44 protein-coding genes are annotated in these 50885 nt (G+C 65.0%); 32 read left to right on the top strand and 12 right to left on the bottom strand.

All coding sequences use genetic code 11. From position 1 onward, the window contains the following. The first annotated feature begins 40 nt into the window (after positions 1–40). The 10 genes from MK313_RS08955 (at position 41) to MK313_RS08910 (ending at position 11804) form a co-directional block, all read left to right on the top strand. Entirely contained in the window at positions 41–652 is a 612-nt protein-coding gene (locus MK313_RS08955; RefSeq protein WP_287780936.1) for a hypothetical protein, read from the top strand. Continuing rightward, a complete protein-coding gene (gene tolB / locus MK313_RS08950) occupies positions 649–1995 on the top strand; it encodes a Tol-Pal system beta propeller repeat protein TolB (protein WP_287780935.1) in 1347 nt (448 codons plus the stop codon). The genes MK313_RS08955 and tolB overlap by 4 nt, the downstream gene beginning before the upstream one ends. A gap of 183 nt (positions 1996–2178) precedes the next feature. Next, positions 2179–2679 (top strand): peptidoglycan-associated lipoprotein Pal, encoded by a 501-nt coding sequence (pal, locus tag MK313_RS08945; RefSeq protein ID WP_287780934.1) that lies wholly within the window; start codon positions 2179–2181, stop codon positions 2677–2679. A gap of 137 nt (positions 2680–2816) precedes the next feature. Further along, a complete protein-coding gene (gene ybgF / locus MK313_RS08940; RefSeq protein WP_287780932.1) occupies positions 2817–3854 on the top strand; it encodes a tol-pal system protein YbgF in 1038 nt (345 codons plus the stop codon). Next, a complete protein-coding gene (tilS, locus tag MK313_RS08935) occupies positions 3845–5005 on the top strand; it encodes a tRNA lysidine(34) synthetase TilS (protein ID WP_287780931.1) in 1161 nt (386 codons plus the stop codon). The genes ybgF and tilS overlap by 10 nt, the downstream gene beginning before the upstream one ends. A 90-nt stretch (positions 5006–5095) precedes the next feature. Next, positions 5096–7024 (top strand): ATP-dependent zinc metalloprotease FtsH, encoded by a 1929-nt coding sequence (gene ftsH / locus MK313_RS08930; RefSeq protein ID WP_008946288.1) that lies wholly within the window; start codon positions 5096–5098, stop codon positions 7022–7024. 10 nt (positions 7025–7034) lie between these two features. After that, complete coding sequence (gene folP, locus MK313_RS08925) at positions 7035–8171, top strand: dihydropteroate synthase (RefSeq protein WP_287780930.1); 1137 nt, start codon at positions 7035–7037, stop codon at positions 8169–8171. 97 nt (positions 8172–8268) lie between these two features. Next, positions 8269–9636: a phosphoglucosamine mutase gene (gene glmM / locus MK313_RS08920; protein ID WP_287780929.1), complete on the top strand. Its 1368-nt coding sequence runs from the start codon at positions 8269–8271 to the stop codon at positions 9634–9636. A gap of 4 nt (positions 9637–9640) precedes the next feature. Further along, positions 9641–10465, top strand: coding sequence for a bifunctional hydroxymethylpyrimidine kinase/phosphomethylpyrimidine kinase (thiD, locus tag MK313_RS08915; RefSeq protein WP_121221980.1), 825 nt, complete (start codon positions 9641–9643; stop codon positions 10463–10465). A 109-nt stretch (positions 10466–10574) separates the two neighbouring features. Next, a complete protein-coding gene (locus tag MK313_RS08910; protein ID WP_287780926.1) occupies positions 10575–11804 on the top strand; it encodes a GGDEF domain-containing protein in 1230 nt (409 codons plus the stop codon). On the opposite strand, the gene MK313_RS08905 is transcribed toward MK313_RS08910, so the two are convergent. Next, complete coding sequence (locus MK313_RS08905) at positions 11755–12354, bottom strand: GNAT family N-acetyltransferase (protein WP_287780925.1); 600 nt, start codon at positions 12352–12354, stop codon at positions 11755–11757. The two genes, MK313_RS08910 and MK313_RS08905, sit on opposite strands and share 50 nt — an antisense overlap. Before the next feature lie 29 nt (positions 12355–12383). Beyond that, positions 12384–13778, bottom strand: coding sequence for a PLP-dependent aminotransferase family protein (locus tag MK313_RS08900; protein WP_287780924.1), 1395 nt, complete (start codon positions 13776–13778; stop codon positions 12384–12386). A 129-nt stretch (positions 13779–13907) separates the two neighbouring features. Here MK313_RS08900 and MK313_RS08895 point away from each other — a divergent pair, with 129 nt between their 5' ends. The 7 genes from MK313_RS08895 to MK313_RS08865 all read left to right on the top strand — a co-directional run bounded on the left by MK313_RS08895 (position 13908) and on the right by MK313_RS08865 (position 25233). Continuing rightward, positions 13908–14624 (top strand): alanyl-tRNA editing protein, encoded by a 717-nt coding sequence (locus MK313_RS08895; RefSeq protein ID WP_287780923.1) that lies wholly within the window; start codon positions 13908–13910, stop codon positions 14622–14624. Between the two features lie 788 nt (positions 14625–15412). Next, positions 15413–18073 carry a beta strand repeat-containing protein gene (locus tag MK313_RS08890; protein WP_287780922.1) on the top strand — a complete coding sequence of 887 codons (2661 nt, stop codon included), beginning with the start codon at positions 15413–15415 and terminating at the stop codon, positions 18071–18073. 112 nt (positions 18074–18185) lie between these two features. Then, positions 18186–19718, top strand: a complete 1533-nt coding sequence (locus MK313_RS08885; RefSeq protein WP_287780921.1) for a class I SAM-dependent methyltransferase — start codon at positions 18186–18188, stop codon at positions 19716–19718. 181 nt (positions 19719–19899) lie between these two features. Then, on the top strand, positions 19900–20688 hold the full coding sequence (locus tag MK313_RS08880) for a SapC family protein (protein ID WP_287780919.1): 789 nt from the start codon (positions 19900–19902) through the stop codon (positions 20686–20688). An 87-nt stretch (positions 20689–20775) separates the two neighbouring features. Then, positions 20776–21846, top strand: coding sequence for a calcium-binding protein (locus MK313_RS08875; RefSeq protein WP_287780918.1), 1071 nt, complete (start codon positions 20776–20778; stop codon positions 21844–21846). A 121-nt stretch (positions 21847–21967) separates the two neighbouring features. After that, entirely contained in the window at positions 21968–23818 is a 1851-nt protein-coding gene (locus tag MK313_RS08870) for a type I secretion system permease/ATPase (protein WP_322098632.1), read from the top strand. 23 nt (positions 23819–23841) lie between these two features. After that, on the top strand, positions 23842–25233 hold the full coding sequence (locus MK313_RS08865) for an HlyD family type I secretion periplasmic adaptor subunit (RefSeq protein WP_287780916.1): 1392 nt from the start codon (positions 23842–23844) through the stop codon (positions 25231–25233). A gap of 34 nt (positions 25234–25267) precedes the next feature. On the opposite strand, the gene MK313_RS08860 is transcribed toward MK313_RS08865, so the two are convergent. Then, positions 25268–26536, bottom strand: a complete 1269-nt coding sequence (locus tag MK313_RS08860; protein WP_287780915.1) for a glycosyltransferase family 4 protein — start codon at positions 26534–26536, stop codon at positions 25268–25270. A gap of 134 nt (positions 26537–26670) precedes the next feature. On the opposite strand from MK313_RS08860, the gene MK313_RS08855 reads away from it, so the two are divergent. The 6 genes from MK313_RS08855 to MK313_RS08830 all read left to right on the top strand — a co-directional run bounded on the left by MK313_RS08855 (position 26671) and on the right by MK313_RS08830 (position 32773). Next, complete coding sequence (locus MK313_RS08855; RefSeq protein WP_008946178.1) at positions 26671–26988, top strand: helix-turn-helix domain-containing protein; 318 nt, start codon at positions 26671–26673, stop codon at positions 26986–26988. A gap of 125 nt (positions 26989–27113) precedes the next feature. Then, on the top strand, positions 27114–28514 hold the full coding sequence (locus tag MK313_RS08850) for a calcium-binding protein (RefSeq protein ID WP_287780914.1): 1401 nt from the start codon (positions 27114–27116) through the stop codon (positions 28512–28514). Positions 28515–28690: 176 nt separating this feature from the next. Further along, a complete protein-coding gene (locus tag MK313_RS08845) occupies positions 28691–29212 on the top strand; it encodes a PAS domain-containing protein (protein ID WP_008946176.1) in 522 nt (173 codons plus the stop codon). Then, positions 29187–30491: a methyl-accepting chemotaxis protein gene (locus tag MK313_RS08840; protein WP_287780913.1), complete on the top strand. Its 1305-nt coding sequence runs from the start codon at positions 29187–29189 to the stop codon at positions 30489–30491. The genes MK313_RS08845 and MK313_RS08840 overlap by 26 nt, the downstream gene beginning before the upstream one ends. 258 nt (positions 30492–30749) lie before the next feature. Beyond that, complete coding sequence (locus tag MK313_RS08835) at positions 30750–31460, top strand: ATP-grasp domain-containing protein (RefSeq protein WP_287780911.1); 711 nt, start codon at positions 30750–30752, stop codon at positions 31458–31460. Between the two features lie 182 nt (positions 31461–31642). Next, complete coding sequence (locus tag MK313_RS08830) at positions 31643–32773, top strand: hypothetical protein (protein ID WP_287780910.1); 1131 nt, start codon at positions 31643–31645, stop codon at positions 32771–32773. An 18-nt stretch (positions 32774–32791) separates the two neighbouring features. On the opposite strand, the gene MK313_RS08825 is transcribed toward MK313_RS08830, so the two are convergent. From MK313_RS08825 to glmS, 4 genes are all read right to left on the bottom strand, one after another. Further along, positions 32792–33499 (bottom strand): ABC transporter ATP-binding protein, encoded by a 708-nt coding sequence (locus tag MK313_RS08825; protein ID WP_287780909.1) that lies wholly within the window; start codon positions 33497–33499, stop codon positions 32792–32794. After that, positions 33496–34734: an ABC transporter permease gene (locus MK313_RS08820; protein WP_287780907.1), complete on the bottom strand. Its 1239-nt coding sequence runs from the start codon at positions 34732–34734 to the stop codon at positions 33496–33498. The genes MK313_RS08825 and MK313_RS08820 overlap by 4 nt, the downstream gene beginning before the upstream one ends. Positions 34735–34739: 5 nt before the next feature. Continuing rightward, a complete protein-coding gene (locus MK313_RS08815; RefSeq protein WP_287780906.1) occupies positions 34740–35738 on the bottom strand; it encodes an efflux RND transporter periplasmic adaptor subunit in 999 nt (332 codons plus the stop codon). Positions 35739–35824: 86 nt separating this feature from the next. Then, entirely contained in the window at positions 35825–37648 is a 1824-nt protein-coding gene (glmS, locus tag MK313_RS08810) for a glutamine--fructose-6-phosphate transaminase (isomerizing) (protein ID WP_287780905.1), read from the bottom strand. 240 nt (positions 37649–37888) lie between these two features. Between glmS and MK313_RS08805 the strand changes: the two genes are divergently transcribed. Next, positions 37889–38083, top strand: coding sequence for a hypothetical protein (locus tag MK313_RS08805; RefSeq protein ID WP_287780904.1), 195 nt, complete (start codon positions 37889–37891; stop codon positions 38081–38083). A 106-nt stretch (positions 38084–38189) separates the two neighbouring features. On the opposite strand, the gene prpB is transcribed toward MK313_RS08805, so the two are convergent. The 5 genes from prpB to MK313_RS08780 all read right to left on the bottom strand — a co-directional run bounded on the left by prpB (position 38190) and on the right by MK313_RS08780 (position 43251). After that, complete coding sequence (prpB, locus tag MK313_RS08800; RefSeq protein WP_287780903.1) at positions 38190–39095, bottom strand: methylisocitrate lyase; 906 nt, start codon at positions 39093–39095, stop codon at positions 38190–38192. A 10-nt stretch (positions 39096–39105) separates the two neighbouring features. Further along, positions 39106–40296, bottom strand: a complete 1191-nt coding sequence (gene prpC, locus MK313_RS08795) for a 2-methylcitrate synthase (protein WP_416054118.1) — start codon at positions 40294–40296, stop codon at positions 39106–39108. 13 nt (positions 40297–40309) lie between these two features. Next, positions 40310–41815: an MmgE/PrpD family protein gene (locus tag MK313_RS08790; protein WP_287780902.1), complete on the bottom strand. Its 1506-nt coding sequence runs from the start codon at positions 41813–41815 to the stop codon at positions 40310–40312. 19 nt (positions 41816–41834) lie between these two features. Then, positions 41835–42233, bottom strand: a complete 399-nt coding sequence (locus MK313_RS08785) for an acyl-CoA thioesterase (RefSeq protein ID WP_287780901.1) — start codon at positions 42231–42233, stop codon at positions 41835–41837. Between the two features lie 115 nt (positions 42234–42348). Then, on the bottom strand, positions 42349–43251 hold the full coding sequence (locus MK313_RS08780) for a DMT family transporter (RefSeq protein WP_287780900.1): 903 nt from the start codon (positions 43249–43251) through the stop codon (positions 42349–42351). A gap of 99 nt (positions 43252–43350) precedes the next feature. Between MK313_RS08780 and MK313_RS08775 the strand changes: the two genes are divergently transcribed. The 8 genes from MK313_RS08775 to MK313_RS08740 form a co-directional block, all read left to right on the top strand. Next, entirely contained in the window at positions 43351–44205 is an 855-nt protein-coding gene (locus MK313_RS08775) for a LysR family transcriptional regulator (protein WP_287780899.1), read from the top strand. A gap of 120 nt (positions 44206–44325) precedes the next feature. Further along, positions 44326–45102 (top strand): DeoR/GlpR family DNA-binding transcription regulator, encoded by a 777-nt coding sequence (locus tag MK313_RS08770; protein WP_287780898.1) that lies wholly within the window; start codon positions 44326–44328, stop codon positions 45100–45102. Beyond that, positions 45099–46250 carry an ABC transporter ATP-binding protein gene (locus MK313_RS08765; RefSeq protein WP_287780897.1) on the top strand — a complete coding sequence of 384 codons (1152 nt, stop codon included), beginning with the start codon at positions 45099–45101 and terminating at the stop codon, positions 46248–46250. The genes MK313_RS08770 and MK313_RS08765 overlap by 4 nt, the downstream gene beginning before the upstream one ends. Before the next feature lie 26 nt (positions 46251–46276). Then, a complete protein-coding gene (locus tag MK313_RS08760) occupies positions 46277–47542 on the top strand; it encodes an ABC transporter substrate-binding protein (protein ID WP_008945076.1) in 1266 nt (421 codons plus the stop codon). Between the two features lie 72 nt (positions 47543–47614). After that, a complete protein-coding gene (locus MK313_RS08755; protein ID WP_287780896.1) occupies positions 47615–48517 on the top strand; it encodes a carbohydrate ABC transporter permease in 903 nt (300 codons plus the stop codon). Between the two features lie 13 nt (positions 48518–48530). Further along, entirely contained in the window at positions 48531–49382 is an 852-nt protein-coding gene (locus MK313_RS08750) for a carbohydrate ABC transporter permease (RefSeq protein WP_287780894.1), read from the top strand. A gap of 124 nt (positions 49383–49506) precedes the next feature. Next, positions 49507–50424 (top strand): NAD(P)-dependent oxidoreductase, encoded by a 918-nt coding sequence (locus MK313_RS08745; RefSeq protein ID WP_008945073.1) that lies wholly within the window; start codon positions 49507–49509, stop codon positions 50422–50424. A 242-nt stretch (positions 50425–50666) separates the two neighbouring features. Beyond that, positions 50667–50885: transporter substrate-binding protein (locus MK313_RS08740; RefSeq protein ID WP_287780937.1), on the top strand; the 219-nt coding region annotated here is incomplete at its 3' end.

Below are 50885 nucleotides of genomic sequence, written 5' to 3'. Positions count from 1 at the left end.
GCCGGAGGTTGCCTAGGCGGTCGAACCGAAGCCGGAACCGGTGAAGACGGCTGAGCCGAAACCGGAGACGCCGCCGCCGCCGAAGCCACAGGCCAAGCCGACGCCGCCCAAGGTGAAGCCGGCGGAAACCAAGCCGGAGCCCGAGAAGAAGCCGGAACCGAAGCAGGAAAACCGGCTGGCCTCGCTGCTGTCGAGCGTGAACAAGATGCGCGACCAGATTCCGCCGGAGGACAGCAAGCCGCGCCCGCAGCGCCCGCAGACCCAGCAGGCGGCACCGGCCACACCACAGAATGAGCGCGCGCAGCCGACGAACCGGCTGAACGATCCGACGCGTGACCTGTCGGCCAGCGAGCTGGACGCGGTGCGCCAGCAGATCGCGCAATGCTGGAACGTGCCGTCCGGCGCGCGTTATGCGGAAGAACTGATTGTTGACATATTCGTTGTGATGAATAGCGATGCAACGGTCCGCGAGGCCCGTATCGTCAACAGCGGCAGGATGGGCAATGACCCGTTCTACCGCTCGGCGGCGGAAAGTGCCCTGCGTGCCGTCTTGAACCCGCGTTGCAGCCCGCTGAAGCTGCCGCGCGACAAGTTCGAGGTCTGGAAGACCATGACCTTGAGCTTCAACCCAAGGGAAATGTTGGCTCCATGATTGTTTCAGGCAACACCATCGGACGGTTCCTCACGGCAAGTTTCGCGGTCTGCATGCTGGTGCTGGCTACGGCCCTGCCGGCCTCGGCGGAATTACGCATCGACATCACGCGCGGCGTGACCGAGCCGATGCCCATCGCGATCACCGACTTCCAGGGCGAGGGGCAGAGTGTGGATGTCGGTCGTGACATCTCCCGGGTGGTGGCGGCCGACCTGGAGCGCTCCGGCCTGTTCCGGCCGCTCGACAAGCAGGCCTTCATCCAAACGGCGGCGTCTGTGCAGCAGCAGCCGCGTTTTGCCGACTGGCGGGTGATCGGCGCGCAGGCGCTGGTCAGCGGGTCGGCGATCCTGCAGCCGGACGGACGGCTGAAGGTCGAGTTCCGGCTGTGGGACGTGTTCGCCGAAGAGCAGATGACCGGCCTTGCCTATTACACCGTGCCGGCCAACTGGCGGCGCGTGGCGCACATCGTGGCGGATGCGATCTACAAGCGCATCACCGGTGAGGATGGTTATTTCGACACACGCATCGTCTATATCGCCGAGAGCGGTCCGCAGAACCGGCGCAAGAAGCAGCTCGCCATAATGGATCAGGACGGCGCCAACCATCGCTTCCTGACCGATGGCAATGTGCTGGTGCTGACCCCGCGCTTCTCGCCGACGCTGCAGGAGATCACCTACCTCGCCTATTTCAACAACAAGCCGCGCGTCTATCTGCTGAACATCGATACCGGCCAGCAGGAAGTGCTGGGCGACTTCCCCGGCATGACCTTCGCGCCGCGTTTCTCGCCCGATGGCAATGCCGTCATCATGAGCATGGCGCGCAACGGTAATTCGGACATCTTCGCGATGGATCTGCGCACCCGGAAGGTGCTGCGGCTGACCAACGATCCGGCGATCGATACCTCGCCTTCCTATTCGCCGGATGGCCGTCAGGTGGTGTTCAACTCCGACCGGGGCGGCTCGCAGCAGCTCTATGTCATGGAAGGCGATGGCGGCAATGTGCGGCGCATCAGCTTTGGCGAGGGCCGCTATGCAACGCCGGTATGGTCGCCCCGCGGCGACCTGATCGCCTTCACCAAGATGAATCGCGGCCGGTTCTATATCGGCGTGATGCGGCCCGATGGCAGTGGCGAGCGTCTGCTGACGGAAAGCTTCCTGGATGAGGGCCCGACCTGGGCGCCGAACGGCCGCGTGCTGATGTTCTTCCGCCAGACTCCGACGGACACACGGGGGCAGGGTGGCACGGCGAAACTGTACTCGATCGACCTCACCGGGCGGAATCTGCGCGAGGTGGTTACGCCGATCGATGCGTCGGACCCCGCTTGGTCCCCCTTGATTCCTTGAAATACCACAATTATATTGCGCCCGTCGGTGTAGGGCTAGGGTTCCTACGGGAAAAGCTGTAAGCTGGAACGAAATATGGAAGGTATACTTCCATCTGAGACTGATACCAGCAATCAAGTAGACACCCACGAAACCGTTCTTTCCCCTTAATCTTTGGGATTGCGTTCGCGGAGGGCGAAAATAATGCGTACAAAAATTCTTGGTGTTTTTGCAGCACTGCTTCTGGTTGCTGCTTGCGAAACTGCTCCGGAAACTGGTGCCGCCGCCGGCGGTAGCGGTGCGAGCAGCGGTTCGGGTGTTGCCACGACCCAGCCGGCCGGCCCGCGTGCGGGCTCGCAGGAAGATCTGGTCGTGAATGTTGGCGACCGTATCTTCTTCGACTTCGACAAGTACAATGTCCGCGCCGACCAGCGTGGTCAGGTCGAGAAGTGGGCCGCCTGGCTGAAGCGCAACCCGTCGGTGCGCGTCACCATCGAGGGTCATGCTGACGAGCGCGGCACCCGCGAGTACAACCTGGGCCTCGGTGAGCGCCGCGCCAACTCGGTGAAGGACGCGCTGGTCGCTTCCGGCATCGACGCGGGCCGCCTGACCACGGTCAGCTACGGCAAGGAGCGTCCGGCCGTTCTCGGCTCGAACGACGCTGCCTGGGCGCAGAACCGTCGTGGCGTGCTGGTGGTCAACTAACCACCTGCGCCTTTGAGGTAGAATGGGGCGTCGATCCGGCAGTGGCTGGATCGGCGCCTTATTTTTGCCCTTGGCGCGGTTGAGGCTGAAACATCCTGCCGCAAAATCGCAGGCTTGAAGACGAAATGGGGAGTGCGATGATCCAGAACCGCCATCCGCATCCGGTCCGTCGCTTTGGTGCCGTCCTGTCTAAGACAGTGTTGTCTGGCGCGGCGCGCGCGGCGGCCCTTGTTCTGCTGCTGGGCGCCCTTGTATTGCCGCCGGTCGCCGTGCAGGCGCAGGATCGCGACATGCGTTCGCTGATCGACCAGGTCGGCCGGCTGCAGCAGGATCTCTCCGATCTCCAGCGCCATGTCTATCGCGGCGAACGCCCGGCCGCTGGCGCCGCGGGGAGCGTGCCTCCGGCTGCTGCCGGTGCCGAGGGGCAGGCGCTCTCCAATCTGCATTTCCGTTTGACTGATCTTGAAGCGCGGCTGGCCGAGCTGAAAGGCCGGATCGAGGAGGCCAGCTACGCGACCCAGCGCCTCAATGACCGGATGGAGAAGCTGTCCAGCGATATCGATTTCCGGCTGACCCGGCTGGAGGAACGGATGGTCTCTGGCGAGGGTGCCGCGGTGCCGGCGCCGCAGGCCCCGGACAAGCCGGGTGCGACCACGAACCGGGCGCCTGGCGGCGAGGCGGTGGATGACCGTGGCCCGAAGACCCTGGGCACGCTGCCGCAATCGGCGGCAACTGGCGGTGCCGAGGCGAACCGGCCGGCGCAGCAGCAGGCTGCGCTGCCGGCCAATGCGACGCCGAAGGAGGTTTACGACCAGGCGTTCCAGACGCTGGTGCGCCAGGACTTCCCGACTGCCGAACAGCAGTTCAAGGCCTTCCTCGACAAGAACAAGAATCACGAGCTGGCCGGCAATGCGCAGTATTGGCTGGCAGAAACCTATTATGTGCGCGGCCAGTTCGAGCAGGCGGCGGTGGCCTTCGCCCATGGCTTCGAGACCTATCCGAAAAACGCCAAGGCGCCGGATAACCTTTTGAAGCTGGGCCTGTCGCTGTCGAACCTGAACCGCAAGCAGGATGCCTGCGTCGCCTTCAGCGAACTAACCAAGCAGTATCCGAACGCCGCGCAGAGCGTGAAGCGCCGCGCCGAGCTGGAGCGCCAGAAGCTGAAATGCCCGTAATCGGGCTGGAACAGCGTTTCCTTGACTGTCTCGACCGGCTGGGCGGTTTCGAACCCGCCCCCCGGCTTGCTATCGCGGTTTCCGGCGGTGCCGACAGCCTGGCGCTGACGCTGCTGACGGACCGATGGGCGCGGCTCCGGGGCGGCAGTGCCATCGGCCTGACCGTGGATCACGGGTTGCGTCCGGACTCGGCGGATGAGGCCCGGCAGGTCGCGGGCTGGCTGGCGGCCCACAACATTCCTCACCACACTTTGGCCTGGCAGGGCGAAAAGCCCCGGACTGGCCTGCAGGCCGCCGCGCGGGAGGCCCGCTACCGGCTGCTGGAGGATTTCTGCGCCGCCGAAGGCATCCTGCACCTGCTGCTCGCCCATCACGCCGGGGATCAGGCGGAAACACTGATCCTGCGGCAGGAGGCCGGCAGCGGCCCGACCGGTCTTGCCGGTATGGCATCCATCGTCGAGCGCCCCTTCTGCCGGCTGCTGCGGCCGCTGCTGACTGTTTTCGGTCAGGAACTCCGTGCCTATCTGCAACAGGTCGGGCAGGGCTGGATCGAGGACCCCTCCAATCGGGATGCGCGCTTTACGCGCGTCCGCGCCCGCCGGGCGCTGGCGGAAGACCCGGCGCGGCAGGCATCGCTGCTGGCCGATGCCGCCCGTCTCGGGCGTGCACGCCGTGCGCAGGACCGTGCCGTGGCCCGTCTGCTGGCGCGGGTTGTCGTGGCGCAGCCGGCGGCGCGCGCCCTGACGCTGGACCGCGCAGGTCTGGCTGAGGCAGAGCCGGCGGTGGGCCGTCAGGCGCTGGTGCGCTGCCTGATGCATGTCGGCGGCCAGCCCTATCCGCCCCGGCAGGCGCGGCTGGACCTTCTGTGGGACAAATTTGGCGCCGGCCCGCTGGAACGGTCGGTGACGCTGGGCGGCTGCCTGCTGCGCCCGGAACGGCGCGGCGGGCAGGACAGGATCCGCCTGACGCGGGAAACCGCGCGGGCTGGTGCGGAAGCGCTTGAAGGGCGCGATGCACTCCCCCATTTGAATGAGTCTAGAATGCGGCTTGGCTTGCCCGCCTCGGACGCTATTTATCCCTTTCCGGCTACCCCTCCATTGGCCGGTGCGGATTTTGCGGTTGCGGAGCCGGTGCCGAGCGTTATCTCATGAGGGGTGCTGCAAAAGCGCCCCAAAGGGAATTGGACGGGGATGAAGCCGGCTGGTACAGCCCGCATGCGCCTATTTGAGGATGGCTAGGTCGTGAACAATTTCGGTAAGAATCTCGCACTCTGGATCATAATCGGCGTCCTGCTGGTGGCGCTGTTCAACCTGTTCCAGAGTTCGTCCACCCGGACGCCCTATTCCAGCCTCGCCTTTTCCGACTTCCTGAACGAGGTCGAGAACGGGCAGGTGCGTGACGTCACTGTTCAGGGCAACACCATCAGCGGCCACTTCACCGATGGCCGGGCCTTCAACACCGTGACGCCGCCGAATGACCCGAACATGGTCACCAGCCTGCGCGAGCACGGTGTGCGCATCAATGTGCAGCCACCGGAAGAGGGCATGTCCGGCCTGCTCGGCATCCTGATCTCCTGGTTCCCGATGCTGCTGTTCATCGGCGTGTGGATTTTCTTCATGCGCCAGATGCAGGGCGGCGGCGGCCGGGCCATGGGCTTTGGCAAGTCGAAGGCGAAGCTGCTGACCGAGAAGACCGGGCGCGTCACCTTCGAGGATGTCGCCGGCATCGACGAAGCCAAGATGGAGCTGGAGGAGATCGTCGAATTCCTGCGTGACCCGCAGAAGTTCCAGCGCCTCGGCGGCAAGATCCCGAAGGGCTGTCTGCTGGTGGGCCCTCCGGGCACCGGTAAGACGCTGCTGGCCCGCGCCATCGCCGGCGAGGCCAATGTGCCGTTCTTCACTATCTCCGGCTCCGATTTCGTCGAGATGTTCGTCGGCGTCGGCGCCAGCCGTGTGCGCGATATGTTCGAACAGGGCAAGAAGAACGCGCCCTGCATCATCTTCATCGACGAAATCGACGCGGTCGGCCGTCATCGCGGCGCCGGCCTTGGCGGCGGCAATGACGAGCGCGAGCAGACGCTGAACCAGCTGCTGGTTGAAATGGACGGCTTCGAGGCGAATGAGGGCGTAATCCTGATCGCCGCCACCAATCGGCCGGACGTGCTGGACCCGGCGCTGCTGCGCCCGGGCCGCTTCGACCGTCAGGTGGTGGTGCCGAACCCGGACGTGCTGGGCCGCGAGAAGATCCTGAAGGTCCATATGCGCAAGGTGCCGCTGGCCGGCGATGTCGATGCCCGCGTCATTGCGCGGGGCACGCCCGGCTTCTCCGGTGCAGACCTCGCCAACCTGGTGAACGAGGGTGCGCTGATGGCCGCCCGCCGGGGCAAGCGCGTCGTCGGTATGGCCGAGTTCGAGGCCGCCAAGGACAAGGTGATGATGGGCGCGGAACGCCGCTCCATGATCATGACCGACGAGGAGAAGAAGCTGACCGCCTATCACGAGGGCGGCCATGCCATCGTGGCGCTGCACTGCCCGGAGAGCGACCCGATCCACAAGGCAACCATCATCCCGCGTGGCCGGGCGCTGGGCATGGTCATGCGCCTGCCGGAAGGCGACCGCATCTCCATCTCCAAGGCCAAGCTGCTGGACGATCTGAAGGTTGCCGCTGGCGGCCGCATCGCCGAGGAGCTGATCTTCGGCGAGGAGAAGATCACCACTGGCGCCTCGTCCGACATCAAGATGGTCTCTGACGTGGCGCGGCGCATGGTCACCGAATGGGGCATGAGCGAGAAGCTGGGCTTCCTCGCCTATGAAGCGCCGGAGCAGGAAGTGTTCCTGGGCCACTCGGTGGCGCAGCGCAAGCCGGTCTCCGACGCGACCTCCAAGGTGATCGACGATGAGATCCGCCGCATCGTGGACGATACCTACGCGTCGGCGCGCAAGACCCTGACCGAACATCTGGACGATCTGCACAAGCTGGCCAAGGGGCTGCTGGAGTACGAGACCCTGTCCGGCGAGGAGATCAAGGCACTGCTGGCTGGCCAGCCGGTTGTCCGCGACAGCGGCGAGGATGGCGGCAGCAAGCCGGGCGGCCGGCGCACCTCGGTGCCCACCACCGACAGCGGCGGCGCACCCGGCGGTCTGGAGCCGGAACCCCAGCCCGGCGCCTGACGATCCTGAAGTGACGGCATCGTTTCAACGGGAGGCCTCGCTGCGGCGAGGCCTCGCCGATTCCACCGACCGGCTCTATCTGCGACCGCTCGGCCTGCTGGAGGGCGAGGCGGCGGAGGCTTCCATCGCGGCGGGCCTCGCCATCCGGCTTGCCGGGGCAGCGCGGGCCTTCAGCCTTGCCGATCTTTATTTGCGGCGCGCGGATGGCCGGATTACCGCCATCGCCGCGACGCCCTTGCAGCTGCGCGACTGGGCGGCGGATGAGGGGCTGACCGACAAGGTCGAGGCCTGGTTCGCTCGCTTGTCCATGCCGCGGCCGGACTTTGCCGGGCTGGCGATGGACCGGCCGCAGATCATGGGCGTGGTCAATGTAACGCCTGACAGCTTCTCCGATGGCGGCGATTTCCTGGACCCCGACAGGGCGATCCGGCAGGCACAGGCGCTGGCTGAGGCCGGGGCGTCGATTCTGGATATCGGCGGTGAGTCGACACGCCCCGGTTCCGCCGAGGTGCCGGCGGATGAGGAGCAGGCCCGCGTGGTACCGGTGATCCGGGCGCTGGCGGGCTCAGGCGCAGCGATTTCCATCGACAGCCGCCGTGCCTTTGTCATGGCGGCAGCGCTGGACGCCGGGGCCGGTATCGTGAATGACGTCACCGCGCTTACCGGCGATCCAGGGACCGGCGATACCGGCAGCCTCGATCTGGTGGCGGCACGGCAGGCGCCGACCATCCTGATGCATATGCGTGGCACGCCGCAGACAATGCAGAACGACCCCGACTACCGGTTCGCGCCGCTGGATATCTACGACTATCTGGAAGCGCGGGTGGAGGCCTGCCTTGCCGCCGGCCTGCCGCTGTCCCACATCGCCATCGATCCCGGCATCGGCTTCGGCAAGACGGTCCGGCACAATCTGGAGCTGCTGTCGCATCTGGCGCTGTTCCACGGCCTTGGCTGCCCGGTGCTGCTGGGTGTCTCGCGCAAGGGCTTCATCGGCAAGCTGTCGCGCGGCGAGGAGCCGAAGCGGCGTGTGCCGGGCTCGCTGGCAGCGGCGCTGGAAGGGGCGCGGCAGGGCGTGCAGATGATCCGCGTTCATGATGTGGACGAGACACGGCAGGCACTGGCCATTGCCGGGGCCATAGCCGATTGAGCTGGCTTCTCCGCCTCCTCCCTCATCCCGCCTGCAAATTGCCGCGTTCTCGGCTATTCTCTGGTGTTCATCACCCGCTTCGGATATACCGCGCGCCATGACGAGAAAACTGTTCGGCACCGACGGCATTCGCGGCACTGCCAATACCCATCCGATGACGCCGGAAATCGCGCTGAAGGTGGCGATGGCGGCCGGGCGTCAGTTCATCGGCCAGCGCGGCGGACACCGCCCGCTGGCGGTGATCGGCAAGGATACGCGGCTGTCGGGCTATATGCTGGAACCGGCGCTGACCGCCGGCTTCATCGCCATCGGCATGGATGTGGTGCTGGTCGGGCCGATGCCCACGCCGGCCGTTGCCATGCTGACACGCTCCTTCCGGGCGGATCTCGGCGTCGTCATCTCGGCCTCGCATAATCCCTTCGAGGATAACGGCATCAAGCTGTTCGGGCCGGACGGTTTCAAGCTGTCCGACGAGGTCGAGCTGGAGATCGAGCGGCGTATCGAGATCGGGCCGGAGATGTATCTGGCCGAACCCGCCAAGCTGGGCCGGGCGCGCCGGCTGGAAGATGCAGGCGGACGCTATATCGAATTCGTGAAGAACACCTTTCCCCGGGGCAGCCGGCTCGATGGTTTGCGGATCGTCGTCGATTGCGCGCAGGGGGCGGCCTACAAGGTGGCCCCGCGCGTGCTGTTCGAGCTGGGCGCCGACGTCATTCCCATCGGGGTGGAGCCGAACGGCTTCAACATCAACGACAAGTGCGGCGCCACCGCCCCGCAGGCGATGCGCGACGCGGTGCTGCAGCACAAGGCCGATCTCGGCATCGCGCTGGATGGCGATGCCGACCGGCTGATCGTCTGCGACGAGAAGGGCCAGATCATCGATGGCGACCAGGTGATGGCGCTGATCGCCTCCTTCTGGCATGCCAACGCCCTGCTGAAGGGCGGTGGGGTGGTTGCGACCGTCATGTCCAATCTGGGGCTGGAGCGTTATCTGGCGGGGCTCGGCCTTGCGCTGGTGCGGACCGCCGTTGGCGACCGCTATGTGGTGGAGCGGATGCGTGCCGAGGGCTACAACCTTGGCGGCGAGCAATCCGGACATATTGTCATGAGCGACTACGCGACGACCGGTGATGGTCTGATCGCGGCGTTGCAGGTGCTGGCGGTGCTGGTGGAATCGGCGCGGCCCCTGTCGGAGGTGGCGCGGGTGTTCACGCCGCTGCCGCAGGTGCTGAAGAATGTGCGCTATGGCACGGGCGCGCCGCTGGAGGAAAAGCCGGTGCGCGATGCCATCGCGGCGGGGGAGGCGGAACTGGCCGGGCAGGGGCGGCTGCTGATCCGCAAATCCGGTACGGAAAGCGTCATTCGGGTCATGGCGGAAGGGGAGGATGCGGCATTGATCAACCGGATCGTGGACGACATCGTCGCGGCTGTGCGGGAAACCGCCGGCCAGAAGGTCGCGGGGTAGGCTCATGCGCGGACGCGTGCTGATCGTGGCGGGCTCGGATTCCGGCGGCGGGGCCGGTATCCAGGCCGACATCAAGACGGTTACGGCCCTGAATGGCTATGCCATGACCGCGATTACCGCGCTGACCGCGCAGAATACGCAAGGCGTGTTCGGCATCCACGAGGTGCCGGTCGATTTCATACGCCAGCAGATGCAGCTGGTGCTGCAGGATATCGGTGCCGATTGCGTGAAGACCGGGATGCTGCACCGGCCGGCGGTGATCGAGGCGGTCTGTGCAGAACTGGATAGCCTGGCCAAGGATGTGCCGCTGGTGGTCGATCCGGTAATGGTCTCGCAGAGCGGGCACCGGCTGCTTGACCCGACGGCGATGGACGTGCTGAAGCGCGACCTGATCCTGCGCGCGACGGTTCTGACGCCCAACGTGCCGGAGGCGGAGCTGCTGACCGGCATGACCATCCGCGATACCGACGACATGCACCATGCCGGCCAGATGCTGCTGACGCTGGGGCCGCAGGCCGTCCTCATGAAGGGCGGGCATATGCCCGGCGATACGGTGACCGACCTGCTGGTGACGCAGACCGGCACCCATGTGATGAGCGCCAGCAGGATCGATAACAACAGCAATCACGGAACCGGCTGCACCCTGGCCTCGGCGCTGGCCTGTGGCCTCGCCCAGGGGCTGGACATGCAGAAGGCGGTGGAACGCGCGCGTGCTTATCTGCGGGAGGCGCTGCGGACCGCACCGGGCTTCGGCAAGGGCAGCGGGCCGCTGAACCATGCGCATCCCTGTGGCAAGGGAACAGCAGACTTCTCTAAAATTCCGGATTAGGATTTTCCGATGTTAAAAATCTCGATTTTTATCTTTTAGTAATTCTTCGAGTGTTAGAAAGGCGATGGAGTGTACATTCCATCGCTTTCTGTTTGCAGTCCGGCACAAGATGATCCTGGATACGCGCACATTGGTCCTGGTGGCCTTCGGAATGGCAATCACGGCTGCCGTGACCTTTGCCGCCTCCTGGCGATTCAACCGCGATATCCAGGCGCTGCGCTACTGGGTCTGGACCTATCTGCTGAACGCGCTGGGGTTGCTGCTGATCGTCCTGAACCCCACAGGCCAGGTTTCCTGGCTGCTGCTGGGCAGCAATATGGCCTTCTGCACTGCGGCCCTGATGCTGCTGTGGGGGTCGCGCAATTTCCTCGGCCGGCCGCGCCCCTCCATTTTGTTCATGGCTGCGCCAGCGCTGGCGATTCTGGCGATGGCCTATTTCATCTTCGCCGATTTCGATTATCGCGCGCGGGTGCTGATATCCGCCTTCTATCTCGGCCTGATGGCGATGGCCACGGCCTATGAGCATTTCCGGCCCGGTGCCGCGCGTGGCAGCGCGCCGGTGAAGGTGATGGGCGTGCTGCAGCTGATCCATGGCACATCGCAATGGACCCGTTTTCTGGTCGTGGCCGTCTGGGGTGCCGGCGACAATCTGCTGGAAGTGAATGCCGTGCAGACGGCGGTGTTCTACGAGGCCTGTCTGATGATTGTCGCCGTGCCGATCGCTTGCCTGCTGATGGCGACCGAACGGCTGCACGAGAATCTGCGCCGGATGGCGATGAATGACGATCTGACCGGCCTGCTGAACCGCCGCGCCTTCATGGATGAGGCGCGCCGGCATTTCGCGCGGGCGCTGCGGCAGGGCTCGCCGCTGTCGGTCCTGATGATCGATCTCGACCATTTCAAGAAGATCAACGACGCCAGGGGCCATGATGCGGGTGATGCGGTGCTGGCCGCCTTTGCCGACGAGCTGCGGGCGGGGCTGCGCCGCAGCGACCTGCCCTGCCGTTATGGCGGGGAGGAGTTCTGTGTGCTGCTGCCCGATACCGGCATGGATGGTGCCGCGGCGCTGGCAGAGAATCTGCGCCGGCGCTTCGCGGCGGTCGAGGTTCCGTTCGATGGCGCAATGCTGAGTGCCACCATCAGCATCGGCGTGGCCGAGGCCCAGCCTGCCATGCACATGATCGAGGAAGCGATTTCCCAGGCTGACCGGGCGCTCTATGCCGCCAAGCGGGGCGGCCGCGACTGCGTGATCCGCTTCGAGGCCTCGGAGGATGGTACGGCACCGTCGCTCAGCTACCGAAGCCGCCCCGTGCCAGCCGCTCGCTCAGCCGCGTCCTGACCGCCGGCCATTCCTCGTCGAGGATGCTGAAATAGACCGAGTGGCGGATGCGTCCGTCCGGCATGATCATATGCTTGCGGAAGATGCCTTCCTGCACCGCGCCCAGCCGGCCAAGGGCCGTCTGCGACTTCACGTTCAGCTGGTCGGTCTTGAACTCCACGCGCATGCAGCCCAGCACCTCGAAGGCGTGCTGCAGCATCAGCATCTTCGCCTCCGTGTTCACATGGCTGCGCTGGAAGGCAGGATCGATCCAGGTCCAGCCGATTTCCAGCCGCCTGTTCTTGCGGTCGATGGCGGCGAAGCGGCTGGAGCCGACGATGCGGCCGCTGGCCTTGTCCACCGTGGTGAAGGGCAGCGCCGTGCCCGCCGCCTGGCCGTCCAGCGCTTCCTGCAGATAGGCGCGCATGCCATCGATGCCGGTGGCCGCGGTCGGCGAGTAGAGCCACAGCGCCGGCTCCCTGCCGGCCTCGGCCAGCCCCGGCAGGTGCTCCATCGACAGCGGCATCAATGTCACATGCTGGCCGGACAGGGTTACGGGCTTCACGTCCATAGGCGGGACTCCGGGTTTCGGTGGTGGAATCAGACGACGGCGAGATAGCGTGTGTCGGCGGCCTGCGGGATCAGCTCGCGCAGGATGTCCAGCCCCTGACGCACGGCATCCGCATTGGCCGGCGAGCCGAGGCAGATGCGCACCGCCTCCTCCTCGTGACGGCGGCCGACCGCGAACACCTCGGTCGGGGCGATCAGCACGCCGCGCTGGCGGGCCTCGGCGACGAAGTCGGTGGCGCGCCAGGGGGCGGGCAGCCTGACCCAAAGATGATAGGCCTGTGGCGCGGCATCCCCGGCGAGCGGGCCGAGCACGGACCGCGCGATGGACTGGCGTCGCGCGGTTTCCTGCCGGCGGTTCTCGGCGATGGTGTCGGCGACACCGCTGTTGATCCAGTCGGCGGCGATCTCGCCCATCAGCGGCGGCACCATCCAGGTGGTGGCGCGCACCGCCGCCATGATCCGCGGATGGAAGCGCCGCGGTGCGGACAGGCAGCCGATGCGCAGGCCAGGTGCCAGGCTCTTCGACAGGCTGGTCAGATACAGCACCTGCTCCGGCGCGCGGGTGGCGATGGGGGCGGGCGCATCCGGCGCCAGGAAGCCGTAGATATCGTCCTCGACGATCGGCACGCTGTAGCGTTCGGCGATATGGGCCAGTGCGGCGCGCCGTCCCTCGCCCATGATCGTGCCGGTCGGGTTCTGCAGCGTCGGGATCAGGTACAGCGCCTTGGGCGACAGGGTGCGGCAGGCGACATCGAAGGCCTCCGGCAGCACGCCCTCGCCATCCATCGCCAGGCCGCGAAGCTGCAGCCGCATCATCTCTGCGATGGCGCGGATGCCGGTCCAGGTCAAGGCACCGCACAGCACCACATCGCCCGGCTCGGCGACAGCGGCAATGGCGGCGCTGATCGCATGCTGCCCGCCGGAGGTGAGCACCAGCCGTTCGGGCTCGACCGGGAAGCGGTGCTGCCGGCCCAGCCACGCCGCCACCGCCTCGCGGACCCCCTGCGGGCCATCGAAATCGCCATAGGGCAGCAGGTGCCCGAGGTCGTTGCGCCGGGAGAGCGCTTCCAGGCTGTCGCGCAGCGCTGCCTCCGACAGCGGTTCGGCGGGCGGGTAATTCAGGCTCATGTCGATGGTGCCGTCGCGCTCCGGCGGCGCGTGGTACAGCGCATCGGCGGGCGCGCGCTGGGCGATGAAGCTGCCGCGCCCGACCTCGCCGACCAGCAGCCCCAGCCGCTGCGCCTCGGCATAGGCGCGTGTCACCGTGCCGACCGTCACCCCCAGCAGATAGGCGAGGTCGCGGTGCGTCGGCAGCCGGTCGCCGGGCACGAGCCGGCCGGCCTCGATATCGCGGGCGATGGCCTCGGCGATGGCGCGGTAGCGCGGGCCGGGGATTGTCGCTATGTCAGGGTGCCACTTGCTCATAGCGTAACGGTACAAAGCGCATGAAATTGCGACAATCGTAAAAATGTACCGGTGACAATTAAAGTAAGTACGCCCGCCTGTACCCCTCCGGACAGGGCGCTATAATTGCCTCCAATAAAGGAGGACCGCATGACCGAGGAACTGTTCCGCACCGATTCCTACCTGAAGGACTGCACCGCCATTGTGGTCTCGGCCGGGCCGGAGGGCATCGTTCTGGACCGCACCGTCTTCTATCCGATGGGCGGCGGCCAGCCGGGCGACAGCGGTGAGTTGCGGCTGGCGGACGGGCGGACGCTCCGGATAGCCGACACGCGCAAGGGCGAAACGGGAATCCTGCATGTCCCTGAAGAGCCGGAGGCGGCATCCGCACTGGCCCCCGGCGATGCGGTGACGGCCGTGCTGGACTGGGAGCGCCGGCACCGCCACATGCGCATGCACACGGCGCTGCACCTGATGTGCGCCAGCGTGCCGGGCGACGTGACCGGCGGGCAGGTCGCCGCCGACAAGGGCCGGCTGGATTTCGACCTGCCGGAAGTCACCTTCACCAAGGAGGAGCTGGCGGAAAAACTGAACGCGCTGATTGCCGCCGACCATCCGGTCAGCGCCCGCTGGATCACCGATGCCGAGATGGCGGCCCAGCCGGAGCTGGTGCGTACGCTCTCGGTGAAGCCGCCGATGGGGGCGGGCACGGTGCGGCTGATCTCGGTGGCGGGCGACGCGGTCGATCTGCAGCCCTGCGGCGGCACCCATGTCGCGCGCACCGGGGAGATCGGTAAGCTTGCCGTCGCGAAGATCGAGAACAAGGGCAAACAGAACCGCCGCATCACCATCGCCTTTGCGGAGTAGGGGGGCGGAGTAGGGGATGCTCTCACTCATTGTCATTGCAGGGCTTGACCCGGCAATCCAGGGGCCACGGCCCGAGACGTTACAGGCAAAGCGCCGCCCCTGGACCCCCGGGTCAAGCCCGGGGGTGACAGAAGGAGAAGAAAGCGCCCCGCTCCCATTTTCCCCCGTCTTTTCAGGGACAAGCGCCCTACCGTTGCGGTGGCATGGTAAGAAAACCAGCCAAGACTGATAGAGTTGCCGCAAATGCAGCACCGTCAAATGGCCCGGAGTCAGACAGTCATTTCTGGTTAGAAAGTCACTGTACAAGTAATTTTCAGAACGTCGAGCAAGAAAAACACAGATAAAAATCCGACATCACAATGTGTATTCCGTTCAGGTTAGCCATCGGTGGCGATGAATGACCGGAAAGGAACCGTTCTTGACGAATTCCTTACTGACGGATATAAGCGGCCTGCCGAACGAATTCTGCCATAGCCGGATATATCACGGCCCATTGCCTGATTTGTTGCATATATGCAACGCAACTGCGCTTACCGCTATTTATCGTGGCCGGGCTGGCATTTGCCTCTTGGCGATGGGCGCGACAACGGGTAAAACCGGTGGGCGTTTGAACAAGCGCTGTAACTGCGTCCACCGCCTGGCGAGTTCAGGGATGTCGCCGGCAGCGGTGTTCTAACAGTAGGTTGGGCGGCGCGAGCCTGCTCGTAAGTTGGGGAAGCTAGGGGGCCAAGGGCGGATAACCGTCACGCCACCAGGGGAACCAGGGAAAACTAAGGGAGCTATTAGTAATGGCAACTATCACTGGTACGGACGCCAGCGATTTCCTCGTCGGCACTGCCGATGCGGATATCGTGAACGGCGGGCTCGGCAATGACACCATCCGTGGCCTGGGCGGCAATGACACGCTGAACGGTGCCGAGGGTGCCGACGACATCGATGGCGGCGACGGCAATGACTACCTGATCGGTGGCGCCGGCAACGACACGCTGCAGGGCGGCATGAATGCCGACACGCTGGAAGGTGGTGACGGCGCCGATGTGCTGCGCGGCGGCAAGGGTCATGACTCGATCGTCGGCGGTGCTGGCGACGACACCATCTATTCTGGCCTCGGCCAGGACACGCTGACCGGCGGCGACGGTGCCGACGTGTTCGTCGTGCGTGGCGATGACCCGAACTTCCCGGGCGCGCTGAAGCGCCCGACCATCACCGATTTCGTGGCTGGCACCGATACCATCGCCATCCAGGGTGCGACCGCTGACGAGATCACCACGGCGCTGACCGCGCAGACCACGGTCGATGGTGGCGTGCAGTTCTCGATCAATGGTGCGACCGTTGTCGTGAAGGGAACCGGTCTGACCTCGCTGACCTCGGCGAATGTGACCACCGAGGCTGGCATTCCGGAGAATAATCCGGGCCAGACGTACACCCTGACCACTAACATTGACGCCCTTACGGGTTCCAGCGGTGATGATACCTTCGTTGGCGCTCAGAACGGTGCCACTGAAGGTGCGCAGAGCTATCAGACCGGCGACTCGCTGAATGGCGGTGCTGGTACGGACCGCTTCAATCTGACGATCACTGATGCGACGACGGCTCCGCTGGCCACCTTGAACAGCATTGAGCAGGTTTATGTCCAGACCACGGTTGCCGAGACGCTTAATGCGGCTTCTTGGTCGGGCGTGGAGCAGATCTGGAATGATCGCGGCACGAACACCCTCACTGTCAGCAATGTCGGTGCTCTGGCGACCGTCGGTGTTACCGGTGTGACGAACAACACCTCGACCACGACTGTGCAGTTCGCTGCCAGCACGCTGACGGGCACTTCGGACACCGTTAAGATCGCTCTGTCGGGCGCCACGGATGCCGGTGCGGTGCGTGCGGATAACAATACTGCCGCTGGCGGTGTTGAGACCTTCGCCGTGACTTCCACGGGCACGAACAAGATTGCCGCTCTGACGACCGGTACTGACCTGAAGACGGTTACGTTCGATGGTTCGGGCAACCTGACCGTCACCGCGACGATTGCGAACGCAACCACCCTGAATGGCTCCACCGCTACCGGTAAGCTGGCCATTGAGAGTGCTGTGGCGAAGGTCAATGTGACCACCGGTTCCGGCGACGATACTGTTACGCTGGGACATGCCGCCGGCGCCGCTGCGCTGAGCAAGGATGTCACGGTCGACCTCGGTGCCGGCAATGACACCCTGAAGCTCACCAACCTGAACGCCGCCAATACCGTTGAGGATGGCGCGTCGATCAAGGGCGGTGAGGGTACGAATACCCTTGAGGTGAAGGCTGCCTTCGCTGCCGGGATGACGGCGCTGACCGCCACTGACGCTGCCAAGAAGGGCTTTGAAGGCTTCACGAAGTTGACCATCTCGGATGCCGCCGGTGCAGCGATCAATGCCTCTCGCCTGGGTGACATCAACTACGTTGATTTCGCTGCTGCCGCGACGGACACCCTGAGCGGCATCAAGTCGGGCAGCTCGGTTGAGCTCTCTACGACTGGCAACACCCTGACGGTTGACGTTACGGATGCTGCGGCTGCTGGTGCGACGAGCGATGCACTGACCATCGTGCTGAAGGGCGCTCACGCTGGTGCTGATATTGACTACGGTACGCTTACCGCAGCCAATGTTGAACACATCACCGTGAACTCGACTTCGTCCGTCACAACTGGCCTGGTTGCTGCTGATACCAACCAGATCGACCTGACGGTTGCCAACATCCGCACCCTGACCGTCACCGGTAACATCAAGGCTGACCTTGACGGCGCGGCTCTGACAGGCGGCGCGCTCGAGAAGATCGACGCCTCTGCCAACACTGCTGGTGTGAATGTTAGCATCGCTGGTGCGGCGCAGGGTGTGGTGATCACCGGTACCGGTAAGGCGGACATCATCATCGGCGGTAACGGCAATGATGTGATCACTGCTGGTGCGGGTGACGATGCCATCACTGGTGGGGCTGGCGATGATACCATCGACATCTCCGGCGGTGGGTCCAATACCCTCACCATCGGTACCGGTAAGGACACGATCACGGGCTTCAATGTCGGTGCCACGGCTTCTGGTGGTGACATTCTGAACCTGTCGGCTCTGACCAAGGCTGCCGGTACTGCCAACCTGACCCCGGTTTCGGCGACGGGTGCGACGGCCATCACCGACAACAACCTGTTCGTTGTCGACCTGACCACCGACGGCAAGGACTACGGCGGGGCCAACTTCGCCGAGCTGTTCGGTGCCGGTAAGGCCTTCGCTACCACCGATACTGGTGCAGATGCGGCAATCAACGGCTTCGTCGTGGTCCGTGGCGCAACCAACACTCAGGTGTACCTGGTTGACCAGTCTGACGGCGATGCGATTGACGCGACTGACGTTACGCTGATCGGTGTGCTGAATGACGTTAACAACGCCAGCACCTTCGTTGCAGCGAACTTCGATCTGTCGTAAACGGCAAATCAAGTTTTAGCTTTAGGCCCGCCCCTTCGGGGGCGGGCCTTTCTTTTTGTCTGAAGGCCGGGTAAGCCTGTAGCCACGTAATTTCTGAGGGGAGATGATGGGCATGAGCGACTGGACGGCTGGCTATGTTGCGGAGCTGGAATATTCTCAAGGGGTCTATCGGGAGATGGCACCAGCGCTGCTGCGCCTGAACCTGCTGCTAAAGCAGGCGGATGTAACGGCACTCTCCGGCACGCCCCTGCGCTATGCGGAGTTGGGCTGCGGCCACGGGCTGACCGCCACCATGATCGCCGCGTCGTATCCGGGGGCCGAGGTTCACGCCACCGACTTCAACCCCGCCCATGTCGCCGGGGCGCGCAAGCTGGCCGCCCAGGCCAATCTGAAGAACATCCAGTTTTACGAGCACAGCTTCGCCGAATTTCTGGCCGCCGACCTGCCGCCCTTCGATGTCGTGGCGCTGCATGGCGTCTATAGCTGGATCAGCGCGGAGAACCGGGCGCTGATCCGCGATTTCCTCTATGCGAAGCTGAAGCCGGGCGGGGTCTGCTACATCTCCTATAATGTGCTGCCCGGCTGGGCGCCGGCCATGCCGATGCGCAAGCTGATGATCGAGCTGGGGGAGGGCAACAAAGCACAGCCGATGGCCGCGCGCATCGATGGCGCGCTGGACTTCATCGGCCAGATGCAGAAGACCAATGCCGGCTATTTCAAGGCCAACCCGCTGGCGGCGACGCGGCTGGAGGGCATGCAGAAGCATAGCCGCAATTACCTGGCCCATGAATATATGAACCGCGACTGGAACCTGTTCTACCATTGCGACGTGGCGCGGGAGCTCAGCATGGCGAAGCTGACTTTCGCGGCCTCGGCCCATGCTGGCGACCATGTCGATATCGTGAATTTGACGGTGGACCAGCAGCAGCTACTGGCCGGCGTCTCCGATCCCGCCGTGCGCGAGACGGTGCGCGATTTCCTGGTGAACCAGCAGTTCCGCCGCGACATCTTCGCCAAGGGTCTGCTGCGCCTCTCCGCCCAGGAACAGGTGCAGGCGCTGGCCAACACACGCTTCGCGCTGACCGTGCCGCGACCCTCCCTGGCGTTGAAGGCGGGTTTCCCGGTCGGCGAGGTCAATCTGCAGGCCGATGTGTATGAGCCCATCGCCGATGCGCTGGCCGACAAGCCGAAGAGTGCCGCCGAACTGCTGGCGTCCGAACCGATCAAGGCGATGGGCTACCAGAAGGTGATGCAGGCGCTGGTGATCCTGACCTCCAGCGGGCAGGCCTCGCCCGCGCTGGACGACAAGGCGGCGCGCGAGGCGAAGCCGCATTGCGACCGGCTGAACGCGGCGCTGATCGAACGGTCGCGCACCAGTGCCGACATCGCCTATCTGGTCAGCCCGGTCATCGGCTCCGGTGTGCAGGTGGACCGCTTCACCCAGCTCATGCTGCTGGGGCGCAAGCTGGGCCAGAAGGATATTGCCGGCTTCGTCTGGTCCGTGCTGTCGGCGCAGAACCAGCGCATCCTGAAGGACGGCAAGACGCTGGAAACGCCGGAGGAGAATCTGGCGGAGCTGAAGACCCGCGAATCCGACTTCACCGCCAAGACCCTGCCGCTGCTGACCGCGCTGGGCATCGCCTGATCTTGAATGTCTGCCGCAGGAGGGCAAACATACGCGTTATGTCACCCCCGGACTTGATCCGGGGGTCCAGGGGCGGTGCCCAGCCTGTTGCGTCTCAGGCGGTGGCCCCTGGATTGCCGGGTCAAGCCCGGCAATGACAAGGAGATAATGGGCCACTATTCCGTAACCCGAGTAGATTACCATGTACAAATCGCTTCATCCCGTCTCGCCCGAACGTCACGGCGGCAAGGCCTGGCGCGGTTTCTCCGGCTATCTGTACGCCGCCGGGGAGGCGCTGCTGCCGCTCTGCGCCGTGGAGCTGCCCCGCGCCGCGGCGGATATGCCCATCGGTTTCATCCGGCAGAACGATCAGGTGGCGCCGGTTGCCATCTGCGCGCTGGTGCCGGGGCAGAATTTCTACATCGCGCCGGACGGGCGGTGGCTCGGCGCCTATGTGCCGGCGATGCTGCGCGCCTATCCGTTTGCGCTCGTGCCAGGCGAGGGTGACCAGCGCGTCGTCTGCATCGACGAGGATAGCGGCCTGCTGCTGGAAGCACCGGACGGCGAGGGCACGGACCCCTTCTTCGACGATCAGAACCAGCCCGCCGGCAAGTTCGCCCAGGTCGTGGATTTCCTGACGCATCTGGAGCGCGACCGGCAGGCGACGGCGCGGCTCTGCGCGCTGCTGGACCGGCATGGGCTGTTCGCCGACTGGCCGATGAAGGTGGATGCCGGCCAGGGGGCGCAGGATGTGACCGGTATCCTCAGGATCGACGAGGCGAAGATGAACCAGCTTTCCGACGAGGCGTTCCTCGAACTGCGGAAAGCGGGCGCCCTGCCCTTCATCTATACGCATCTGCTGTCGGTGAACCGGTTGCCGGTGCTGTCCAGGCTGGCGCAGCTGCAGTCCCAGCTTCAGCAAAGGCAGCCGACCCTTGCCGATGCCTTCGAGACACCGCTGGATGACGGGCTGGAATTCAATTTCGATTGAGAATTTTTCTTAATTAGGGGGTGGTCATCAAGGCGGTGGCCCGCTACCCTTTTCCCCTGCTGATGGTGGTCAATAGGGGAGGGGAAAATGGCCAGAATCGTGATTGAAAGCCTGCCGCTGACGGAAACGCCGGTTCAGCTTCCTGCGGGTGCGAAACCAGAACACCTGTATCTGGTGTTCATCGCCGATGATGGGACCGAGCGTGTGATTCGCGCCGATGGACCGCAGGGCACAATCCTGGTCCAGGCCGATATCCTGCTCTCCGAAAGTACCGATGCGCGCGGCAGCGCCACACCGGAGGAGCGCAATCAGGCCGATGTCGATCTGATGGGGCGCGATCCGGCGGAGGTCTGGGCGACAATGGTCCAGCATGCCGAGGCGATCCATGCGGCGCAATTGCCCTATCGCTTTTACGAGAACGCCCAGAACAGCAATTCGGTGGTGGCCTCGACGCTGAATTCGGTGGGCATCGACATCGACAGCAACATGCCGGCGGGCAAGAACAACGATCAGGGTTTCTTCACCGGCATCGAGAACAAGATCGACGCGGTGACGCCGCCTGTCGTGAACTGGAGCTATCAGCTGAGCGACGATATCCGGCTGCTGCGGGCTGGCGCCGGCAACGACACCATCACCGGCACGGATGGCAATGACACGATCTATGGTGGTGAAGGCAGCGATTCCGTCTTTGCCGGACTGGGGCATGACCTGCTCGACCTGACCGGGACCACAGCAGGCAATATCCTGAATGGCGGCAATCAGGGCGACACCATCCTGGGCGGGGCTGGGGATGACGAGCTGCGCGGCGGCAAGGGGCTGGACAGCATCGTCGGCGGTGCCGGTGACGATACGATCTATTCCGGCCTCGGCCGCGATACGCTGACCGGCGGGGATGGCGCGGATGTGTTCGTGCTTCGCGGGTATGATGAGCGCTTTCCCGGTGCCGTGCTTGCGCCGACGGTAACCGATTTTACCGCGGGAACGGATAAGGTTGCGATTCAGGGCGTCAGCGCGGCGGAAATCGCGGCCGCCCTGCAAAGCCAGGCTACTGTGGAAGGCGGTGTTGCGCTGTCGATTGCCGGCGCGACGCTGACGATTATCGGTGTTTCCAGCCTGAGCGCAGGTGACGTCGGGACGGCAGAAGCGTTCGGCGTATAGGCCTCGGCAATCCCCCTGCGGCCTCTCGCCGCGCATCGCTTTACGCTAACCGGCGGCTCGGTTATAAACTCACTGTACTTCCGTAGGGGACTCCTGCGGGGCAGCGGCACCGGGCGACCTTATGGGCAGCCTCCTGTGCGGCGTGCGGCCACAGCAACGAAGCGAACAACTCAGAATGCAGACAGCGAGAACGGAAGCAGGCGCGGCAATTCAGCAATGCCGCAGCATGCTCATGGCCACGGCGGTATTCAGCTTTTTCGTGAACCTGCTGCAGCTGGTGGCACCGCTGTTCATGCTGCAGGTCTATGACCGCGTGCTGCAGAGCCGCAGCAAGGAGACGCTGGTCGCGCTGGTCATCATCGCCATTGTGATGCTGATCGTCATGGGCGTGCTGGAGGCGATCCGCAGCCGCGTTCTTGTGCGCATGGGCGCGCGTATCGACCGGCTGATGGGCGGCCGGCTGCTGCAGGCCCTGCTGGAGATCACCAACCGGTCCGGCCGCGGCCAGGAAGGCCAGGTGCTGCGCGATCTGGAGACGCTGCGCGGCTTCATGACGACCAGCGGTATTTTCGCGCTGTTCGATGCACCCTGGGTGCCGGTCTTCATCTTCGTCATGTTCCTGTTCCACCCGATGATCGGCGTGGTCGGCGTGATCGGCGCGATCATCCTGTTCTCGCTGGCGCTGGCAACGGAACTGCGGACCCGCGATCCGCTGCGCCTTGCCGGCATGTATGCCTCGCGCGCTAATGATTTTGCCGAGACCAGCCGGCGCAATGCCGAAGTCGTGCAGTCGCTGGGCATGATCGGCGGCGTGCGGCGCAAGTGGCAGGGCATGCATGATGCCGCGCTCTCGCTGCAATCCATCGCCAGCGACCGGGCGGGCTCGATCACCGGCGCCAGCCGTGCCTTCCGCTTCGGGCTTCAGGTCGCCATCCTGGCGGTCGGCGCCTATTACGTGCTGCTGCACGAGATCACGCCGGGCGTGATGATCGCCGGCTCCATCATCATGGGCCGCGCGCTGGCACCGGTCGAACAGGCAATCGGCGTGTGGCGGCAGTTCATCCAGTCGCGTTCCGCCTATGGCCGGATCAAGGATCTGCTGGCCAAGGCGCCGCCGAAGCCGCCGGCCATGCCGCTGCCAGCTCCCAAGGGCAAGCTGATGGTGGACAAGGTCGTGTTCGGCCATCCCGGCGGCAAGCCGATCCTTAAGGGCGTTTCCTTCGGGCTGGAGCCGGGCGAGAGCCTGGGCATCATCGGTCCGTCCGCAGCCGGCAAGTCCACCCTGGCGCGTATCCTCGCCGGTGCCTGGCTGCCCGTCGCCGGCACGGTGCGTCTGGATGGCGTCGATCTGGCCACCTGGGACCGCGAGGATGCTGGCCAGTATGTCGGCTATCTGCCGCAGGATGTGGAGCTGTTCGGCGGCACGGTGAAGGAGAATATCGCCCGCTTCCAGGACGCCGAGCCGGAGCAGATCATTGAGGCCGCCCGCAAGGCCGACGTGCACGACATGGTGCTGCAGCTGCCCAAGGGCTACGAGACGGAGATCGGCGAAAGCGGCTCCTCGCTGTCCGGCGGCCAGCGCCAGCGCCTTGGGCTCGCGCGCGCCCTGTTCGGCAATCCGCGCTTCCTGGTACTGGACGAGCCCAATTCCAATCTCGACAGCGATGGCGAGGAGGCGCTGCGCCAGACCCTGGTGCAGCTGAAGCAGCAGGGCGTGACGGTCGTCGTTGTCGCGCACCGCCCGAGCATCCTGTCCGTGGTCGACAAGGTGCTGTTCCTGCGCGATGGCCTGCCCGAGATGTTTGGCCCGCGCGCCGATGTGCTGGCGCGCCTGACCCGGCCGGTGGGCGGTACCGCAGCCGCGCCGGTATCAGGCCGAGCCGCTGCTCGCCCCCGTATCGCTGCTACCGACCAGAAGACGGATGCGCAGGGCGGCGACGAGCCGGCCCAGCCCGCCAGCGACAGCAAATAGCATAACCGGAAGATCGATCCATCATGGCCAAAACCCCATCCCTTCCCGGTAATGCCCTTCCCGGTAATGCCCTTCCCGGTAATGCCCGGACGGGAAAAGGCGCCTCCGACGCCCAGGGTTTCCCTGAACTGCAGACCAATGCGCGCGGCCCCATCCTGGCCGGTATGATCATCATCGGCGTGATGTTCGGCGGCTTTGGTCTGTGGTCGGCGGTCGCGCAGCTCGACAGTGCCGTCGTTGCCGGCGGTGTCATCGCGGTCGAGGGTAACCGGAAGGCGATCCAGCATCTCGAAGGCGGTATCGTCGCCGACATCCTGGTTTCCGATGGCGACAAGGTGGAGAAGGACCAGGTGCTGCTGCGCCTCGACCCGATCCGGCCTCAGGCCAATTTCCAGATCGTGCGCGGCCAGCTTGACGCGGCGCTTGCCCTGGAGGCGCGCCTGACAGCGGAGCGGACTGGCGCGGAGGGCATCGACTTCCCGCAAGGCCTGCTTGATCGCCTTGTCGAGCCTGAGGTGGCGGATGCCATCCAGGGCCAGATCACCCTGTTCGAGGCGCGGCGCGATGCGATCAAGGGCCAGGTGGAGGTTCTGGAAAGCCGCATCCTGCAGCTTCGGGAGGAGATCAAGGGCCTGACCGAGGAGCGCGCGGCGAACGTCCGGCAGATGGCCATCCTGAAGGACGAGATTAACGGCATTCAGGATCTGGTCTCGCGCGGCCTCGTCGCGCGGCCGCGACTGTTGGCGCTGCAGCGTGCGGTGGCAGATCTGGAAGGCGAGAATGCCCGGCTCAGCGGTAATATCGCCCGCCAGCAGCAGGCCATCGGCGAGACCCGGCTGCAGATCATCTCGATCCAGAACCAGTTCCGTGAGGAAGTGGCGCGCCAGCATCGCGAGACGGAGGCGCAGATTTTCGACCTGCGCGAACGCTTCACGGCGGCGCGCGACATCGTGGACCGCATCGAGCTGAGGGCGCCGCATTCGGGCTATGTCGTCGGGCTGCGCGCGCACACCATCGGCGGCGTGATCCGCCCCGGCGAGACGATCATGGAGGTCGTGCCGTCCGGTGAGGAACTCGTGCTGGAAGCGCAGGTGCGGCCGGAGGATATCGATAATGTGACGGTCGGCCAGGAAGCCGATGTCATGCTGACCGCCTTCAAGATGCGCAATACGCCGAACGTGCCCGGCGAGGTGGTGACGGTCTCCGCCGACCGGCTGGTCGATGAACGGTCGGGCGCGCCCTATTACCTGGCTAAAATCCTGATCGACAAGGATGCGCTGGCCAACCTCGCCCATGTCGAGCTGCAGCCCGGCATGCCGGCCGAGGTGTTCATCAAGGTCGGCCCGCGCACGCCGCTGAATTACATGATCGAACCGCTGACCGACAGCATGCGGCGGGCCTTCCGCGAGCCGTAAGCCCGGGGAGCCCTACGCCCCGGCCAGACCCCGATCAGGAGGCGGTGAGCGCCGGTGATTTGCCGGCCGCCAGGTCCAGGGCCGGGGTTTTGCCGGCAACCAGCGTGTCGATCAGGCCCAGCTGTGCCGGCAGGCAGATGCTGGCCAGGTCATACCGGTCCACGATGGTCTGCCGCGCCGCGCGGCGCAGCGCCGCCATCCGGTCGGGATGGTCCAGCACCCGGTCCACCGCATCGGCAACGCCGGTGGGCGAGAAGAAATCCACCAGCAGCCCGTTCTTGCCATCCTCGACCGCTTCCATCACCGGGCGCGTCGAGGAGCCGATGATCAGGCAGCCGGCCGACATTGCCTCCAGCATCGACCAGGACAGCACGAAGGGGTAGGTCAGATAGACATGCGCCGAGGAGAGCTGCAGCACCTTCACGAAGCCGGAATAGGGAATACGGCCCAGGAAATGGACCCGCGCGGGGTCGATCTTCACTTCCTTCAGCAGCTCCTCGCGATAGGTCCGGCCGTCTGACAGCCGCCGCCCATAGGATACCTCGTCGCCGCCGACCACCAGGAAATGCGCCTTCGGCCGCCGCCGGCACATCTCCTCCAGCGCCTTCATGTACACATGAAAGCCGCGATAGGGCTCCAGATTGCGCGAGACATAGGTCACCACCTCGTCGTCACGGCTGAGCGTCACGCCGCTTGGCAGGGTGACGCGAACATCATCCTTCGGCACCAGGGTCGCGGTATCCACGCCATCATGGATGACCGATATCTTCTGCTGATAGGCGGTGGGATGCACCTCACGCTGCCAGAAGGTCGGGCTCATGCCCCAGTCGCAGGCTTCCAGGCTCAGCAGGTTCACGGTGTTCTTCAGGCGCAGCCGGAAGAAATCGTCCATCGTGTTCGGATACATCGGATCGAAGCCGCAATCCGCCCCCTCGGCATGATAGAAGAACTCGAAGAAGCCCAGCAGCGGCACATCCGGATAGACATCCTTCACGAACAGCGCCTCGCCCCAGCCCGGATGGGCACAGATGATGTCGGGCTTCCAGCCCTTCTCCTTCAGCGCAATCAGTACGCGGGCCACGGCCTGTCCATGCAGCACACCGTTCTCCGCGCTGGTCAGGTAATGATGGGTTTGCGGGTTGGCCTCCCGGTGCGGCTTGTAGTCGATGCGGCGGATGCCGGTGATCGTGTTGCCATTGGGCTTGGAGATGAAGACGATGTCGTTCTTCGGGTCCTGCTTCAGATGCATCACCAGATGCTTGTACTGGCCGGGGCAGTTCTGATGGATGAACAGGATACGCACCGTTCTCTCTCCTTTGGCTTTGGTTCGCCCTTTGTAGGGGCGCGCGGCCGGTCTGCCAATATGTCTGCAGTTGTCGGTTAAGTGATTTTCTGATAATCGATGGTCTGATTTGTCGTTTCTTGAGAGCGAATGCCATGCTAGCGCCGAACCATGCCGGGGCCTCGACCGATTCCAAACTGCTTCGGCAGGAGGCGGGTCAGTGGCTGAAACATCTTCGCGAATCCCGCAAGCTGACCCAGCGCGAGCTGGCGGAGCGGGTCAACATCAACTATTACACCTTCATCTCCCAGATCGAGGCCGGCAAGGGCCGGGTGCCGCCGGAGAGCTACCACCTCTGGGCAGATGCGCTGGGCGTTGACCGGGTGGATTTCGTTAAAAGCCTGTTGAGCTTCTACGATCCCTACACCTACCGTGCGCTGTTTGCCGCGGATGATGTGGCGCAGAAGGCCTGAACCGCATCGTCCGGCATGTTCGCGCTGGACGCGATGTGCATATCAGGGTAAGCGTGAACCAAATACGGTGGCCAAACGTTTGTCCTGACAGCAGGATTTGGTTTTAGATCGATAGCTGAACAAAAATGACGGCACAGATCATACCCTTTTCGGCGATGACCCGCCCGGCCCAGGGATGGACCGAGCAGGAGAAGGCCGAGCTGTTTCGCTGCATGGAAATGCTGGCGAAGGCGGGTGTGCCGTATGAGGCGACCTTCGGCACGACGGACGAAGGCGAGCCCTGGCTGGTTTTCGAGAATCCCGAGACCGACGAGATCGCCGTTCACATCGCACGGGTTGGCACCGAGTTCATCGCCTATAGCGAGCCGACCGACGAGCTGCTGCGTGCCGGCGATTTCCGCGAGCTGCTGAACCAGATGGTCGCGGCGCGCCGCCAGGAGGCCGCGATGTCCTCCAGCAATGTCTATCACCTCATCGCCAATGCGGTGACCGGCTTCGCCATCTTCGTGGCGACCGCGCTGATCGCTACCGACGAGGCGCGCGCCGACCAGATCGCCACGCTGGTGCTGAACATGCTGTCTGGTGCCGCGCTGCCGGAAGAGGATTCCGATGACGGCCGTCCGGCTGGCGACCCCTCGGCGCTGGTCGGCAGCCAGGCGATGGCGGCGCAGGCCGATGGCAAGACCGAAGACACGGCCGATGCCACGGCGCAGCAGCAGGATCAGGCGGATACCGCCCCTGAGGCCCGGAACGCGCTTGCCGTCGATGATACGGCCCTGCAGGAGGAAGAGGATGCCGGGGCCGATGCCCTGGCAGCCATGGCTGAGCCCGCTCGCGACGCGGCGGCGGACAAGGTGATCTCCGGCACCGCAGGCAACGATCTGCTGCAGGGCGGGGATGGTAACGATGTGCTGCATGGCGGCGCCGGCAATGACACGCTGCTGGGCGGCGCCGGAAACGACCTGCTGCTTGGTGGCGATGGCGACGATCTGCTGCGCGGCGGCGCCGGCGACGACACGCTGAGCGGCGGTCTAGGGGACGATTCGCTGTTCGGCGATGCCGGCAATGACGTCCTGTATGGCAATGCGGGTAACGATACGCTCGATGGTGGTGCTGGCGATGACCTGCTTGTCGGCGGTGCCGGCAATGACGTCCTGTTGGGCGGTGCGGGCAACGATACACTGGATGGCGGTGCCGGCAACGACACGCTCTATGGCGGGACGGGCAATGACCTGCTGATGGGCGGTGCCGGCGACGACATGCTCATCCATATCGGCCTCGACGAATTCTCCGGCAAGGACATGCTGATCGGTGGCGAGGGCGCCAACCAGTTCGTGCTGCTGGGCAAGAACAACGCGGTCATCGTGGACTACAAGATCGGTATCGATGCGCTGGTCATCAGCGGCTACACGATCGAGAGCGCGCAGACTCTGGGCGAGGGTCTGAAGGGCCTGTTCGCCAGCGAGGAGATCGCCGAACTGGTGCTGGCCGGGCTGCCGCCGGAAGTGGTGGACGGTCTGTTCTGATCGGACCCGTCTCTTTCCTCTGACGCAGCGGCCCGGAGCAATCCGGGCCGTTTTGTTTTCTGCATGCATAGCTGAAATTGACTTGCATCAATTCATTTGATTTTCAGATCGCCTAACTGTAGCCCTGTTAAGGAATGGTGCTTGAATAGTACCGATACTCTTAGATAAAGCGTAAAATGTCAGAAAAAATAACCCCAACCGGTAAGGCGGTAAGTTTCGGAGAGGATGAATTTATCGTCTCCAAGACCGATACGCGTGGGCGGATTACTTACTGCAACGATGTATTCGTCCGGGTTTCCGGCTACTCCGAGGCGGAGCTGCTGGATGCGCCCCATAGCCTGATCCGGCATCCCGACATGCCGCGCTGTGTGTTCAAGCTGCTGTGGGACCGTATCTCCGCCGGTCATGAGGTGTTCGCCTATGTGGTGAACCTGGCCAAGACCGGGGACCATTACTGGGTCCTGGCCCATGTGACGCCGACGCGGGACGCGACCGGCAAGATCATCGCCTACCATTCCAACCGCCGCGTGCCGGACCAGAAGGCGGTGGCGGCGGTCATCCCGATCTATCGCGAGCTGCGGCAGGTCGAGGAGCAGGCGGCGGATCGCAAGCAGGGCATGAACCAGGCCTATGAAGCGCTGACAGAAAAGTTGCGGAGTATTGGTAAGAGCTATGACGAATTCGTTCTCTCCCTCTAGCGCGTCGCTGATCGCGCTTCTGGCTGTTCCGCTTGCGGGCGCTGCCGCCATCCTGGCCGGCCTGTCGGGCGCCTGGCCGCAGGCGGCACTGTCCGCCTTTGCGGCGCTGCTGGCCCTGCTGGCGGCTGTTGCCATCCGGCTGTCCACCCGGCGGCTGGGCGAGATGATCGCGGTGTGCCAGCGGGTCCGTGACGGCGACTTCGAGGCGCGGTTGCTGCATGTGCCGGCGCGCGGCGAGATTGGCCAGCTGATGCATGCGATCAACAATCTGATCGATGTGACCGATGCCTTCGTGCGCGAGGCCGGCGCATCGATGGAGCATGTCCGCGACAACAAATATTACCGCAAGATCGCGGTGCGCGGCCTGAAGGGGCAGTTCCGGCAGCAGGCGGAGACGATCAACGCGGCGACCGAATCGATCCGCACGCGGATCGGCGCCTTCACCAAGGTGGCCGCCGCCTTCGAGAGCAAGCTGCGCAGCGTGGTCGATACGGTGGCCGATACGGCGACCGGCCTCAGCAGCACCTCGGCGCAGCTGGCGTCGGCGGCGGGCGACACCAGCGAGCGTGCGACGGCTGTCGCGGCAGCGGCGGAGGAAGCCAGCGTGAATGTGCAGACCATCGCCTCGGCGGCGGAGGAGCTGGCCTCTTCCAGCGCGGAGATCGGCCGCAGTGCCAGGGAGACGGCAGCGATATCGGGCCGGGCCGCCGGCGAGGCGGAGCGGGCGGGCAGCACGGTGTCCAGTCTGGCGAAGGCCGCCGAGGAAGTCGGCGAAGTCTCCGCGCTGATCGGCGATATCGCGGCGCAGACCAACCTGCTGGCGCTGAACGCCACCATCGAGGCGGCGCGGGCCGGCGAGGTGGGCAAGGGTTTTGCCGTTGTCGCTTCGGAGGTGAAGAACCTGGCGACGCAGACCGCCAAGGCGACCGAGGACATCGCGCGCCGCATTGAGGAGATTCAATCGACCAGCGGGCAGGCCGTCACCGGCATGCAGGCGGTTGCGACGATCATCGAGGAGCTGAGCCAGATGGCCAGCGTGGTGCTGAACGCGGGCGAACAGCAGGACCAGGCGACGGCCGAGATAGCGCGCAGCGTGCAAGAGGCATCCAGCGGCACGCACGATGTGTCGGAGAATGTGGTGATGGTCAGCGCCGCCGCGCGCGAGGCCGGCGACGTCGCCCGCCACAGCCGCGATTCCGCGACGCTGCTGAGCGAGCAGTCCGCCGGGCTGAAGCGCGAGATCGACGGGTTCTTCGAGGAATTGCAGCGCGTGGTGTAAGGCCGTTCCGGCGGCTGCGGATTGCGCTTGCCGCGCGGTGCAGCGCAGTTAAGAATGGCTTGCAATACGTCCTTCCGAAGGCCTGCCATGCCCGCACCGTCGAGTCCCGTCATCTCCCTGGCCCTCTGTACTGACTGACCGGAGCCGACTGTCAGCGATATCCGATTCGTCGATGCTCTGCGCGATGAGGGGGCCACGGTACGCTGGGCGCCCTGGACGGCAGAGGACCAGTCGGTCTTCCGCACCGCCGATCTGGTGATGTTGCGCGGTACCTGGGATTATCACCGGCGGCTGGAGGCGTATCGCGGCTGGCTGCAGGGCTTGTCAGCGGCGGGTGTGCGGGTTGCTAATCCGGCGGGGCTTGTCGAATGGAACCTGGACAAGGCCTATCTGGACAGTCTGGCGGCCGGCGGCATCCGGACACCGGGCCAGACGGTACTGCCGCTCGACCGGCAGGCGCTGGCGGATTTCATGGACGAACGCGGCTGGCGGGAAGCGGTGGTGAAGCCGACATCTGGTGCCAGTGGCCATGGCGTGCGGCTGGTCGCGCGCGAGGAGATCGAGGCGGTCTGGCCGGAGATTGCGGAGAGTGTGGCGCCGCACCGGTTGCTGGTGCAGGAATTCATCGGCACGGTGCGGACCAGCGGCCAGATATCCTTCGTCTTCTTCGATGGGACGTTCTCGCATGCGGCGCAGCTGATCCCGCGGGCAGGGGAGTTCCGCATCAACTCCGCCTTCCAGCCGGAAAAGCGGGCCTACAGGCCGGCAGCTGGCGAGCTGGCGCAGGCAGTGGATGTGTTGGAGAAACTGCCGCAGCGCCCGCTTTATGCACGTATTGACGGCATCTTTGACGGGTCGGATTTCGTGCTGCTGGAGGCTGAGGTCAATGAGCCGGCCCTGTTCCTCGATCTTGACCCTGAGGCGGGCCGCAGGTTTGCTGCGGCGAGCCTTGCATGGGCCGCACGCTAAATATTCAATAAAATTTATTGTATTTTAATTGTTTTCGCGGAGACTTGTGCGCAAACTGGTCTATCAGCAGTTCCCGCAAAGTGGACTAGCCCGTCATGACGGTCAGCGCGCATAGAAACATGCAACGCGGCAATGCCGGCAGATCACCGCTCCTCAACGTGATTCTGAGCGGCGATTCCAGCATGGCCCTGAACATCCCGAAGATGATGATGCGGGGCGAACCGCCCATCTTCAAGAATCGCTTCCTGAACAATTGCGTGATCTTCAAGTACCCGAACTTCGACGTGCCGACCAACGAGCCCGGCATGGAGGGGATGTTCGATTCGGAGATGGGCGAGCAGGAATTCTACAAGCCGGTGGAAACCGCGATCTATATCCCGAACGACCATCGCGACCTTGCGTCGGGCGGGTCCGCCATCTATCTGCGGCAGCGCGATTTCGACGCGCTGATGAACGAGATTTTCGGCATCAAGGTCGAGGCCGACCTGGAGGAGCTGTATAACGACATCGAGATGCTGCGCATCATCGATGAAGTGCCGTCGCTTGACCCCTATCTGCTGCGCACCGAGCTGTCGGATTCCGGGTACAAGATGCCGGACACGGCCTTCCAGACCTCGGAACAGGAAGACCGCAAGATCCGCCGGCGCATCGAATCGAAGATCGAGCCGATCCTGAACCGCGCGATCCAGGATGCCGGCGGCGACAGCAACATCAGCGCCGCGCAGAAGCAGCGTTTCCTGAAGGTACTGTGGAATCCCGACCTGCCGGAAGCGGAAATCTTCATCAAGTCCTTCGGCATCGAGCGCTCGCAGACCGGCGCCATCTTCACCGCCTGGAAGGGCATCACCTTCTACCAGATCCAGTTCGAGGAGATTGCCGGCTCGCTGCGCAAGGTCTTCAACTATCTGAAGGGGCGCAACCTGGTGCCGCTGGACCAGCGGCTCTACAGCGCCACCGACATCGAGTTGTTGAACGCGAAGGTGGCGAAGCTCTATTCGCGGCTGCGCGACGCGGTGGACAAGTGCCGCAGCATCTTCAGCGCCTATGATGAGGCCTATACCTGCTTCGTGGAGAAGAACGACGCGCGGCAGTTCAAGCGCTTCCTGATGAGCGCCCACCAGAATTACTGGACCCTGGGATTCTCCATCATCGCCTGCAAGAACGCGTTCGAGCGCATCCGCAAATACACCTCCATCGACCAGCCGATGTCGCTGCGCTTCGATACGATCCTGCGGATGCTGGATGAGGTGAGCATCATCTTCGGCCGCAGCGACGGCAAGCAGATGATCGATAACCAGCTGGCCTGGACCTGACCTGGCTTTTCGGGGAGTTCACCCGGCGCCGTCCAGCGGCACGATCCGCCCATCTACCAGATGCACGCGGCGGTCGGCGCGGTTGGCCATGTCGAGGTCGTGGGTGACCATGGCCACCGTCTTGCCGCGCTCATGGACGAGGGCGCGCAAGGTGTCGAACACCTGCTCGGAACTCCTGCTGTCCAGGCTGCCGGTCGGCTCGTCGGCCAGCAGGATGACCGGGTCGTTGGCCAGCGCCCGGGCAACCGCGACGCGCTGGCGCTGCCCGCCGGACAGCTGGTCCGGGCGCTTGTGGATGTGATCGCCGAGCCCGAGCGAGCCCAGCAGCTCCTCTGCCCGCCGGTCGATTTCGCGGCGCGACAGCCGGCCCAGCTTGCGCATCGGGATCGCGATATTGTCGCGGGCGGTGAATTCCGGCAGCAGGAAATGGAATTGGAAGATGAAGCCCATCATCGACAGCCGGGTTTCGGCCAGGGTTGCCTCGTCCATGGTGCCGGTGTCGCGGCCTTCGACCAGCAGGGTGCCGCTGGTCGGGCGGTCCAGCAGCCCCAGCAGATAGAGCAGCGAGGATTTGCCGGAGCCCGACGGGCCGGTGATCGCTAGGAACTCGTTGCGGCTGACCGTCAGGTCAATGTCCTGTACCAGCGTTACCGGCACGGTCTCCGGCAGGATGCGCGTCAGCTTGCGCGCCTCGATCAGGGGCGTGTCCCTCGGCGGCGCTGTCATGTCGCCCCCCGGATGATATCGACCGGATGCAGCCGGGCCGCCTTACGCGCCGGCAGATAGCCCGCCACGGCCGAGGACAGCACGGCGAAGCCGGCGGCGATGGCATAATGGGCGAAACTCCAGGCGACCGGCAGCTGCGTCATATCCCGCCCGGCGGCGTTCAGCTCGAACTCGATCCCCGACAGCACGTAGGTCAGGGTGAAACCCAGCATCCAGCCCAGCAGCGAGCCTGTGAGGCCGATGGCCAGCCCCTCCATCATGAACAGCCACTGCATGTCGCCCTGCGTGAAGCCCAGCGACTTCATGATGGCGATGTCGCGCGACTTCTCGTGGGTGATGGTGGAGACGATGTTGAAGATGCCGAATCCGGCGACCAGCATGATGGCGGCGACCACGGTGTACATGATGGTGTTGCGCACGACGAGCGCCTCCAGGATGCCTTCATTGGCCTCCTGCCAGGCAACCGCGCGGTATCCCAGGCGCGCCTCCGCCTGCCGCGCAACCGAGGGGGCGGCATAGGGGTCATTCAGCCGGATGCGGATGTCGTTCACCGCGTTCGGCCGCTGCGAGAGGATCTGCGCATTCTTCAGCAGCACATAGGCCTCGCCCTCGTCGCGCGCGTTGCTGCCGGTATGGAACAGACCCATGATCCGGAAATCCCGCGTGCCGCCGGAAGAGGAGACGGCGCGCACCGTGTCGCCCAGCCGCGCGCCCAGCCGTTCGGCCACGCGCCGCCCCATGACGATGTTGTTGCCGCCTTCCGACAGCGTGTCGAAATCGCCCTCGACAAAATCCTCGACGATGGAGGAGACCTTGCGCTCCATCTCCGGCTCGATGCCGATGATGGAGGCGCCGACCTCGTTGCCGGAATAACGGATGACGCCCTGGATGCGCAGGCCGGCGGAGAGCGTCCCCGGCGTCCAGGCGGTCAGCCAGGCGACCGCCGCATTCGGGTTGATGATGCCGCGCGGGTCCTCGGTCGGGCGCAGCCCGTAGATCGCGGCGGCGGTAAAGACATCCTCGGCGGGCTGCCGTGTAGCCGTGCGCTGCTCGTCCTTGATCTGGACATGCGGCATGGTGTTGACGAGCTGTTCGATGAAATCATCCTGGCTGCCCTGCATCAGCGCCGCCATGCCGATCGAAAATCCCACGCCGACCGCCACGCCCAGCACCGCCACCAGCGTCTGGCGCGTGCGCCCGGCGATATGGGTGATGGCGATGTCGAGCAGCAGCATGGCGGCTATTCTCTACGCACCGTCACCCGTGCCCCATCCTCCAGCGTCTTGGGGAAGGGGGTGATGATCTGCGCCGAATCGGGCAGGCCCGAGCGCACCTCGACATGGGTGATGCCCTGGATACCGGGCTGGATGGTCTGGCGGCGTGCGGTTCCATCTTCCGCGGTAAAGACCGTATCGCCCCTCAGGGCCTGGCCCGGTATCAGCAGGGCGGCTTCGGAGACGCGGATGACGATGTTCACATCCACCGACATGCCGATCATCAGCGGTGTATCGGCGGGCAGGGCCAGCCGCACCCGGTAGGTCTTGGCGACCGGATCGCCCTTCGGCGTGATACTGTCCACCGTTGCTTCCAGCATGCGGTCGGGAAAGGCATCGCTGCGCAGCAGGGCGCGCTGGCCGGTGACGACGCGTGGGATGTCCTCCTCATTCACCTCGGCCACCACCAGCAAGGGCGTTGGCCGCCCGACCCAGAACAGCACATCGCCGGGCTCGGCGATCTCCCCCACCTCGCCATCCTGGCGCAGCACCATGCCATCGCCGGGCGCGCGCAGAATGTAGGAACCAAGCCGCGCTTCCTGGCCGGAGATCAGCGCCTCGATCTGGCTGACCTGGCTGGTGGCGCGGTCCAGTTCGCTGCGGCTGACGATATTGCGCGTAACAAGGGTGGAAATGCGTTCGTAATCGGATTTTGCCAGGCGCAGCCGGGCGCGCAGCTCGGCCAGGGTGGCCTGCGCCTCGGTATCGTCCAGCCGCGCCAGCTCCGTCCCCTGGGTGACGGTCTCGCCCTCGCAATTGCAGACCGAGACGATACGCTCGCGCACCAGCGAGGTCACCTTCGCCCAGCTGCGCGGCTCGATGACGCCGGAGGCATAGACGATTTCCGCCGCATCGCCGCGTATCGGTGCGACAACCGTAACGGCTGCCGGGCGCGTGGCGTACCAGTAGGCAGCGCCCCCGCCGGCCAGCAGCAGAAGAAGGGAAACAGCCCGAACCCAGCTCACCTTATCCCCCCGGAACATGTTGTCGTCGGAGGCCATCCTGTCAGATGGAAGGGGGGATGGCGAGGCGACGGAACGCCGCTACCCCGTTACTCCACCGTCACCGACTTGGCGAGGTTGCGCGGTTGGTCCACATCGGTGCCCTTGATGACGGCGACATGGTAGGCCAGCAGCTGCACCGGGATGGCATAGAGGATCGGCGCCACGAAGGGATGGACATGCGGCAGCTCGATGGTGGCGAAGGCTTCCTTGCCGATATGGGCGCAGCCCTTGGTGTCGGACATGAAGATCACCTTCCCGCCGCGCGCCATCACCTCCTGCATATTGGAGAAGGTCTTCTCGAACAGCGCGTCCGAGGGGGCGACGACGATGACCGGCACCGTGTCGTCGATCAGCGCGATGGGGCCGTGCTTCAGCTCGCCCGCGGCATAGCCCTCGGCATGGATGTAGGAGATTTCCTTCAGCTTCAGCGCCCCTTCCAGCGCGATGGGGTAGCCGGTGTTGCGGCCGATATAGAGTACGTCGCGTGCCTCCGCGACCTCGGCCGCCAGCGCCTGGATCGCCTCGTCGCCATTCAGCACCTCGGCCGCGCGCGAAGGCACCTCGGCGATGGCGTTGGACAGCCGCGCCTCCTCGGCGCCGGAGATGGCGCCGCGTGCCCGCGCCGTGGCGATGACGAGGCAGGCCAGCAGCACCAGCTGGCAGGTAAACGCCTTGGTCGAGGCCACGCCGATCTCCGGCCCGGCCAGCGTCGGCAGCACGGCATCGGCCTCGCGCGCCATGGTGCTTTCCGGCACGTTCACGATGGCGATGGTCTTCTGCCCCGCCTCCTTGGCGTGGCGCAAGGCGGCCAGCGTGTCGATGGTCTCACCCGACTGCGAGATGAAGATGGCCAGCCCGCCTGCCTCCAGCGGCGTGTCGCGATAGCGGAATTCCGAGGCGATATCGATGTCGGCGGCGATGCGGGCCACCTTCTCGAACCAGTATTTCGCGACCATGGCCCCCAGATAGGAGGTGCCGCAGGCGACCAGCGTGATGCGGCTGATGGCGGCAAGGTCGATATCCAGCGGCGGCAGGTCGATGGCCCCGCTGGCCGGGTTCCACATGCTGCGCAGCGTGTCGCCGATGACGCCCGGCTGCTCGTAGATTTCCTTCAGCATGAAGTGCGGGTAATTGCCCTTGCCGATCATCGCACCCGACAGGGCGGTCGGCTTGGCCGGGCGGTCCACCACTTGGTCCTGCTCGTCATGGAAGATGGCGCCGGCGCGGCTGATCTCCACCCAGTCGCCTTCCTCCAGATAGGAGATGCGGCGCGCGAAGGGGGAGAGCGCCAGTGCGTCGGAGCCCAGATACATCTCGTCCTCGCCCCAGCCGACGGCCAGCGGGCTGCCCTTGCGCGCGCCAACGATCAGGTCGTGCTCGCCCTTGAAAAGGATCGCCAGCGCATAGGCGCCGTCCATGCGCTTGATCGCCGTGGCGACCGCCTGCTGCGGCGTCATGCCCTCGTTCAGGTAGCGGGTGATCAGGTGGGCCGCGATCTCGGAATCGGTCTCGCTGGCGAAGACATGGCCCAGCGCCGACAGCTCGGCGGCCAGCTCGCGGTAATTCTCGATGATGCCGTTATGCACCAGCGCCACGCGGTCGGTGGCATGCGGGTGCGCGTTTCGTTCGTTCGGCACGCCATGCGTCGCCCAGCGCGTATGGCCGATGCCGATATCACCATGGATGCCGTTGCCGGCGACCTTCTCCTCCAGCCGGGCGATCTTGCCCTCGCTGCGTCGGCGCTCGATCCCGTCATTCACCAGCGTGGCGATGCCGGCGGAATCGTAACCGCGATATTCCAGCCGCTTCAGCCCCTCGATCAGCGAGGGCACCACGTCGGCCTTGCCGACCACGCCGATGATTCCGCACATGCCTGAAACCGCTCCTGACAATTATGAGAAAGTGACGCCGGCTGGGCAGTCGACGTCAGGCTGGGACCATGCACGAGAACCCGCCAACAGACGAATCACAAATTGTATCAAGCTGTTACAGGCTTGCGGTTGGCTAAAAATCATGATTAATAAAAAATGAATTGCCTATAAAATACATTTTACCTAAAGTTACATTAGCGCGTGCGAGAAAACCGCGCGTTCAAGGATATGGAGAAAGCCATGTCTCAAATCGGCTTCGTTTATCAATCTATGGCAACGGTCGCGCAGGCCAGCGTAACCGGCATGTACGCCAATCTCGATAATATCAATCAGCTGCGCCAGCAGCTGGCAACCAGCGCGCCCCCGCCAGCTGCCGAGGAACCGGCGCCGGCCGTGCAGGCTGCCGCCTCTGGCCGTCTGGATATCACCGTCTAGGCTCGCCCTGGGCTCTCGCAGGTTTTACGTTTTCCCCCCGCAGAACGACTGACGCCGCAGCCTGCCCCGCTGCGGCGTCATTTTGTTTCAGCCTTTGATCCGCCGATCAGGACGGCAGAACGGTCGCAACGATGGAGGCGTCCAGCGCCTCGTACTTCGCCAGGCCGATGGTGTCGTACAGTTCCGCGCGGGTCTGCATCTCGCCGGCCATCGCCTCGGTCGAGCCGTTCTGCTTCAGCGTGGCGTACAGCTTCTCCTGCGCCTTGTTGGCGACGCGCAGGCTGCTGACCGGCCAGATCACCATGCGGTAGCCCATCTCCTCGAATTCCTTGGCGGTGAAGAAAGGCGTGCGGCCGAATTCCGTCATGTTGGCCAGCAGCGGGACGCCGGGCATCCGCTTGGCGAACTCGCGGAACATCTCGGCACTGTTCAGCGCTTCCGGGAAGATCGCGTCGGCACCGGCTTCCATGTACAGCTTCGCGCGGGCGACCGCCCCGTCCAGCCCTTCGCTGGCGGCCGCGTCGGTCCGGGCGATGACGTAGAGGTGACGGCGGGCCTTCGCGGCAGCGGCGACCTTGGCCGCCATGTCGCGGGCGTCGGCCAGCTTCTTGTCGTTCAGATGGCCGCACTTCTTCGGCAGCAGCTGGTCCTCGATATGCACGGCGCCGGCGCCGGCATCCTCGAAGCTGCGTACCATGTGCATGACGTTCAGCGCCTCGCCATAGCCGGTGTCGCCGTCCACCAGCACCGGCAGGCCGCTGGCGCGGGCCACCTGGCGGATGAAGAAGCACACCTCGTCCACGGTGATGATGCCGAGGTCGGGGATGCCCATGGAGGCGGTCATCGCCGCCCCCGACAGGTACAGCGCCTCGAAGCCGGCCTTCTTCGCCTGCAGCGCCGCCATGCCGTTATGGCTGCCGGGAATGCCGAGGATGCCGGGGCGCTCCACCAGCTTGCGGAAGCGCTGGCCGGCTGGCTCCGTCGGCAGATCGTCGGCGATCAGATAGGGCATGATCTTCTCCTCAGGCTTTCTTGCCGGCGGACTTCTTCGCGGCCTTCTTGCCGCGCTGGCCGATCGGCACGAAGGTCAGATTCTCCGGCCCGACATAATTAGCGGACGGGCGGATGATCTTGTTGTCGATGCGCTGCTCGATGATATGCGCCGCCCAGCCCGAGGTGCGGGAGATCACGAACAGCGGGGTGAACATCGCCGTCGGCACGCCCATCAAATGGTAGGAGACGGCACTGAACCAGTCGAGGTTCGGGAACATTTTCTTCACATCGGCCATCACCGTCTCGATGCGCGCGGCGATGTCGAACATCTGCATCGACCCGGCTTCCTTCGACAGCTTGTGCGCGACGCGCTTGATCACCTCGTTGCGCGGGTCGGACACGGTATAGACCGGATGGCCGAAGCCGATGATGACCTCCTTCGCCGCGACGCGGGCGCGGATGTCCGCCTCCGCCTCGTCGGCATCGGCATAGCGCTGCTGGATATCGAAGGCGGCCTCGTTGGCACCGCCATGCTTCGGGCCGCGCAGCGCGCCGATGGCGCCGGCAATGGCCGAGTACATGTCCGACCCGGTGCCGGCGATGGAACGCGCGGTGAAGGTCGAGGCGTTGAACTCATGCTCGGCATAGAGGATCAGCGAGGTCTGCATCGCCCGGATATGCGATTCCGATGCCGGCTTGCCGTGCAGCAGGTGCAGGAAATGCCCGGCGATGCTGTCATCGTCGGTCTCCAGCTCGATGATCTGGCCGCGATGGGCGTAGTGGTACCAGTAGAGCAGCATGGACCCCAGCGAGGCCATCAGCCGGTCGGCGATGTCGCGCGCCGCCGGGTGATTGTGGTCATGCGCCTCAGGCAGCACGCAGCCCAGCGCGGAGACACCGGTGCGCATCACATCCATCGGATGGGCGGAGGCGGGGATCGCCTCCAGCACGTCCTTCACCGCCGCCGGCAGGGCGCGCAGCGCCTTCAGCTTGGTCTTGTAGGCATCGAGCTGCGGCTGGGTCGGCAGGCTGCCATGCACCAGCAGATAGGCGATCTCCTCGAACTCGCAGGTTTCCGCGATGTCCAGGATGTCGTAGCCGCGATAATGCAGGTCGTTGCCGGTGCGGCCCACGGTGCACAGCGCGGTGTTGCCGGCGGTGACGCCGGATAGCGCCACCGATTTCTTCGGCTTGAAGGTCGGATTATCCGCCATGGTCATGTCTCCCTTTCCGTTATTTCCAGTCGAAGATGCCGGTCGGCCGGGGGGCACCCAGCTTGGCGGCTTCGACGGTTACGTTGAGGGCGCTGAGGTCGCTCAGCTTCGCCAGATTCTCGACGGCTTCCAGGAAGCGGTCCTGTTCGCCCGCCGCGACGATGCCTTCCGCCAGCGTGCGGAACTTGGCGATATATTGCGGGCGGGCGAAGGGCCGCGCGCCCAGCGGATGGGCGTCGGCCACGGCCAGCTCGTCGGTGATGGTGGAGCCATCCTCCATGGTCACCACGACGCGGCCGCCGAAGGCCTTCTCGTTCGGATCGTGCGAGTGATAGCGCCGGGTCCATTCCGGGTCCTCGACGGTGCTGATCTTGTGCCACAGCGCCACTGTGTCCGGACGCGCCGCGCGCTCCGGCGCGTAGGAGCGCTCATGGTGCCAGCCGCCGTCCTGCAGGGCGACCGCGAAGATGTACATGATCGAATGGTCCAGCGTCTCGCGGCTGGCCTTCGGGTCCATCTTCTGCGGGTCGTTGGCGCCGGTGCCGATCACATAATGGGTGTGATGGCTGGTGTGGATGACGATGCTCTTCACCTTGGCGAAGTCGCCGACCTTCGGGCCCATGCGGCGGGCCAGGTCGATCAGCGCCTGGCTCTGGTACTCCGCCGAATGTTCCTTGGTATAGGTGTCCATGATGGCGCGCTTGGCGTCGCCCTTCTCCGGCAGCGGCACCTTGTATTCCGCCTTCGGGCCGCTCAGCAGCCAGGCGATGAAGCCGTCCTCGCCCTCATAGGCCGGGGACGGGGCGCCTTCGCCGCGCATCACGCGGTCCACCGCCTCGATCGCCATCTTGCCGGCGAAGGCCGGGGCATAGGCCTTCCAGCTGGAAATCTCGCCCTTGCGCGACTGGCGCGTAGTGGTGGTGGTGTGCAGCGCCTGCTGGATCGCCTGATAGACCGTCTCAGTCGAAAGGTTCAGCAGCGCGCCGATGCCGCCGGCGGCGGACGGGCCCAGATGGGCGATATGGTCGATCTTGTGCTCGTGCAGGCAGATGCCCTTCACCAGATCGACCTGGATCTCGTAGGACGCCGCCAGCGCGCGGATCAGGTCCTGGCCGTTGCGGCCGACATGCTGGGCGACAGCCAGAACCGGCGGGATATTGTCGCCGGGATGCGAATAGTCGGCGGCGAGGAAGGTGTCGTGATAGTCCAGCTCGCGCACTGCCACGCCATTGGCCCAGGCGGCCCATTCCGGCGAGAAGCGCTTGTCCGACGGCAGGCCGAACACGGTGGCGCCGGGGCTGTAGGGGTGCGCCATGGTCTGGGCACGCGCGCTCGCCACCGGGCGGCGTGCCACCGAGGCGACGGCCACCGAGGCATTGTCGATGATGCGGTTGCCGATCATCTCCGCGACATCGGCATCCACCGGCACGGGGTCTGTCGCCATGGCGGCCATCTTCCAGGCCAGCTGGTCCTCACGCGCGAGCTTCTCGGCGGACTTGTAAGTGCGAACGCTGTGCGTCTTCACGGGGCAGTTCCTCGATCTTTTATGGGGTTGTCGTATCTGGGTCGTTGGTCGGTATCGCTGTCGGGCGGCCTTCCTTGTCCACGGCGACCATCTCGAAGGTGCCGCTCATGGTCATCGTCCGCTCGCCGGTGGCCAGCGTCTCGGCATGCACCTCGACGGACACCGTCATGGAGGTGCGGCCGCGTCGCGTCACGCGGGCGATCAGCTCGATCAGCTGGCCGACCCGGGCCGGGCGGTGGAAGGCGATCTTGTCACTGGACGCCATGACGATGTCGCAGCGCGCCGCGCGGCTGGCGGCGATATAGGCGGCCTTGCCCATCAGGCTGAGCGCATTGCCGCCATAGAGCGTGCCATAGTGGTTCGCCAGCTCCGGGAAGACCATTTCCGCGAAGCGGGTTTCGTCTGGTGCCGACTGCATGGGCTTGTTTCCGCCTGCTTTAGCTAGTGCGCGTCACAATATCCGCATCGCCCGCATCGGGGAAACAGTAAAAAAGCCTGTTTCAGGACAGGGTGTTAGAGCAAATCTGCTGGTATTACCTTTTGTGCGGTGCGGCGGTTCCGGCGGGCTTTCCCGCTGTGACGGCCAGCCATATACCGGAAAATACCGTGACGAGGCCAAGGACGAGATTCCAGCCCACCGGCTCGTCCAGCAGCAGCGCGCCCAGCAGCGCCGCGGTGACCGGATTGACCGTCACGGAGACCGCAACCCGCGTAGGCGTGGTGCGCCCCAGTGCGAAGGCCCACAGGAAGAAGATCAGCGCGCTGCCGAACAGGCCGAGATAGAAAATCGCGATCCATTGCGGCCAGCCGAAGCCGGGCAGTGCGGCGAAACCGCCGCCGATGCCGGCCAGCAGGCCAAGGCAGGTGGCCCCGGTCCCCATCGCCAGCAGGGTGAAGCGCACCGGACCGGAGCGATGAATGACAGGCCGGGCCCAGACACTGTAAAGCGCCATGCACAGTGCAGCGGCGACCATCAACAGATCGCCGCGCCACGCGCCAGCCGGGGCGTCCGCAAGGCCGGCGGCCAGTGCCAGCGTGACACCGCCCATGGCCAGCGCCACACCGGCGCTCTTCCGTGCGGTAAGCGCTTCGACGCCGAGGATCGCCCCGGCCAGCATGGTCAGCAGCGGCAGGGTCGACAGGGCCAGTGCCGCCCGCGCCGCCGTCGTATAGAGCAGCGAGGCGTTGAACAGCACCGGAAACAGGCCGAAGAACAGCAGCCCCAGCGCCGCCGCCCGCGGCCAGTCGCGCCGTGCCGGCCAAGCCTCCCGCTGCGCCAGGGCGATGGGCAGCAGGCACAGGAAGCCGATGCCGAAGCGCAGTGCGCCAAGCGTCAGCGGATCGACCGCGCCGACGGCATAGCGCGTCGCGCCCACGGCAGTGCCGCCAAGCGCGCTGGACGCAATGGCGGCCAGAACTCCGGCCAGTTCACCCAAGGAACTACCCCTTACCCAGAACAGAAAGGACTCCGGGCAGGCTAGGGGTAGGGGTATCATCAGGAAAACGAATGTTCTTGATGACATGGATAAGCAATCATGATGAACGCCTCGATGCTTGAACCGGAGTTGCTTCGTGCCTTCGTCGCCGTGGCGGAGCAGCAATCCTTCACCCGCGCGGCGGTTCAGCTGAACCGCACACAGTCGGCGGTCAGCATGCAGATCAGGCGGCTGGAGGAGCGGCTGGGTGTCGAACTGTTCGAACGCGCATCAAGCGGTGTTCGGTTGAGCCGCGCCGGGGAGGGGCTGATCGGTTATGCCCGCCGCATCCTGTTGCTGGGAGAAGAAGCGGTAGGGCGCTTGCGCACCGATGCGGTGCGGGGCGCGGTCAGGATCGGCGTGATGGAGGATTACGGTACCTGTCTTCTGCCGCCAATCCTTGCGGGGTTTGCAGCGGCGCATCCGGCCATCGATATCGAGATGCAGACCGGGTTGACCGGCAGCATGATCGAGCGGCTGGGCGAAGCCTACGACCTTGTCATCGCCATGCATCCCGAAGGCACCGGCGGCGGCCAGTTGCTGCGGCGCGAACGCCCGGTCTGGGCCGCCGGCATCGGCCGTGCGGTGGAAACCATCGACCCGTTGCCGCTGGCGCTCTATCCGCAGGGCTGCCTGTTCCGGCGCTGGGTGCTGGAAGCCCTGGATGCGGCGCGGCGGCCGTGGCGTCTGGCCTTTGTCAGCCACAGCCTTGGCGCGGTGGCGGCGGTAGCAGCGCAGGGGCTGGCGGTCACAGTGGTGAAGGCCGCCACTTTTCCGCCGGGCCTGCGGGCGCTGTCGTCGTCGGACGGGGTGCCGTCCCTGCCGATGGCGGAGATCAGGCTGCACCGCGCCGCAACGCTCACACCGGCGGCGGCTTTGCTGGCCGACCATCTGGCGGCAGCGCTGTCGGCCTGAATATCAGAAAGCGCGTTCGCACATGCGAATTTTCATTTGAATGTAACCTTACTGTCGCGATGCGGTCATTCGACGGATATACTCCTGAAAAAAGATCGAACCGGGGGGATTTCCGTTCAAATGAACCTGTCGTCACGACAGTCGGATATTATTGCGCTGATCCGGCGCGAGGGTTTCCAGTCCATCGAGGTGCTGGCGAACCATTTCGCGGTCACGCCGCAGACCATCCGGCGCGATGTGAACAGCCTGTGCGACGCCAACATCCTGCGCCGCCGCCATGGCGGGGCGGAGCTGCTGGGCACCACGCTGAACGCGCCCTATGAATCGCGCCGTGTCACCAATCTGGAGGCAAAGCGCCGCATCGGCGCCACTGTCGCCGGGCTGATCCCCAGCCGCGCCTCGGTGCTGTTCGGCATCGGCACGACGCCGGAGCAGGTGGCTCTGGCCATGGCCGGGCATGAAGATCTGACCATCGTCACCAACAATCTGAATGTGGCGGTCGCGCTGTCGGCGGCGCGCTCCAACCGCATCGTCCTGCCGGGCGGCGTGCTGCGCCTGCCGGACCGCGACTTTCTGGGACATGATGTTGAGACGATGTTCCGCAGCTACCGCGCCGATTACGGTGTGTTTGGCGTCGGCGGGATCGACCGCGACGGCACGCTGCTGGATTTCGACCGCGAGGAGGTGGCAGCGCGCGAGGCGATCCGCGAGAGCTGCCGCACCGCCATCCTGGTCGCCGATGTCTCCAAGATCGGACGGCTGGCCGCCGCCCAGGGCGGGGCACTGTGGGACGCCGATATCATCGTCATGGACGCGGCCCCGCCGGAGGAGATCGCGGCCGCGATCCGCAAATCCAGCGCCAGGCTGATCGTCGCCGGGCAGGAGGTGACGGCATGAGCGCAGCCCCTTTCATCACCCTGGAGTCGGTCGAGAAGAGCTGGGGCGACAGCCGTGGCGTTGCCGGTGTCGATCTGGTCATCGGGCGCGGCGAGTTCGTCGTGCTGTTGGGGCCGTCCGGCTGCGGCAAGTCCACCACGCTGCGGCTGATCGCCGGGCTGGAGACGCCGACGGCAGGGCGTATCCTGATCGACGGGCAGGATGTGACGGCGCTGCCGCCGGCCAAGCGTGGCCTGTCCATGGTGTTCCAGTCCTATGCGCTGTTCCCGCATCTCAGCGTCGCCGAGAACATCGTATTTGGGCTGAAGGTCCGCCGCCTGCCGCGCGCCGAACGGCAGGCGCGCCTCGGCCAGGCACTGCGGCTGACCGGCCTTGAGGGTTATGAGGACCGCAAGCCGGCGGCGCTGTCCGGCGGCCAGCGGCAGCGTGTGGCGCTGGCCCGCGCCATCGTCGCCGGCCATCCGCTGTGCCTGATGGACGAGCCGCTGTCCAACCTGGACGCCAAGCTCCGTCATGAGGTTCGGCAGGAAATCCGCCAGTTGCAGCAGGATCTCGGCATGACGGTCATCTATGTGACGCATGACCAGACCGAGGCGATGGGCATGGCTGACCGCATCGTGCTGATGAAGGACGGGCGGATCGAGCAGCAGGGCATGCCGGAAGAACTCTATGAGCGCCCGGTCAGCGCGTTTGCCGCCGGTTTCGTCGGCAGTCCGCCGATGGCGCTGCTGCCGGCGGAGCGGCTGCCGGTCGGGCTGCGCGAGGGGGCTGCGTCGGGTGGTGCTGGCGTGCTGATCGGCGTGCGGCCGGAGGATCTGCGCCTTGCCGGCGCGGACGAACCATCCCTGCCGGTGCAGATAACGGGCATCGAATTCCTGGGCGGCGAGACGCTGGTCTATTGCACGGGCGAAGCCGGCGCGCTGATCGCGAAGCTGCCGGGCCGTCCGGCGCTGGTGCGCGGCGGCAAGGCCGCCCTGACCTGGGATGCGGCCAGCCGGCATCTGTTCGATGCCGCTGATGGACGACGACTTTCCGACCCGTTGGTTCCCGAGCCAAAGGCCTCGGGCGGGCGGGCGGAGCAACGGGCCAGCGGAACGGGCAAGGTCCCGCTGGCCCATCGGTCCCTTGCGGGGGCCGATCACCCGTAGGCTGGATGATGAAAGGATTGTGACACATGACGATGCAGCGCGTAAGGGCGGTGGCATTTGCCGCCGCGCTCGCCGGGATGGCCTCACCCGCCATGGCCGATGTCGAGCTTTCCATGTACTACCCGATCGCGGTCGGCGGCCCGCTGACCCAGGTTGTCGATGGCATGGTGGAGGAGTTCCAGAAAGGCCATCCGGACATCAAGGTGAAGGCGATCTACGCCGGCAACTATGATGACACCCGCGTCCGCGCCCTGTCGGCGCTGAAGAGCGGCGAGCCGGCGCAGCTTTCGGTGATGTTCTCCATCGACGTCTATGACCTGATGGAGCAGGATGTCATCGTGCCGTTCAGCGATGTCGTCTCGACGCCGGAGGAGAAGGCCTGGCTCGACAGCTTCTATCCGGGGCTGATGGCCAATGGCACCGTCGATGGCAAGGTCTGGGGCGTGCCGTTCCAGCGCTCGACCATCGTCATGTACTACAACAAGGACGCCTTCAAGGAAGTGGGCCTCGACCCGAACCAGCCGCCCAAGACCTGGGACGAGATGACGGCAGCCGCCAAGAAGCTGACCAAGGACGGCCGCTGGGGCGTGATGATCCCGTCCACCGGCTATCCCTACTGGATGTACCAGGCGCTGGCGATCCAGAACGGCCTTGAGCTGATGTCGCCGGACGGCACCAAGACCTTCTTCGACGATCCCGCCGCCATCGAGGCGCTGCAGTACTGGCGCGACCTGGGTGCCAAGCACAAGGTGATGCCGGAAGGCACCGTCGAGTGGGGCACGCTGCGCCAGGCCTTCCTGCAGGGCCAGACCGCGATGATGTGGCACAGCACCGGCAACCTGACGGCGGTGAAGAACGGCGCCAAGTTCGACTTCGGTGTCGCCATGCTGCCGGCCAAGAAGCGGCCGGGCTCGCCGACCGGCGGCGGTAACTTCTACCTGTTCAAGAAGGCGACCGATGCCGAGCGCAAGGCGGCGCTGACCTTCATCCGCTGGATGACGGCGCCGGAGCGCGCGGCCGAATGGTCGAAGGCGACCGGCTATGTCGGCATCAGCCCGGCCTCCTACGAGACCGAGTCGCTGAAGAAGTACGCCGCCGAGTTCCCGCCGGCGCTGGTTGCCCGCGACCAGCTGAAGCATGCCGTTGCCGAGTTCTCGACCTACGAGACCGGCCGCGTGCGTGAAGGCCTGAACAACGCCATCCAGGCGGCCCTGACCGGCCGTCAGACGCCGGAAGCGGCGCTGAAGGACGCGCAGGCCAATGCCGAGCGGCTGCTGAAGCCGTTCCGGTAAGCATCGCTAACCGTCACCCCCGGCCCCGGCTTCACTGGGTGCCGGGGGTGATTCTTTCCAAAGGCCGCGACGATGACCGACGCCCCGCTTCTTGACCGCATCGAAAGCCGCAAGCTGGCGATCTATGGCTCGCTGCTGGTGCTGCCGTCGGTCTTCATGCTGTCGCTGTTCGCCTTCTGGCCGACGGTCGCGACGCTCTGGGCCAGCCTGTTTTCTAAGGGCACGGTGCGCCGCCCGACGCAGTTCGTCGCCCTCGACAATTATGAATTCCTGTTCTCCGACCCCAGCTTTTGGCAGGTGGTCACCAACAATCTGATCTATGCCGGCGTCACCATTCCGGTGTCCATCGGGCTGGCGCTGGGTATGGCGCTGTGGGCCAATGCCCGCATTCCGGCGCGGGCGATGGTGCGCATCGCCTATTTCACCCCGACCATGCTGCCGATGGTGGCGGCGGCCAATCTGTGGCTGTTCTTCTACACCCCGGATATCGGCGTGCTGGACCGGCTGTTCGGCGTGTTCGGCTTCAGCGGGGTCAACTGGCTGGGCCAGCCGGAAACCGCGCTGGGCAGCATCATCATGGTGACGATCTGGAAGGAGGCCGGCTTCTTCATGATCTTCTACCTGGCTGCCCTGCAGACCATCCCGCCCGACCTGAAGGAAGCGGCGCTGATCGAGGGTGCGGGACGCTGGACCTATTTCCGGCGCATCCTGCTGCCGTTGCTGATGCCGACGACCCTGTTCGTCATGGTGAACGCGCTGATCAACTCGGTGAAGCTGATCGACCATCTGTTCATCCTGACCAAGGGCGGGCCGGACAATGCCTCGAAGTTGATCCTGTACTGGATCTGGGAGATGGCCTTCAGCTATTTCGACCGGCCCTCGGCGGCGGCGATGACCGTGCTGGTGCTGATCGTCCTGGGCCTGCTGGCCGTGCTGCAGTTCGCCGTGCTGGAACGGCGCATCCATTACCGGTGAGGGGAAGCCGCCTATGACCGATATCGTCACGGCCCGGCCTGCCACCGGCCTGTTCGCGGGCCGGGCCCTCCTGACACTGGATGCGCTGGGCGCCATCCTGCTGGCGCTGATCTGGATCGCCCCGCTGGTCTTCGCCGTCTGGGCCGCCTTCCACACGCCGCAGGGCGCGCTGTCCTTCGACCTGTCCGCCCCGGTGACGCTGGAGAATTTCCGCACTGCCTGGGAAGGCGCGCCCTGGCCGCGCTATTTCCTGAACACGACGCTGCTGGTGACGGTGATCCTGGCCGGCCAGCTGTTCTTCTGCACGCTGACGGGCTATGCCTTCGCGCGCTTCCGCTTTCCCGGCAGCGACGCGCTGTTCATGCTGGTGCTGCTGCAGCTCTTCATCCTGCCGGAAGTGCTGATCGTGGAGAATTACGCCATGGTCTCGCGCCTTGGCTTGTTCGATACGGTGCTGGGCATCGGCGCGCCTTACATGGCCAGCGCCTTCGGTATCTTCCTGCTGCGTCAGGCCTTCAAGGGCGTGCCGCGCGAGCTGGAGGAGGCGGCCCGCGTCGAGGGCTGTGGCTGGACCGGCGTGCTGTGGCGCGTCTATATCCCCGCCGCAAAGCCGGTCTATCTGGCCTATGCGCTGGTCTCCATCGCCACCCACTGGAACAATTTCCTGTGGCCGCTGGTGGTGACCAACTCCAACGAGACGCGCCCGCTGACCGTGGGCCTGTCGCTGTTCGCGGCACCGGAGAGCGGGGTGAACATCGCCGTCATCAGCGCCGCCACCCTGTTCACCATCGCGCCGCTGATGGTCGCCTTCCTGCTGTTCCAGCGCCAGTTCATCCAGGCCTTCCTGCGCGCCGGGATACGCTAGGGCATCCGGTAGGAGACCCATGCGCCGGGGCCGGGGCGGCGTGGCGCCCTTGGCCGTTGACGCTGGCCGAATCCCGCCCCTAGGCTTGCCCGCAAATCGGACAAGCAAAGGGATGGAACCAAACATGGGCGCGGAAACGAAAATCGGTCTGGTCGGCATCGGCATGATGGGCTGGCCGATGGGAGCCTGCCTCGCCAGGGCGGGCTTCACGGTCGTGGTCTATGACAGCCGGCCGGAGCAGAGCGCCAAATTCGCCAAGGAAGTGGGCGGCGAGACGGCGGCCAGCCTGGCCGAGCTGGGCCGGGCCTGCGCCATCGTCGTCACCATGCTGCCGACCAGCAAGATCGTCTCCGAGGTGCTGCTGGGCGAGAACGGCGTCGCCGCCGGCATGGCGAAGGGCGGCCTTGTCATCGATATGACCTCGGGCGTGCCGGACGTCACGATCTCGCTGGAACCGGCACTGAACGAACGCGGCATCGCGATCATCGACGCGCCGGTCTCCGGCGGCGTGGCGCGGGCGCGCACTGGCGAGCTGGCGATCATGGCCGGCGGCGCCGAGGCGGATATCGACCGCGCCCGGCCGGTGCTGGAGGCGATGGGCAAGGTACAGCGCGCCGGAGCACTGGGCTGCGGCCAGGCGATGAAAGCGCTGAACAATCTGGTGTCCGCCGGCGGCTTCCTGATCGGCATCGAGGCGATGCTGGTCGGCAAGAAGTTCGGCCTCGATCCGGAGGTGATGGTCGATATCCTGAATGCCTCTACCGGCATGAACAACAGCACCCAGAAGAAGTTCAAGCAGTTCGTGCTGTCCGGCGCCTTCAATTCCGGCTTCGCGCTGGACCTGATGGTGAAGGACCTCTCCATCGCCCTTGATGTCGCCAAGGCACGCGGCGTGCCCACACCCTTCGCGGCGCTGTGTCGGGAATTGTGGGCCTCGGCCGACACCATGCTGGGCAAGGGGGCCGACCATACCGCGCTGGCCCTGCTGAGCGAGCGGCTGGCCAACCTGTCGCTGCGCGATGATGAGGGAACGCGGAATTAGCATCGTCTAAAATTTAGACAGTCTCTTTCGCCGCTGCTCAAAGATTGTGCGGCGCGAGATGATTCGCTCATCGGTCGAACAGGCACAATTCAGGAAAAATGCTTAACGCTTCCCGCCATTAACGAAGATGGCGTCTCCGTGGCACGCGCCTTGCGTTCTTGCTGCAATGCGGCATGGAACCGCGAATAACTGGGAGACGAGAAATGGCTGGGAAAAAAGGGGCAAAGCTCCTGACGGGACTTATGGTCGGCGCATCGCTGCTGTTCGGCGCGATGACCGGCAAAGCCGAGGCACAGGACACCATCAAGGTCGGCATCCTGCATTCGCTGTCGGGCACGATGGCGATCAGCGAGACGACCCTGAAGGACGTCATGCTGATGCTGATCGAGGAGCAGAACAAGAAGGGCGGTCTGCTCGGCAAGAAGCTGGAGGCGGTGGTCGTCGATCCGGCTTCCGACTGG

The sequence above is a fragment of the Oceanibaculum sp. genome (assembly GCF_022449305.1).
Taxonomy (GTDB): domain Bacteria; phylum Pseudomonadota; class Alphaproteobacteria; order Oceanibaculales; family Oceanibaculaceae; genus Oceanibaculum; species Oceanibaculum indicum.
This window is presented reverse-complemented; position numbering and strand designations above follow the sequence as displayed.

What these genes read in the sequence shown, in the direction of transcription:
- tolB (WP_287780935.1), top strand. Translation starts at nt 649, where the DNA reads ATGATTGTTTCAGGCAACACCATCGGACGGTTCCTCACGGCAAGTTTC.
- pal (WP_287780934.1), top strand. Translation starts at nt 2,179, where the DNA reads ATGCGTACAAAAATTCTTGGTGTTTTTGCAGCACTGCTTCTGGTTGCT.
- ybgF (WP_287780932.1), top strand. Translation starts at nt 2,817, where the DNA reads ATGATCCAGAACCGCCATCCGCATCCGGTCCGTCGCTTTGGTGCCGTC.
- tilS (WP_287780931.1), top strand. Translation starts at nt 3,845, where the DNA reads ATGCCCGTAATCGGGCTGGAACAGCGTTTCCTTGACTGTCTCGACCGG.
- glmM (WP_287780929.1), top strand. Translation starts at nt 8,269, where the DNA reads ATGACGAGAAAACTGTTCGGCACCGACGGCATTCGCGGCACTGCCAAT.
- thiD (WP_121221980.1), top strand. Translation starts at nt 9,641, where the DNA reads ATGCGCGGACGCGTGCTGATCGTGGCGGGCTCGGATTCCGGCGGCGGG.
- MK313_RS08910 (WP_287780926.1), top strand. Translation starts at nt 10,575, where the DNA reads ATGATCCTGGATACGCGCACATTGGTCCTGGTGGCCTTCGGAATGGCA.
- MK313_RS08905 (WP_287780925.1), bottom strand. Translation starts at nt 12,354, where the DNA reads ATGGACGTGAAGCCCGTAACCCTGTCCGGCCAGCATGTGACATTGATG.
- MK313_RS08900 (WP_287780924.1), bottom strand. Translation starts at nt 13,778, where the DNA reads ATGAGCAAGTGGCACCCTGACATAGCGACAATCCCCGGCCCGCGCTAC.
- MK313_RS08895 (WP_287780923.1), top strand. Translation starts at nt 13,908, where the DNA reads ATGACCGAGGAACTGTTCCGCACCGATTCCTACCTGAAGGACTGCACC.
- MK313_RS08890 (WP_287780922.1), top strand. Translation starts at nt 15,413, where the DNA reads ATGGCAACTATCACTGGTACGGACGCCAGCGATTTCCTCGTCGGCACT.
- MK313_RS08885 (WP_287780921.1), top strand. Translation starts at nt 18,186, where the DNA reads ATGAGCGACTGGACGGCTGGCTATGTTGCGGAGCTGGAATATTCTCAA.
- MK313_RS08880 (WP_287780919.1), top strand. Translation starts at nt 19,900, where the DNA reads ATGTACAAATCGCTTCATCCCGTCTCGCCCGAACGTCACGGCGGCAAG.
- MK313_RS08875 (WP_287780918.1), top strand. Translation starts at nt 20,776, where the DNA reads ATGGCCAGAATCGTGATTGAAAGCCTGCCGCTGACGGAAACGCCGGTT.
- MK313_RS08870 (WP_322098632.1), top strand. Translation starts at nt 21,968, where the DNA reads ATGGGCAGCCTCCTGTGCGGCGTGCGGCCACAGCAACGAAGCGAACAA.
- MK313_RS08865 (WP_287780916.1), top strand. Translation starts at nt 23,842, where the DNA reads ATGGCCAAAACCCCATCCCTTCCCGGTAATGCCCTTCCCGGTAATGCC.
- MK313_RS08855 (WP_008946178.1), top strand. Translation starts at nt 26,671, where the DNA reads ATGCTAGCGCCGAACCATGCCGGGGCCTCGACCGATTCCAAACTGCTT.
- MK313_RS08850 (WP_287780914.1), top strand. Translation starts at nt 27,114, where the DNA reads ATGACGGCACAGATCATACCCTTTTCGGCGATGACCCGCCCGGCCCAG.
- MK313_RS08845 (WP_008946176.1), top strand. Translation starts at nt 28,691, where the DNA reads ATGTCAGAAAAAATAACCCCAACCGGTAAGGCGGTAAGTTTCGGAGAG.
- MK313_RS08840 (WP_287780913.1), top strand. Translation starts at nt 29,187, where the DNA reads ATGACGAATTCGTTCTCTCCCTCTAGCGCGTCGCTGATCGCGCTTCTG.
- MK313_RS08835 (WP_287780911.1), top strand. Translation starts at nt 30,750, where the DNA reads ATGTTGCGCGGTACCTGGGATTATCACCGGCGGCTGGAGGCGTATCGC.
- MK313_RS08830 (WP_287780910.1), top strand. Translation starts at nt 31,643, where the DNA reads ATGGCCCTGAACATCCCGAAGATGATGATGCGGGGCGAACCGCCCATC.
- MK313_RS08825 (WP_287780909.1), bottom strand. Translation starts at nt 33,499, where the DNA reads ATGACAGCGCCGCCGAGGGACACGCCCCTGATCGAGGCGCGCAAGCTG.
- MK313_RS08820 (WP_287780907.1), bottom strand. Translation starts at nt 34,734, where the DNA reads ATGCTGCTGCTCGACATCGCCATCACCCATATCGCCGGGCGCACGCGC.
- glmS (WP_287780905.1), bottom strand. Translation starts at nt 37,648, where the DNA reads ATGTGCGGAATCATCGGCGTGGTCGGCAAGGCCGACGTGGTGCCCTCG.
- MK313_RS08805 (WP_287780904.1), top strand. Translation starts at nt 37,889, where the DNA reads ATGTCTCAAATCGGCTTCGTTTATCAATCTATGGCAACGGTCGCGCAG.
- prpB (WP_287780903.1), bottom strand. Translation starts at nt 39,095, where the DNA reads ATGCCCTATCTGATCGCCGACGATCTGCCGACGGAGCCAGCCGGCCAG.
- prpC (WP_416054118.1), bottom strand. Translation starts at nt 40,296, where the DNA reads ATGACCATGGCGGATAATCCGACCTTCAAGCCGAAGAAATCGGTGGCG.
- MK313_RS08785 (WP_287780901.1), bottom strand. Translation starts at nt 42,233, where the DNA reads ATGCAGTCGGCACCAGACGAAACCCGCTTCGCGGAAATGGTCTTCCCG.
- MK313_RS08775 (WP_287780899.1), top strand. Translation starts at nt 43,351, where the DNA reads ATGATGAACGCCTCGATGCTTGAACCGGAGTTGCTTCGTGCCTTCGTC.
- MK313_RS08770 (WP_287780898.1), top strand. Translation starts at nt 44,326, where the DNA reads ATGAACCTGTCGTCACGACAGTCGGATATTATTGCGCTGATCCGGCGC.
- MK313_RS08765 (WP_287780897.1), top strand. Translation starts at nt 45,099, where the DNA reads ATGAGCGCAGCCCCTTTCATCACCCTGGAGTCGGTCGAGAAGAGCTGG.
- MK313_RS08760 (WP_008945076.1), top strand. Translation starts at nt 46,277, where the DNA reads ATGACGATGCAGCGCGTAAGGGCGGTGGCATTTGCCGCCGCGCTCGCC.
- MK313_RS08755 (WP_287780896.1), top strand. Translation starts at nt 47,615, where the DNA reads ATGACCGACGCCCCGCTTCTTGACCGCATCGAAAGCCGCAAGCTGGCG.
- MK313_RS08750 (WP_287780894.1), top strand. Translation starts at nt 48,531, where the DNA reads ATGACCGATATCGTCACGGCCCGGCCTGCCACCGGCCTGTTCGCGGGC.
- MK313_RS08745 (WP_008945073.1), top strand. Translation starts at nt 49,507, where the DNA reads ATGGGCGCGGAAACGAAAATCGGTCTGGTCGGCATCGGCATGATGGGC.